General features: G+C 62.7%; 53 protein-coding genes and 1 other RNA gene (2 of these 54 only partly in view). 36 read left to right on the forward strand and 18 right to left on the reverse strand.

Annotation, left to right across the window (positions count from 1 at the left end):
* The 4 genes in view from ACN9MW_RS07385 to ACN9MW_RS07400 are tightly spaced (at most 49 nt apart) and all read right to left on the reverse strand, a layout consistent with a single transcriptional unit that may run on beyond the window.
* Positions 1-2,211, reverse strand: partial view of a CPBP family intramembrane glutamic endopeptidase gene (locus ACN9MW_RS07385; protein WP_426169253.1) — the 5' portion only. It extends 120 nt beyond the left edge of the window; 2,211 of the gene's 2,331 nt are visible here — the first part of the coding sequence; its start codon is at positions 2,209-2,211; its stop codon lies beyond the left edge, outside the window.
* Positions 2,208-2,942 (reverse strand): ABC transporter ATP-binding protein, encoded by a 735-nt coding sequence (locus tag ACN9MW_RS07390; RefSeq protein ID WP_426169256.1) that lies wholly within the window; start codon positions 2,940-2,942, stop codon positions 2,208-2,210. Before ACN9MW_RS07390 ends, ACN9MW_RS07385 begins: the two co-directional genes overlap by 4 nt.
* A complete protein-coding gene (lepB, locus tag ACN9MW_RS07395; RefSeq protein WP_426169258.1) occupies positions 2,939-3,610 on the reverse strand; it encodes a signal peptidase I in 672 nt (223 codons plus the stop codon). Before lepB ends, ACN9MW_RS07390 begins: the two co-directional genes overlap by 4 nt.
* A gap of 49 nt (positions 3,611-3,659) precedes the next feature.
* Positions 3,660-4,337 carry an ArsR/SmtB family transcription factor gene (locus tag ACN9MW_RS07400; RefSeq protein WP_426169261.1) on the reverse strand — a complete coding sequence of 226 codons (678 nt, stop codon included), beginning with the start codon at positions 4,335-4,337 and terminating at the stop codon, positions 3,660-3,662.
* A 76-nt stretch (positions 4,338-4,413) separates the two neighbouring features.
* Here ACN9MW_RS07400 and ACN9MW_RS07405 point away from each other — a divergent pair, with 76 nt between their 5' ends.
* Complete coding sequence (locus ACN9MW_RS07405) at positions 4,414-5,394, forward strand: cytochrome P450 (protein ID WP_426169263.1); 981 nt, start codon at positions 4,414-4,416, stop codon at positions 5,392-5,394.
* On the forward strand, positions 5,391-5,735 hold the full coding sequence (locus ACN9MW_RS07410) for an antibiotic biosynthesis monooxygenase family protein (RefSeq protein ID WP_426169265.1): 345 nt from the start codon (positions 5,391-5,393) through the stop codon (positions 5,733-5,735). Before ACN9MW_RS07405 ends, ACN9MW_RS07410 begins: the two co-directional genes overlap by 4 nt.
* On the opposite strand, the gene ggt is transcribed toward ACN9MW_RS07410, so the two are convergent.
* The 8 genes from ggt to ACN9MW_RS07450 all read right to left on the reverse strand — a co-directional run bounded on the left by ggt (position 5,736) and on the right by ACN9MW_RS07450 (position 13,702).
* Positions 5,736-7,502 (reverse strand): gamma-glutamyltransferase, encoded by a 1,767-nt coding sequence (gene ggt, locus ACN9MW_RS07415; protein ID WP_426169267.1) that lies wholly within the window; start codon positions 7,500-7,502, stop codon positions 5,736-5,738.
* A gap of 6 nt (positions 7,503-7,508) precedes the next feature.
* Positions 7,509-7,955: a hypothetical protein gene (locus ACN9MW_RS07420; RefSeq protein ID WP_426169269.1), complete on the reverse strand. Its 447-nt coding sequence runs from the start codon at positions 7,953-7,955 to the stop codon at positions 7,509-7,511.
* A gap of 138 nt (positions 7,956-8,093) precedes the next feature.
* Positions 8,094-8,669 carry a PEP-CTERM sorting domain-containing protein gene (locus ACN9MW_RS07425; protein ID WP_426169271.1) on the reverse strand — a complete coding sequence of 192 codons (576 nt, stop codon included), beginning with the start codon at positions 8,667-8,669 and terminating at the stop codon, positions 8,094-8,096.
* A gap of 193 nt (positions 8,670-8,862) precedes the next feature.
* Positions 8,863-9,753, reverse strand: a complete 891-nt coding sequence (rpoH, locus tag ACN9MW_RS07430; protein ID WP_426169273.1) for an RNA polymerase sigma factor RpoH — start codon at positions 9,751-9,753, stop codon at positions 8,863-8,865.
* Positions 9,754-10,077: 324 nt separating this feature from the next.
* Positions 10,078-10,992 (reverse strand): permease-like cell division protein FtsX, encoded by a 915-nt coding sequence (gene ftsX / locus ACN9MW_RS07435; RefSeq protein WP_426169275.1) that lies wholly within the window; start codon positions 10,990-10,992, stop codon positions 10,078-10,080.
* The gene (locus tag ACN9MW_RS07440; RefSeq protein WP_426169278.1) at positions 10,989-11,648 is read right to left on the reverse strand and encodes a cell division ATP-binding protein FtsE; all 660 of its coding nucleotides are present in this window, start codon (positions 11,646-11,648) and stop codon (positions 10,989-10,991) included. The genes ftsX and ACN9MW_RS07440 overlap by 4 nt, the downstream gene beginning before the upstream one ends.
* A gap of 9 nt (positions 11,649-11,657) precedes the next feature.
* Positions 11,658-12,701 carry a signal recognition particle-docking protein FtsY gene (gene ftsY / locus ACN9MW_RS07445; protein ID WP_426169280.1) on the reverse strand — a complete coding sequence of 348 codons (1,044 nt, stop codon included), beginning with the start codon at positions 12,699-12,701 and terminating at the stop codon, positions 11,658-11,660.
* 50 nt (positions 12,702-12,751) lie between these two features.
* A complete protein-coding gene (locus ACN9MW_RS07450; RefSeq protein WP_426169282.1) occupies positions 12,752-13,702 on the reverse strand; it encodes a MerR family transcriptional regulator in 951 nt (316 codons plus the stop codon).
* A gap of 356 nt (positions 13,703-14,058) precedes the next feature.
* Between ACN9MW_RS07450 and ACN9MW_RS07455 the strand changes: the two genes are divergently transcribed.
* On the forward strand, positions 14,059-15,132 hold the full coding sequence (locus ACN9MW_RS07455) for a porin (RefSeq protein ID WP_426169284.1): 1,074 nt from the start codon (positions 14,059-14,061) through the stop codon (positions 15,130-15,132).
* Between the two features lie 62 nt (positions 15,133-15,194).
* Entirely contained in the window at positions 15,195-15,662 is a 468-nt protein-coding gene (locus tag ACN9MW_RS07460) for a hypothetical protein (protein WP_426169287.1), read from the forward strand.
* A gap of 6 nt (positions 15,663-15,668) precedes the next feature.
* Here ACN9MW_RS07460 and ACN9MW_RS07465 read toward each other — a convergent pair whose 3' ends face one another.
* The 3 genes from ACN9MW_RS07465 to ACN9MW_RS07475 form a co-directional block, all read right to left on the reverse strand.
* Entirely contained in the window at positions 15,669-16,049 is a 381-nt protein-coding gene (locus tag ACN9MW_RS07465) for a hypothetical protein (RefSeq protein ID WP_426169289.1), read from the reverse strand.
* Positions 16,046-16,444, reverse strand: coding sequence for a hypothetical protein (locus ACN9MW_RS07470; protein ID WP_426169292.1), 399 nt, complete (start codon positions 16,442-16,444; stop codon positions 16,046-16,048). Before ACN9MW_RS07470 ends, ACN9MW_RS07465 begins: the two co-directional genes overlap by 4 nt.
* A 119-nt stretch (positions 16,445-16,563) precedes the next feature.
* Positions 16,564-18,261 carry a thiamine pyrophosphate-binding protein gene (locus ACN9MW_RS07475; protein ID WP_426169294.1) on the reverse strand — a complete coding sequence of 566 codons (1,698 nt, stop codon included), beginning with the start codon at positions 18,259-18,261 and terminating at the stop codon, positions 16,564-16,566.
* Between the two features lie 313 nt (positions 18,262-18,574).
* On the opposite strand from ACN9MW_RS07475, the gene rnpB reads away from it, so the two are divergent.
* From rnpB to ACN9MW_RS07575, 20 genes are all read left to right on the forward strand, one after another.
* An RNA gene (rnpB, locus tag ACN9MW_RS07480) (RNase P RNA component class A) lies at positions 18,575-18,906 on the forward strand.
* A gap of 12 nt (positions 18,907-18,918) precedes the next feature.
* Entirely contained in the window at positions 18,919-20,403 is a 1,485-nt protein-coding gene (glpK, locus tag ACN9MW_RS07485) for a glycerol kinase GlpK (RefSeq protein WP_426169296.1), read from the forward strand.
* The gene (locus tag ACN9MW_RS07490; RefSeq protein WP_426169299.1) at positions 20,400-21,173 is read left to right on the forward strand and encodes a PAS domain-containing protein; all 774 of its coding nucleotides are present in this window, start codon (positions 20,400-20,402) and stop codon (positions 21,171-21,173) included. Before glpK ends, ACN9MW_RS07490 begins: the two co-directional genes overlap by 4 nt.
* Positions 21,174-21,271: 98 nt before the next feature.
* The gene (locus tag ACN9MW_RS07495) at positions 21,272-23,494 is read left to right on the forward strand and encodes a collagenase (RefSeq protein WP_426169302.1); all 2,223 of its coding nucleotides are present in this window, start codon (positions 21,272-21,274) and stop codon (positions 23,492-23,494) included.
* Between the two features lie 478 nt (positions 23,495-23,972).
* Positions 23,973-24,401 carry a division/cell wall cluster transcriptional repressor MraZ gene (gene mraZ, locus ACN9MW_RS07500; protein ID WP_057261932.1) on the forward strand — a complete coding sequence of 143 codons (429 nt, stop codon included), beginning with the start codon at positions 23,973-23,975 and terminating at the stop codon, positions 24,399-24,401.
* A 13-nt stretch (positions 24,402-24,414) separates the two neighbouring features.
* Positions 24,415-25,380, forward strand: a complete 966-nt coding sequence (gene rsmH, locus ACN9MW_RS07505) for a 16S rRNA (cytosine(1402)-N(4))-methyltransferase RsmH (RefSeq protein WP_426169305.1) — start codon at positions 24,415-24,417, stop codon at positions 25,378-25,380.
* Positions 25,377-25,649 carry a cell division protein FtsL gene (ftsL, locus tag ACN9MW_RS07510; protein WP_130315381.1) on the forward strand — a complete coding sequence of 91 codons (273 nt, stop codon included), beginning with the start codon at positions 25,377-25,379 and terminating at the stop codon, positions 25,647-25,649. Before rsmH ends, ftsL begins: the two co-directional genes overlap by 4 nt.
* Positions 25,649-27,436 carry a peptidoglycan D,D-transpeptidase FtsI family protein gene (locus tag ACN9MW_RS07515; protein ID WP_426172138.1) on the forward strand — a complete coding sequence of 596 codons (1,788 nt, stop codon included), beginning with the start codon at positions 25,649-25,651 and terminating at the stop codon, positions 27,434-27,436. Before ftsL ends, ACN9MW_RS07515 begins: the two co-directional genes overlap by 1 nt.
* On the forward strand, positions 27,437-28,993 hold the full coding sequence (locus tag ACN9MW_RS07520; RefSeq protein ID WP_426169307.1) for a UDP-N-acetylmuramoyl-L-alanyl-D-glutamate--2,6-diaminopimelate ligase: 1,557 nt from the start codon (positions 27,437-27,439) through the stop codon (positions 28,991-28,993).
* Entirely contained in the window at positions 28,993-30,447 is a 1,455-nt protein-coding gene (locus ACN9MW_RS07525; protein ID WP_426169310.1) for a UDP-N-acetylmuramoyl-tripeptide--D-alanyl-D-alanine ligase, read from the forward strand. The genes ACN9MW_RS07520 and ACN9MW_RS07525 overlap by 1 nt, the downstream gene beginning before the upstream one ends.
* A 2-nt stretch (positions 30,448-30,449) precedes the next feature.
* The gene (gene mraY, locus ACN9MW_RS07530; protein ID WP_426169312.1) at positions 30,450-31,619 is read left to right on the forward strand and encodes a phospho-N-acetylmuramoyl-pentapeptide-transferase; all 1,170 of its coding nucleotides are present in this window, start codon (positions 30,450-30,452) and stop codon (positions 31,617-31,619) included.
* The gene (murD, locus tag ACN9MW_RS07535) at positions 31,619-33,121 is read left to right on the forward strand and encodes a UDP-N-acetylmuramoyl-L-alanine--D-glutamate ligase (RefSeq protein ID WP_426169314.1); all 1,503 of its coding nucleotides are present in this window, start codon (positions 31,619-31,621) and stop codon (positions 33,119-33,121) included. The genes mraY and murD overlap by 1 nt, the downstream gene beginning before the upstream one ends.
* Positions 33,121-34,332 carry a putative lipid II flippase FtsW gene (gene ftsW, locus ACN9MW_RS07540; protein WP_426169316.1) on the forward strand — a complete coding sequence of 404 codons (1,212 nt, stop codon included), beginning with the start codon at positions 33,121-33,123 and terminating at the stop codon, positions 34,330-34,332. Before murD ends, ftsW begins: the two co-directional genes overlap by 1 nt.
* Entirely contained in the window at positions 34,329-35,399 is a 1,071-nt protein-coding gene (murG, locus tag ACN9MW_RS07545) for an undecaprenyldiphospho-muramoylpentapeptide beta-N-acetylglucosaminyltransferase (RefSeq protein ID WP_426169318.1), read from the forward strand. The genes ftsW and murG overlap by 4 nt, the downstream gene beginning before the upstream one ends.
* The gene (gene murC / locus ACN9MW_RS07550; protein WP_426169320.1) at positions 35,396-36,784 is read left to right on the forward strand and encodes a UDP-N-acetylmuramate--L-alanine ligase; all 1,389 of its coding nucleotides are present in this window, start codon (positions 35,396-35,398) and stop codon (positions 36,782-36,784) included. The genes murG and murC overlap by 4 nt, the downstream gene beginning before the upstream one ends.
* 4 nt (positions 36,785-36,788) lie before the next feature.
* A complete protein-coding gene (locus tag ACN9MW_RS07555) occupies positions 36,789-37,748 on the forward strand; it encodes a D-alanine--D-alanine ligase (protein ID WP_426169322.1) in 960 nt (319 codons plus the stop codon).
* 15 nt (positions 37,749-37,763) lie between these two features.
* Positions 37,764-38,528 (forward strand): cell division protein FtsQ/DivIB, encoded by a 765-nt coding sequence (locus ACN9MW_RS07560; RefSeq protein WP_426169324.1) that lies wholly within the window; start codon positions 37,764-37,766, stop codon positions 38,526-38,528.
* A 15-nt stretch (positions 38,529-38,543) separates the two neighbouring features.
* Positions 38,544-39,776, forward strand: coding sequence for a cell division protein FtsA (ftsA, locus tag ACN9MW_RS07565; RefSeq protein ID WP_055932698.1), 1,233 nt, complete (start codon positions 38,544-38,546; stop codon positions 39,774-39,776).
* A 101-nt stretch (positions 39,777-39,877) separates the two neighbouring features.
* Positions 39,878-41,098 carry a cell division protein FtsZ gene (ftsZ, locus tag ACN9MW_RS07570; RefSeq protein WP_426169327.1) on the forward strand — a complete coding sequence of 407 codons (1,221 nt, stop codon included), beginning with the start codon at positions 39,878-39,880 and terminating at the stop codon, positions 41,096-41,098.
* Between the two features lie 182 nt (positions 41,099-41,280).
* A complete protein-coding gene (locus ACN9MW_RS07575) occupies positions 41,281-41,784 on the forward strand; it encodes a peroxiredoxin (RefSeq protein WP_426169330.1) in 504 nt (167 codons plus the stop codon).
* Positions 41,785-41,792: 8 nt separating this feature from the next.
* Here the strand turns inward: ACN9MW_RS07575 and ACN9MW_RS07580 are convergent, their stop codons facing one another.
* Positions 41,793-42,347, reverse strand: coding sequence for an SET domain-containing protein (locus tag ACN9MW_RS07580; protein WP_426172139.1), 555 nt, complete (start codon positions 42,345-42,347; stop codon positions 41,793-41,795).
* Positions 42,348-42,452: 105 nt separating this feature from the next.
* Between ACN9MW_RS07580 and ACN9MW_RS07585 the strand changes: the two genes are divergently transcribed.
* From ACN9MW_RS07585 to ACN9MW_RS07605, 5 genes are all read left to right on the forward strand, one after another.
* Positions 42,453-42,869: a hypothetical protein gene (locus ACN9MW_RS07585; protein ID WP_426169333.1), complete on the forward strand. Its 417-nt coding sequence runs from the start codon at positions 42,453-42,455 to the stop codon at positions 42,867-42,869.
* Positions 42,848-43,228 carry a hypothetical protein gene (locus tag ACN9MW_RS07590; RefSeq protein WP_426169335.1) on the forward strand — a complete coding sequence of 127 codons (381 nt, stop codon included), beginning with the start codon at positions 42,848-42,850 and terminating at the stop codon, positions 43,226-43,228. Before ACN9MW_RS07585 ends, ACN9MW_RS07590 begins: the two co-directional genes overlap by 22 nt.
* 112 nt (positions 43,229-43,340) lie before the next feature.
* The gene (locus ACN9MW_RS07595; RefSeq protein ID WP_426172141.1) at positions 43,341-44,183 is read left to right on the forward strand and encodes a DMT family transporter; all 843 of its coding nucleotides are present in this window, start codon (positions 43,341-43,343) and stop codon (positions 44,181-44,183) included.
* A 33-nt stretch (positions 44,184-44,216) separates the two neighbouring features.
* Entirely contained in the window at positions 44,217-45,152 is a 936-nt protein-coding gene (gene lpxC / locus ACN9MW_RS07600; RefSeq protein WP_426169338.1) for a UDP-3-O-acyl-N-acetylglucosamine deacetylase, read from the forward strand.
* 74 nt (positions 45,153-45,226) lie between these two features.
* A complete protein-coding gene (locus ACN9MW_RS07605) occupies positions 45,227-45,433 on the forward strand; it encodes a hypothetical protein (RefSeq protein WP_426169341.1) in 207 nt (68 codons plus the stop codon).
* Between the two features lie 282 nt (positions 45,434-45,715).
* Here the strand turns inward: ACN9MW_RS07605 and ACN9MW_RS07610 are convergent, their stop codons facing one another.
* Positions 45,716-46,186: a DciA family protein gene (locus tag ACN9MW_RS07610; protein WP_426169344.1), complete on the reverse strand. Its 471-nt coding sequence runs from the start codon at positions 46,184-46,186 to the stop codon at positions 45,716-45,718.
* 145 nt (positions 46,187-46,331) lie between these two features.
* Here ACN9MW_RS07610 and secA point away from each other — a divergent pair, with 145 nt between their 5' ends.
* From secA to urtE, 7 genes are all read left to right on the forward strand, one after another.
* Positions 46,332-49,094, forward strand: coding sequence for a preprotein translocase subunit SecA (gene secA, locus ACN9MW_RS07615; protein ID WP_426169347.1), 2,763 nt, complete (start codon positions 46,332-46,334; stop codon positions 49,092-49,094).
* 165 nt (positions 49,095-49,259) lie between these two features.
* Positions 49,260-50,369: a porin gene (locus tag ACN9MW_RS07620; protein WP_426169349.1), complete on the forward strand. Its 1,110-nt coding sequence runs from the start codon at positions 49,260-49,262 to the stop codon at positions 50,367-50,369.
* A gap of 92 nt (positions 50,370-50,461) precedes the next feature.
* A complete protein-coding gene (gene urtA / locus ACN9MW_RS07625; protein ID WP_426172143.1) occupies positions 50,462-51,661 on the forward strand; it encodes an urea ABC transporter substrate-binding protein in 1,200 nt (399 codons plus the stop codon).
* A 63-nt stretch (positions 51,662-51,724) separates the two neighbouring features.
* Positions 51,725-53,293 (forward strand): urea ABC transporter permease subunit UrtB, encoded by a 1,569-nt coding sequence (gene urtB / locus ACN9MW_RS07630; protein ID WP_426172145.1) that lies wholly within the window; start codon positions 51,725-51,727, stop codon positions 53,291-53,293.
* The gene (gene urtC / locus ACN9MW_RS07635) at positions 53,290-54,402 is read left to right on the forward strand and encodes an urea ABC transporter permease subunit UrtC (protein WP_426169352.1); all 1,113 of its coding nucleotides are present in this window, start codon (positions 53,290-53,292) and stop codon (positions 54,400-54,402) included. Before urtB ends, urtC begins: the two co-directional genes overlap by 4 nt.
* Positions 54,399-55,178, forward strand: coding sequence for an urea ABC transporter ATP-binding protein UrtD (urtD, locus tag ACN9MW_RS07640; RefSeq protein WP_426169354.1), 780 nt, complete (start codon positions 54,399-54,401; stop codon positions 55,176-55,178). Before urtC ends, urtD begins: the two co-directional genes overlap by 4 nt.
* A gap of 7 nt (positions 55,179-55,185) precedes the next feature.
* Complete coding sequence (gene urtE, locus ACN9MW_RS07645; RefSeq protein ID WP_426172147.1) at positions 55,186-55,884, forward strand: urea ABC transporter ATP-binding subunit UrtE; 699 nt, start codon at positions 55,186-55,188, stop codon at positions 55,882-55,884.
* Here the strand turns inward: urtE and ACN9MW_RS07650 are convergent.
* Positions 55,862-56,401: the 3' portion of a response regulator gene (locus ACN9MW_RS07650; RefSeq protein ID WP_426169356.1), read on the reverse strand. Its footprint extends 396 nt past the window's final position; the window shows 540 of its 936 coding nt (coding positions 397-936); its start codon lies beyond the right edge, outside the window; the stop codon is at positions 55,862-55,864. The two genes, urtE and ACN9MW_RS07650, sit on opposite strands and share 23 nt — an antisense overlap.

Below are 56,401 nucleotides of genomic sequence, written 5' to 3' on the forward strand. Positions count from 1 at the left end.
GGACAACGGCGGATGGATCACCGCGAACAGCGCCGCGCTGGCCGCCATTGCCTGCCAGGCTGGCAGCGAGCGGCGCAGGCCGCCGAAAACCTGGCCACGGAAGATGAATTCTTCAAAGACCGGTGCGGCCAGCACGGCAAGGGGTGCCATCCACACCAGGGCGACCGGTTGTGGCGCGCCTGGCATTGCGCCGGCATGGCGCAGGATGGCCAGCCACAGGAAGCCAGCGGCCAGCGCGGGCAGTGCCATCAACAACCCCCAGCCCACTGCGCTGGGCCATGCGGCGCGCCACGGTCCATGCCACAGGCGCGGCACGCCGCTGGTTCCGCTGCGCCAATACACCAGGTGCGCAAGCCCGTAGACCAGGGCGCCGGAAACGGCGAAGGACAGCGTCACCGTCGGCAGCGAAACCGGCTTGCCGGCAAGGTATAGCGCGCCTGCGACCAGCAGTTGCAGCAGGAAGAACAGGATGGCGGCAATGATGCCGTCCGATGCGGAAACCCGCGGCGGCGGCGAGGCGGCAGGGTCCAGCAGGTAAGGCAGCGAGTCGCGGGCCCGCTGCCACAGCGACAGTGCAAGGGACGCCAGCAGCACGATCGCCGCCAGGCGCACATGCCATTCGCGCGTATTCAGCGAGTAGGTGTATAGCGACGACAGGATCAGGTAGGCGTAGGCAAAGGTGGGGCGCACGCGGGCGTGCATGTCCTGCGCCAGCGGATCGCAAGCCCAGACGCCCAGCGCCACGGCGATCGTCGCGAAAATGGGAATGCCGGCCATGACCAGGACGAGTTGCGAGAGCAGTTGTCCATCGGCCGGCACGCCGAACCATAGGCCCATCGCGAAAACGGCCAATGGGTAGATCAATGCCAGCACCGACCATAGCTGCGCTTTCTCGGCAAGCATGCTGCCAATGCTCTTTGGATAGGTGTAGAGCAGCCACAGGGCGTGGCCCTCGGTGTTGATGGTCTGGAAGGCCGACAGCATCAGCACGTAGGCGCCCAGGCCGAAGGCAACGGAAGACAGCAGGGCCGGGTCGCTGATGAACTGGTGCATGTTCTTCACCTGGCCGTTCAGCACCAGCTGGCTGCCGAAGATGATCAGGGGGATCAGCAGGCTTTGCACCAGGAAGTTGCGGTCGCGGCTTAGCAGGCGCAGCTCGCGCCGTTGCAGCGGCGTGCCGGGCGCCCAGCCGGCGAAAACCGTGCGCACGGCGCCCCTGCGGCCGGTTTCGCGCGAACTGGTGGCGACCACGCCGTCGGCAAGCAGGGTTTGCAGCATGCGCAGGCCAAGCCAAAGCACGAACGCGGTTTGCGCTGCCAGCAGGGCGCCGTAACCCATGCCATGCGCCGCATCGCGCGCATTCAGCGCCTGCAGCGCAAGAGCCGGCGGCGTCCACAAGGTCCAGGCTGGAAATTGAGCGGCCCAGCCGAGGGTCAGCGTGGCGGTCGGCATGGCAAGCGACATGGCAAGGTACATCAGCGGCATGCTGGCCACGGAGGCGATGGCCTGCAGGTTGCGCAGCTGGGACGGCGCCAGGCGCAGGCGCAGGCCGGTATCGGCCACCGTGCGCATCGTCGCGGCACAGGCCAGCAGGGGCACGGTGCATGCGGCCCCCAGCAATGGCGTGCTCCAGCGGTAGCCGGAATGCCAGGCCACCGCCATGCACATCGGCCATAACGCCAGGATGCCTGAAGGATTGGCCAGCGTGCGCTCGGCGATGCGCGCCAACAGCAAGGTGCGCCGTTCCAGCGGCAGCGTGACCAGCCACTCCAGGTCCCAGTCCGGCTGCGCCAGTTCCTTGCTTCCCAGTGGCAGCAGGAAGGCGATGCCGAACAGCAGGCTGGCCTGCATGGCTGCCGCCTGCATCAGTACCGGATGGAAGGGCGCCGACTGCAATTCCTTGCCCGCCTTGCGCATGGCGGCGCGCGGGGCGGCGTCCGATTCGGCGGCGGCGCACTGGCTGCCGGTCGGCAGCCTGCACTGCATGTTCAGCAGCGACGTGCTGGCGGTGTTGATGAAGGCGAACAGCATGAAAGCCGACAGCACGAAGGTGATCAGCCAGCGTGCATTCCTTTTACCGCGCGTGGCTGCGCGGCTGGGGCCGGGCCGGCCCTTGCGCAAGCGCAGGGCGTTGCCGATGTTCAGTAACCGCAACAGCCGCAGGCGTGCAAGCAGCCAGAATGCACGCGGCGCGCTGGGCAGGTCCATCATGCGGCCAGGCTGTCTTCGTCGGTGAATTTGAGGAACAGCTCCTCCAGGGTGCTGTTGGCGCTGCTGGCGCCGCGCAGTTCTTCCAGCGAACCGGTGGCCACCAGGGCGCCGCGGTTGATGATGCCGACCCGGTTGCACATGCGCTGCGCCATGTCGAGCAGGTGGGTGGAGACGAAGATGGTCTTGCCGGCGGCCGCACTGGCGATCAGGCGGTCCTGCACTTCGCGCGCGGCACGCGGATCAAGGCCGTTGATCGGTTCGTCCAGGATCAGCACTGCGGGGTCGTGCACCAGCGCGCAGGCCAGGCCCAGCTTCTTCTTCATGCCCATCGAGTAGTTGACGGCGAATTCCTCGCTCACGTCCTGCAGGCCGAATTCCTGCAGCAGCTGGACGGCGCGTTCGACGGCAGCCTTGCGCGGCATGCCGTGCATCTCCGCCACGAATTGCAGGATTTCCCGCCCGCGCAGGAAATCGTAGAAGATGGGGTTGTCGGGCAGGTAGCCAACGTGGCGTTTGACTTCGGCGGCGTCGGCCTGGCAATCGAGACCGTCGACCAGCACGCGGCCGGCGCTTGGCACCAGGATGCCCATCATCATGCGGATGGTGGTGGTCTTGCCCGCGCCATTCGGTCCAAGGAAGCCAAACACTTCGCCGCGCTGCACCGCCAGCGTCAGCGGCTGCACGGCGGGAAAGTCGCCGTAAAGCTTGGCCAGTCCCTGGAATTCGATCATGGCCGCAAGCTCATGCCGATACGTTCCGTGCGTGGCGCCCAGTTGCCCAGGATGTCGGCGGAAACCAGCACGCGTTCGGCGCGGCCGATCAGCAGCTTGCGCGGCACGAAGCCGATAAAGCGCGAATCGCGGCTGTTGTTGCGGTTATCGCCCAGCATCAGATAGCTGTCGGCCGGCACGGTGACCGGACCGAAATCGCGCTTGGCGTCGACTTGCGGCAGCACCTGGATGCTGTAGCTGGCGCTGGCATTGTGTTCCTGCAGCTGCAAAGCCTGCAGGTCGCCGACCTTGTCGATATGTTCGGTGGCATTGCCCAGCACTGCGTATTCAGAGGTCTTGCCATTGATGATCAGGTGCTCGCCGCGGATTTCGACGCGGTCGCCGGGCAGCGCTGCAATGCGCTTGATCAGGCGGGTGCGGTCCTCCGGCGAGAAGAAGGTGACCACGTCTCCGCGCTGCGGCTCGCCAAGGTGGCTGACGGAGATGTCGGTCAGCGGCACTTTCAGGTCGTAGGCGATGCGGTTGACGAAAACCACGTCGCCTTCCAGCAGGTTGGGATGCATGGAGGCGGACGGAATCGGATTCCAGTCGGCGATGGCGGTGCGGAATACACCCAGCGTCAGCAGGAAGACGATGAAGCCTTTGTTTTCACGAATGAGTTTTTTCACGTCCGGAGTCTCCGACAAGTTCAGGAAACTGCATCATCTTATCAAAATCTTAAACGCTGCTTAGACCGAAGGCTGCCAGCATCTGGCGCTGTCCCCTGGGCGGTACTTGCAGCGCGCGGCTGTCGAGATCCTGCTCGACCCAGCCGCGTTTCAGGGCCAGTTGCAGCAGGGCTGCGCCGAGCGCTCCGCCAAGATGTGGTTTGCGTTCGCTCCAGTCCAGGCAAGGGCAGGCAAAGCGGCGGCGCAATTTGCGCAGGGCAGCCAGGTCCAGGCCGAGTTGCGCGAATTGCTGCTCGCCTGCCGTGCTCAAGTCGTAGCCATCGCTTGCCTCCGCCAGCCAGCCCTGCGCGGCGAAATGGTCATGCAGCCTGACCGCTACCGTACCCGCCATGTGATCGTAGCAGGTGCGTGCATGGCGCAGGCGGTCGGGCGTATTGGGCTTGAATTCATTGCGTGGCAGGCCTGCAACGACCAGCAAGGCTTCCAGTGCGCTGGCCACTTCCGGGCTGGCGAGCTGGTAGTAGCGGTGTTTGCCTTGCGCGAGCTGCACAAGCAGTTGCTCGTCCTTCAAGCGTGCAAGGTGGGCGCTGGCGGTGGACGGGCTGACTTCCGCCACCACGGACAGTTCGGTGGCGGTGCGTGCATGTCCGTCCAGCAGGGAGCACAGCATGCGGGCGCGGGCCGGTTCGGCGATGGCGCCGGCGATGTTGGCAAGTTTGGAATCCATATTTCGGCCGTGGGCGAATTGTCGTTGTGCTTTTTTCAGCATACTGCAATTTCTTGAACGTTGCCGGAGGAATGAAATGCAGAACCTGGAATGGGATGCGGGGCGCGGCTTGTGGGTCGCGGCCGGCGCCGCGCTGGTGGAAGAGGTGCTCAGCCACACCATGCTGCGCGTGCGGCCGCTGGCCGAACCCGTGCCGGCCGCGATAGCCGGCGGCAGCGCCGGCGAGGTGTTCGGCGCACTGGTGCGCATGAACGATGGCGAACGCCACGCCGCGCCCAAACTGGCGCTGCAGCGTGCGCTGGCCCTGGCCGCGAGCGGTGAGCTGGCGCGGCAGCGCGCGCAGTCGGTGGCGCAACGCCTGCTGGCCGAGGGCCGCCCGATCGGCGCCTGGGCATTCGAAGCGCCTGTCAGCGCGGTCGCCAGCCTGCTTGGCTTCGCCGACGCCCAGTTGCCTGCCGTGGCGCGCTGGATGGGCGACTACGTGGCCTGCCTGTCGCCATTGAGTAGTGCGGAGCAGGTCGAACAGGCGCACGCGGCGAGCCTGCGCCTGCTGGCCGCCATGCGCGAGTTGCTGCAAGCGGCGCCGCAAGGGTCGCTGGCCGCAACCGTCGCCAAGGAAGCCGCTGCTGCCGGCTGGCGGGATGACCACGCCATCATCGCCAACCTGGTTGGCCTGCTTTCGCAAACCTACGAAGCGACGGCAGGGCTGCTGGGCAACAGCATGGTTGCGCTCCAGCAGGGCGCGCCAGGCGACGACGCCGACGCGCTGCTGGCGCAAGTGATGCAAAGCGATCCGCCCATTGTCAACACGCGGCGTTTCGCCGCGGAGCGCTGCCAGGTCGGCGGCGTGACAGTCGAGGCGGGGCAGGCGATACTGGTCTTGCTCGGCGACGCAGGGCGCGGCTTTGGCCATGGCCGCCACGCCTGCCCCGGCCAGCAACTGGCGCAGCAAATCGCTGCCGGCTGTATCGAAGCGCTGCGCAGCAAGCCGCTGCCGCAGCTAAGCTGGACTTACCGCGCATCGCTCAACGCGCGCATACCGGAATTCCACCAATGATTGCAGTGATTTTTGAAGTCACCCCGGCCGAAGGCCGCAAGGACGCTTACCTGGACATCGCAGCGCGGCTGAAGCCAACGCTGGAGCAGATCGACGGCTTCATCAGCGTCGAGCGCTTCCAAAGCCTGGCCAACCCGGGGAAGATGCTGTCGCTCTCCTTCTTCCGCGATGAGGAAGCGGTGCAGGAATGGCGCCGCGTGGAAGCGCATCGCGCTGCCCAGCAGGCGGGGCGCGAAAGGCTGTTTGCCGATTACCGCCTGCGCATCGCCCACGTGGTGCGCGACTACGGCCTCAATGAGCGCGCGGAAGCGCCGGCCGACAGCCGCGAACGGCACGGTTGATCAGTGCCCGCGTTTCTGCACCAGCGCACTGCCGGCACCGTGGCGCTTGCCTTCGCTGACTGCGGTCACCGTGCCATCGGGGTTGAAGACGATGGCGTTGGCGGCGCCGATCTCCTCGGCCGAGGCATCCCAGCGCTGGCCGAAACGCTCCAGCGCCCGGGCTTGCGCGCTGCCGGCAAATCCCGGCTCGACGGACGTGGCCTGGCCGTTGCGCTCGGAGATGCGCGGCGCGTTCAGTGCGGCGGGCATGTCCATGCCCAGGTCGATATGGTTGAAGATGGTCTGCAGCACCGTGGTCACGATGGTGGCGCCGCCCGGGCTGCCGATGGTGAAGGCCGGCTTGCCGTTGCGGAAGGCGATGGTGGGCGACATGCTGCTGCGCGGGCGCTTACCGGCTTCCGGCACGTTCGGATGCGGGCCGGTGAAATCGAAGTCCGTCATCTCGTTGTTCAGGATGAAGCCATAGCCCGGCACCGTGATGCCGCTGCCGCCCCATGATTCGATGGTGAAGGTGTAGGCGACGATATTGCCGTCCTTGTCCGACACGGCCAGGTGGGTGGTGTGCGCGCTTTCCGACAGCAGCCTGGCCTTTGCCGCAGCGGCCGGCCGCAGAGGCACGCTTGGGTCCTGCTGGAACAGGTAGGGATCGCCAGGCTGCGCGTGGTAGCGGGCCTGGGCAGGGTCGATCAGCTCACGGCGGCGTGCCGCATATTCCTTGCTGACCAGGCCCGCCACCGGCGTGTCCACATATTCGGGATCGGCCAGGTAGGCATTGCGGTCGGCGAAGGCCAGGCGCGCCGCTTCCATGTACAGGTGTTCGGCTTTTTCGCGCGGCATGGATTTCAGGTCGAAGCCTTCCAGGATATTGAGCGCTTCGGCAATCGTCACGCCGCCGCTGCTTGGCAGGGGCATGCCGACCAACTCATAGCCGCGGTAAGTGCTGCGCACCGGCTGGCGCCAGCGCGCTTCGTAATTGGCCAGGTCGGCCAGCGACATCCGGCCCGCGCGCACCGAAACGCCGGCGGCGACCGGCGGACGGTTGACCGTGTCGACAATCGCCTGCGCCAGCTTGCCCGAATAGAAGGCTTTCACGCCGCCGGCGGACAGCAGGCGGTAGGTCTTGGCCAGGTCGGGATTGCGCAGCAGGGTGCCGGCCGGCAGTGCCTTGCCGTCCCGCATATAGCGCGCCGCGGTGTCAGGGAACAGCGCGAACTTCTTCTCATTTTCCGTGACCAGCGCCACGAAATTGGCGTTCAGCCGGAAGCCATCCTGGGCCACCTTGATGGCCGGGGCCAGCACCTGTTTGAACGACATGGTGCCGTAGCGGTCCAGCGCATCATGCCAGCCGCGCACCGTGCCCGGCACGCCAACGGCCATGCCGCTGGCGACCGCGGTCTCGAAATCCATCGCCTTGCCATCCGGCGCGAAAGCGTTGGACTGGAACGATGCCGGCGCCACCTCGCGATGGTCGAGCGTGATGACGCGGTTTTCCCTGGCCAGGTAAATCACCATGAAGCCGCCGCCGCCCACGCCACAGCTGAACGGGTCGGTCACGCCCAGCGTGGCCGCCGCCGCCACTGCCGCATCGACCGCGTTGCCGCCTTTGTCGAGGATCGCCAGCGCGGCCTGCGAGGCCGGCTCGCTGATGGTCGCCACGGCGCCGCCGGTGCCGCTGGCAACCGGGGTCTTGGCCCAGGCCGGGGCGCCGAACGCCAGCGCAAGGATGATGGTGGACGTCAGTCGTCGGGGCAGGGCATGTGGCGTCATGGGCAGCTATGTTGGCTGGGAAATATTTACCCGCAAGCTTACCCGATAATCCGGCGCCGGTGCCTTCAGCGACGGCGGTTCTGCCGGCTCCATCCCCAGCAGCGTGAAGGTCAGCCCATTAAGCGTCACGGTCTTGCTGGCCCCCGGCATGGCGTCCGCCAGCACGAAGCTGGAGCTGCCTTGCTGGTCGCTCAGCACGAAGCTGTAGCTGATGTATCCAGCCCAGACGCAGACTGCGCCTTTTTTACAGCGGCTGTCATTGACACGCTCGAGCTTGAGCGTGACTGCAGGGGCCAGCTTGACGATTTCCCCTTGTGCCAGGACGTAGCTGGCGCTGGTGCGTGGTGCCGGGCGGCTGGCTGCATCCTCGGCAGTGCTGCGGGTCGAGCCGCAGGCGGCGGCAATAGCGAGGACCAGGCCCGCCATGCCCAGACAGATCAGTCTAGCTTGCATGATGTTCTCCTCTGGCCTGGGAACAGCTTAGCAAATTACAAACTATCGTGTTGCACTGTTGAGTCCACTCAACAGTATGGTCGCGCCGAAAAAAAAGCGCCCCGGAGGGCGCCAGTTTTTATAGTTGGTTTTCACAACTTATTGTGTGCGGCGGCGGCGGACTATCCCCAAGCCCATCAGGCCGACGCCAAGCAGTGCCAAGGAAGCGGGTTCCGGAACCTCTTGCGGGGGAACGCCCGGGTCGGTCGGCGCATTGGCGCTGTTGGCCATGACTTTGAATTCGACATTGGTATTGTTGTCGTGCACGTTCAGCGAATTGAGCTTGAAGGTGTGGACGACGCCCGCCGTCAGGGAAACTTCGTCCCAGTAAGCGGAATAGCTGCTGGGCTTGGGGAGGGTCTTGGCCACCCCAACGTTGTCGAGGAAGAGGTCGAAGTCGAAATCCTGGACGCTGCCGCCATTTGGCGGCGTAATGCCAAAGTCGAAGGTGGTGTCGACGCTCACCGTCACGTACAGGACCTCCAGGTCTTTTACGTGAATCCAGTCGGCAAAGGTCCAAACCGATTCACCGTCAGGATTCCAGCCAGCACTGATTACCGAATCAACCGTCAATGCCAGTGGATTGCCGTAGGTTTGTCCGTCTTTGGTCGGGCCTGCAACGGCCAAGCTGGCTGTCAGGGCGCAAATTGCGGTCAATGCAAGCTTCTTGAACATGGGTAACTCCTCAGTGAGTGTGCTTGAGAGTTACTAAGCAATCGCTATGCCAGGAATTCAAACTCAGCCATATCAAGGGCTTAGCGATAGTTGCGATGTGGAATGTAAAAATTCCCGACATTAAGAAGCTTGCCCAAAAGTAAAAAAAGCACCGACCCTTGCGGAATCGGTGCTTTTGCCGGAGGGTGCAGGCTTACATGTAGGCGGCCAGCGCACCCTTCATTTTCTTCAGCGCAGCCGCTTCGATCTGGCGGATGCGCTCGGCCGACACGCCGAACTCTTCCGCTAGCGTATGCAGCGTGGCGCCCGAACCATCGTCGTTGGCCAGCCAGCGTGCCTCGACGATGCGGCGCGAACGGGCGTCGAGCTTGGACAGGGCGGTTTCCAGGCCTTCGGACTGCAGGCGCACCACCTGTTCCGCTTCCAGCACCTTGGTCGGCTCCATATTGTCGGAGGACAGGTAGGCGATGGGCGAAAACTTGTCGTCTTCGTCGTCGGACGGCGCTTCCAGCGCGATGTCACGGCCGCTCAGGCGGGTTTCCATCTCGATCACGTCCTCGCGCTTCACGTCCAGGGTCTTGGCCAGTTCGTCGATTTGCGCCGGCGACATGGCGTCGAGCCCCTGCTTGTGGCTGCGCAGGTTGAAGAACAGCTTGCGCTGGGCCTTGGTGGTGGCCACTTTGACCAGGCGCCAGTTCTTCAAGATGTATTCGTGGATTTCAGCCTTGATCCAGTGCATGGCATAGGATACCAGGCGCACGCCCTGGTCGGGGTCGAAGCGCTTGACTGCCTTCATCAGGCCGATATTGCCTTCCTGGATCAGGTCGCCGTGCGGCAGGCCATAGCCCAGGTAGCCGCGCGCGATCGACACCACCAGGCGCAGGTGAGAAGTCACCAGCGTTTCCGCGGCCTTGATATCGTTCTTTTCCTTCAGGCTCTTGCCCAGCGCCACTTCTTCCTCATGGGTCAGCATGGGCAGGCGATTGACAGCCGAGATATAAGCGTCCAGGTTGCCCAGGCTCCCGCTGAAGCCAAGGGTCAGCGCGTTGCTGCCGGCAGGTGCCAGTGCGTTTGTTGCGGTCATCTTGTCTATCCTCGCTTGAAGGGAATGCTTTTCAGAGTTACCAGCATGCACGACAGAACTTAAATGATTCTTAACCTCTATCATGCCGTTCTGAACATATATTAGCACTCTCCCTTGGTGAGTGCCAATTGCTGGGATTTTATGGCTCTGATAGCAAAAACACTATCGGCAAAGCGCTATTCCTTGCGTTGGATCAAAGTCAGGATAAGGCGGGCAGGGGCGCGGCTCCGTGCGGGTACGCACGATGAAGTTGAAAGTCGGGGTCAGGTCTGGCAATCCGCCACATTGTGGCGGATTGCCAGACCTGACCCCGACTTTCAACTTTCAATTTAGCCTGGAAAGATGACGCTGGACGCAGAGCAGGGCGCCGATCAGGCCGAGGCCGGCGGACAGGGCCAGCAGGCCGGCCGTGCCCAGGGGATCGAGCGGAGCCAGCTGGAATTCGGAGGCATACAGTCTTGCAAACTCTGCAATGGCCCGGTTGAGGGGCTGCAGGGCCAGCGCCACGCCGCCCAGGGCCACGCCGCCGGCACACAGGCCGAGCAGGGCGCCGGTGTAATAGAAGGGGCGGTGGATGAAACTGTCGCTGGCGCCGATCAGCTTGGACACCAGGATTTCTTCGCGCTGGGTCATCACTTGCAGGCGTATGGTATTGAACACTACCGCCACCACCACCGTGGCCAGCGTGGCGGCCAGCAGGAGCAGGGCCAGGCGCAGCACGCCCAGCAGGGCAGCCAGCCGTTTTACCCAGGCCGAATCGACTTGCACCGATTCCACGCCCGGCAGGGCGCGCATCTGGTCGGCGATGCTGTCGATCTTGCTGCCTTCGGCCGCGTCCTGGAAGGCGTTCAGCTTCACCACGTAGCTGTCCGGCAGCGGATTCTCGCCCAGGGTGGCGACCACGTCGGACAAGCCGCTCTTGGCATTGAGCTGTTCCAGCGCTTTTTCGCGCGAAGTGAAGATGATCTTGGCCGTCGGTGCAATGTTGCGCAGCGAGGAGGCCAGCCCGGTGGCCTGTTCGCGCGGCGTGTCGGCCTTGATGAAGACGCTGAGTTCAGGCTCGACCGCCATCTGCTCCGACATCGGCCGTACATTGTCGAGCAAGGTCACGCCCATGAAGGGCAGGGCCAGCGCAATCGCGACCACCAGGATATTGAACAGGAAAGAACCCGGCGCCCGGCGCACGTGCACCAGTGCAGAGCCGAGGGCGAACAGGTGGTGGCGCAGCCAGGTGCTCATGCGGCTTCCCTCATCAGTTCGCCACGTTCGAGATGGATCACGCGTGCCGCGGCGTCCAGGATCTGTTCATCGTGCGAGGAGATCAGGCAAGTCACGCCGACCGAGTGGAAGGCATGCAGCGCATCGATCACCCGGTTGGCGCTGGCGCGGTCCAGGTTGGCGGTCGGCTCGTCGGCCAGGATGATTTGCGGGCGGTTGACGATGGCGCGTGCGATCGACACGCGCTGCTGCTCGCCGCCGGACAGGGCCAGCGGCTGGCCGTCGGCGCGGTCCAGCAGGCCTACCTTGTCGAGGGCGGCCCGGGCACGCTGCTCGGCGGCGGCGCGCGGCGAGCCGGTCACCAGCAGCGGCATCATGACATTGGCCAGCACCGAACGGTCGTTCAGCAGGCGTTGCTCCTGGAAGATCAGGCCCAGGTTGCGGCGCAGGAAGGGAATGCCGGCGCGCTTCAGGGCGCCGATGTCCTGGCCGTTCACCAGCACCTTGCCCGAGGTCGGGCGCTCCATGGCGGCAATCATCTTCAGCAGGGTCGACTTGCCGGCGCCGGAAGGGCCGGCAAGGTAGACCAGCTCGCCCTTGGCAATGGTGAAGGAAATGTCGCGCAGCGCGACACCGTCGGGAGAATACTGTTTGCTGACGTGCTGGAATTCGATCATGTAGGCCGCTTATGCGAGCAGTGCTTCAACAAATTCAGCCGCATTGAACGGCTGCAGGTCTTCAATCTTTTCGCCGATGCCGATGAAGTACACCGGAACCGGGCGTACGCGGGCGATGGCGGCCAGGATGCCGCCTTTCGCAGTGCCGTCGAGCTTGGTAATGATCAAGCCCGACAATTGCAGTGCATCGTCGAAAGCCTTCACCTGGGCCAGGGCATTCTGGCCGGTATTGCCGTCGATGACCAGCAGGGTTTCGTGCGGCGCCCCTTCCATGCCTTTGCCGATCACGCGCTTGACCTTCTTCAGCTCTTCCATCAGGTGGAGCTGGGTTGGCAGGCGGCCGGCCGTGTCGATCATCACGACGTTGGTGCCGCGCGCCTTGCCGGACTGCACCGCGTCGAAGGACACGGCCGCCGGGTCGCCCGATTCCTGGGAAATCACGGTCACATTGTTGCGTTGGCCCCACACCATCAGCTGTTCGCGCGCTGCGGCGCGGAAAGTGTCGCCGGCAGCCAACAGTACCGACTGGCCGTGGGCTTGCATATGCTTGGCCAGCTTGCCGATGGTGGTGGTCTTGCCGGCGCCGTTGACGCCGGAAATCATCATCACCAGCGGCTGGTGGCGGCCCAGTTCGAATGGCTTTTGCAGCGGCTGGAGCAGGCTGGTCATCAGCTGCTTGAGCGCCTCCTTGACCTGGGCGGCGTCCAGCAGCTTCTCTTCCTTGACTTTGCGCTTGAGCGCGTCAAGCAGGTATTGGGTGGCTTCGACGCCGGCATCGGACATCAGCAGCGCCGCTTCCAGCTCGTCATACAGGTCTTCGTCGATCTTGGCGCCGACGAACAGGATGGACAGGTTGGCGGAGGTCTTCGACAAGCCAGCCTTCAGGCGGCTCATCCAGCCTTGCCTGGGCTCCGGCTTGGCGGCAGTGTCGACTTCGAACGCCAGCGGCGCCGCAGTCTCGGCGCTGGCTGGCGCGGCAGGAGCAGGGGCCGCAGGCGTGGCGGCCGGCGCGGCTTCCGGCGCGACCGGTTTCTTCTTGAAAAAACTGAACATGGACAGGTTGGCAGAGGGTCCTTCAATCGAACCGCGTATTCTACCAGAGGCTAGCTGAGGGCCTGCCGTTGGCGCTGCCGCCATTCCGCGACCGCCGGGCCGATATCGCCCAGTTCACATACCGTCACATGGCTTGGCGGGCGTTTGCGCAAGGCCGGGTTGGTGCCGCCGGCCCAGATCTCCGCCTGTTCCGGCATGCGGGCCCGCAATTCGCGCAGGCTGTCGTTGACGTGCCGCGGGTTCATGGTGGCGGAAAAGGACAGGGCCACGATGTCGGCTTGCATGGCGCGCGCGCCTTCAACGATGTCCGGCAGCGGGGTCTGAACGCCTAGCGGAATGCAATGCGCTCCCTCGGCGGCGAACATGGCCTCGGCCATCAGCAAGCCCAGGCCGTGGCGCTCCTGGGGCAGGGTGGTCAGCAGGACGCGCGGGCGCGGCGCTCCGCTGCTGTGGTTGACTTGCGGCACCGAGAAGACGGCGCTGCGCAGCACGATCTGCACCGATTCTGCATATAAATGCTCTTCAAATACTGCAAACTGCCCGCAAGCCCAGGCTTCGCCCACCAAGGTGGACAGCGGCGCAACCAGGTTGACGACAAAATTCTTCAAGCCCATGACGAGCATCGCCTGCGTCAGTTTGCGGCGGAATGCTTCCATTTGATGGGTTTTGCAGAGCTCCAGGTAGGATTGCAGCTCGGGATGGGGCAAGCTGGTCTCATCGCGCAGGCTGGAGGCGCTTTTTTGTGCCAGGGCCTGCAATTCATCGGCCGAATAGCCGATGACCTTGCCCGGACGATAGCCAAGATCAATCAATCTCTTGATCAATCTCAATTTAATTACCTGTTCGCTTGGATAGACTCGCTCCCCGAACGTATCGCGTTCAGGGCGGGGGAAATCGTAACGGCGTTCCCAGACGCGCAAAGTTTCCTTTGCCAGACCGGTGTCCCGTTCCACGTCACTGATCGTGGATGGAATTGTTACAGAAACCGCACTCGTTTTCATTCGCCGACAGCGCCCCCAGATTGATACGCGACCTGCATTCTAACGCCGAAGTCTGGCACAAAGTTGCATGCGGTGCAGGCTAGTTTCACTATGAAACTGGGGTTCAAACCGCTTGTCCATGACACAACCATGATGCTCTCAGTTTAGCCTCGAAAAGCATCGGAATTGTGAAATATGTCCTGAACAAAAATGTTGAAGCTTGCATAAATTTTGTTCGGTTGCTGTGGCAAAAGGCGCCATCTTGCAATACGTATTACTACGTGAATAGCAGGAAATATTGAGATCATATAAAATGGCGGGCGATCAGCGCCGAAGAGCCCTGGTGATTGATAACAAAGAAAAGGAAGAAGCACATCATGAAGAAGACCCTGATTTCCCTCGCAATCCTCGCAGTATCGGGCAGCGCCTACGCCCAGTCGAACGTAACCATCTTCGGTATCATGGATGCCGGCATCGTGTCCGAACACGGTGGCAAGAACGGTAACGTGACCAAAGTGTCCTCCGGCGTCGCCAATGCATCGCGCATCGGCTTCAAAGGCACCGAAGACCTGGGTGGCGGCCTGTCCGCAGTGTTCCTGCTGGAAGGCGGCATCAAAGGCGACACCGGTGAATCCGACGTGTCCGGTTCCGTATTCCAGCGTCAGGCATACGTAGGCCTGGTGTCGAAATCGGCTGGTACCCTGACCCTGGGCCGCCAGTACACCCCTTGGTACAACGCCTTCGTACAAGTTGGCGATCCGTTCCAGGCTGGCCTGTCCGGTTCGGCCAAGAACATCTTCCCAGCAAACGGCATCAACGTACGTAACAGCAACTCGGTGTACTACAAGTCCCCAGACATGATGGGCATCACCGCTGAAGTGTTCTACGCTGCCGGCGAACAGAAGGAATCCTCGACCGGCCGTCAACTGGGCGCGTCGATCGGCTACAAGAACGGCGACTTCGAAGGCCGCCTGGCTTACAACAACCGCAACAACGACACCGTTGCCAACAACGTCGTGACCGGTCGTGACATTGGCCACAACACCCTGCTGGCCGTGAACTACGACTTCAAAGTTGTGAAAGCCTTCGCCATGTTCAACGCCAACAAGGGCCTGAACAGCGTTGCATACCCGAACGGCACTGCTTACACCGCAGCAGCAGTGGCTCCTTCGACCGACAGCCGCAACTACCTGCTGGGCGCGACCGTTCCTGTGTCGGCTGCCGGCTCCCTGGTGGCTTCCGTGGCCCGCGCGGATGACCGTGAAGTTGCCAACCGCGATGCTAACCAGTACGCAATCGGCTACCTGCACAAGCTGTCCCCACGCACCACCACCTACATGTCGTACGGCAAGATCAAGAACAAGAACGGCGCTTCCTTCACCGTTGGTAACAACGCTGAATCCGGCTCCGGTGACTCCGCTTACAACGTAGGCATCCGTCACACCTTCTAATCCAGCCTGTTCCTGGTCAAAAACGGCTGCCTCGCGCAGCCGTTTTTTTTTACAATGCTGACATGAAAACTTCCCATCGTATCGGCAGCGCACTGCTGCTCGCTTCAGTGACTGTCTTGCCGGCTGCGCTGGCGGCCAACAAGGCTGGCGGCCTGCCGCGCTACGGCATGGTGGTCTATTCCGACCTGTGCGTGCATGAAGGCAGCGGTGAATATGGCGGCCAGCGCATCACGCTGCAGCGCTTTGCCGAGGTCGATACTGTGATCTACGAGTACACGGCGGGGGGCTTGAGCTGGCCGCTGGTGGCGACCGACGTGAATGTCGACCCGCGCGGCAAGATGATGTACTTCACCGTGCAGGAAGGGGAAGAAGAACGCACTATCAGCGGCAAGTTCTCGCCCAATGGCGAAACCCTGACCCTCGATGGCGGCTATTGCGACGACCAGTCGCAGCCAATGGTGCTGTCAAAAGTGCGCGACTTCAGCCGCACTGCCAAGGCCTGCAAGGCCTGCCCCGCGCCAAAGCGTTAAGGGGAACTAAAACGGGTAGCTTTCTGTGTTGCGCTGCGCGTCCCACTTTGCAATGAATGTGCCGACGAACATGCCCACTATCGCTGCAACAATAAAGCTGGGCCAGGAGTCTGGGGCAATTATTGCCGATACGCCGGAGAAGAACACGCCAATACCGGTAGCGAATATAGTTCGCAGGACTAACGGGGGGGAGTGCGGGGTTTCAGGTAGGTATCGCGACTGAATGACTGGTTGCAGAAGTACTTTGCGGCCGGCGGTGAGTGCACTTTCCACGAGCTCCATTTGTGAATCCTGCTTGCGAAGCATGGCCGGATCGATTTCGAGCACCAAAACATCATTCTGTTGACCAATCTTGCTGGATGGGTCATTGCATGATTTGCTTATCATATCGTTCCTCTCGCGAAATATCCCATAACAAGCGTGAGTGCCGCCAGTATCCCTGCAAAAGATTTCAATGCCATTGTCGGCGTCCAGCCAGTTTTGCTCCCACGGAGATGCATCGCGGAGGTTAGTAACACACAGCAAAACACTGCTGTAGCGATGCAGCCTGCTGTCAAGGCAGGATGAATATCGCTTGTGCTCATCAACCGAACGATGGATTGAATGTCAATCACGATAGCCCCGTAAAGCCAACCCAGCGGGTCAAAAGCTTCGCGCCAAGCGAACGGATTAGTGCTTCCGGCGATCTTGAAACATAGGCCTACGAGCAGGTAGAGCCCGCCTGCTCCAAACAGGGCGGCGATTCCTTCAATTAGCAACCAGCGAATTGGTTCGTTCATCATACGCCTTCGCGTGCGTGGATGTAGCGAACGTACTGCCGAATGGCTCGAAGCGATAGGCGAAAAATCAAAGGGCTGGCCGCGCGATTGCGGGCCAGCCCTTTAGCCGGGTGCAGCGGGGATTATTTGCCGGCGGCGACGGCTTGCTTGCGGATGGTGTCGAGGGTGGCGCCTGGCGTGATCAGGTTGCCGTCGTAGCGCAACTCGATGATGGCCGGGAGGCTTTGCTCGCGGGTGAAGGCGAGGGCGCGTTGCAAGGCCGGGGCGAAGTCTTCGGTGGCCGCAACGGTTTCGCCATGGCCGCCGAAGGCGCGCGCCACTGCGGCGAAGTCCGGGTTGTGCAGCGTGGTGCCGGAGACGCGGCCAGGATACTCGCGCTCCTGGTGCATGCGGATGGTGCCGAACATCTGGTTGTTGAAGACGATGATGATCAAGCCCGCCTTGTACTGCACGGCGGTGGCCAGCTCCTGGCCGTTCATCAGGTATTCGCCGTCGCCTGCAAACGTCACCACGGTGCGGGATGGACCGATGATCTTTGCAGCCACGCCGGACGGCACGGAGTAACCCATGGCGCCGCTGGTGGGCGCGAGCTGGGTGCGCATCTGGCCATACGGCCAGTAGCGGTGCGCCCACGTGGCGTAGTTGCCGGCGCCATTGGTGATGATGGTGTCGGCAGGGCACTGGGCCTTCAGTTCCTGCACTACTTGCCACAGGTTCAGCGGGGCGTTGTTGTCCTTGAAGATCGAGGGCTGCTGCTGCCAGGCGTTATACTCGGCGCGCGCCTGTTCGACGCTGTCGCGCCATGCGCTCGCATCGACCGGCTCCATTGCCGCCAGCATGGCCGCAGCCTGCGGCATGCCGGAAGCGATCATCAACTCGCCCTGGTAGACGCTGCCCAGTTCTTCGGGACTGGCGTGGATGTGCACCAGGCGCTGTTGCGGCACCGGCGAGGCGATGATGGAGTAGCCGCTGGTGGTCATTTCACCGAGGCGCGGGCCGATGGCGATCAGCACGTCGGCTTCTTTCACGCGTGCAGCCAGCTTCGGATTGATGCCGATGCCGACGTCGCCGATGTAGTTCGGGTGGGTGTTGTCCAGCAGGTCCTGGAAACGGAAGGCGCAGCCGACCGGCAGGTGGTTCGCTTCGGCGAACTTGCGGATGTCGGCCGTGGCTTGTTCATTCCAGCCGCCGCCGCCCAGCAGCAGCATCGGGCGCTTGGCTTCGGACAGCATCTGGCGCAGTTGCGCCACCTGCGGTGCGGAAGGCGCGCCCTGGGTCGGCACGTAGGCGCGGGTGTCGGCCACGGTGGCTTTGGCGGTCAGCATGTCTTCCGGCAGGGCCAGCACCACGGGGCCTGGACGGCCGCTGGTGGCGACCTGGAAGGCGCGTGCAATGTATTCGGGGATGCGGTCGGCGCGGTCGATCTGGGCTACCCATTTCGCCATCTGGCCGAACATGCGGCGGTAATCGACTTCCTGGAAGGCTTCGCGGTCCATGAAATCGCTGCCGACCTGGCCGATGAACAGGATCATCGGGGTCGAATCCTGGAAGGCTGTATGCACGCCGATCGAGGCATTGGTGGCGCCCGGGCCGCGGGTCACGAAGCAGATGCCTGGCTTGCCGGTCATCTTGCCGTAGGCGTCGGCCATGAAGGCAGCGCCGCCTTCCTGGCGGTTGATGATGAAGCGGATGCCGGATTCGTGCAGGGCGTCCAGCACGTCCAGGTAGCTTTCGCCTGGCACGCCGAAGGCGGTATCGGTGCCGTGGACTTTCAGCGCATCGACCAGGATCTGGCCGCCGGAACGAGGAGTTTGCGTCATGGTACTTGCCTTCTTATACATGGATTTGGCATTCTATGCCTGTGCTAGGGAAATGGCTTTCGGTTTTGCGACACCAAATTATATGGACGGCGTCAGGGCCCAACACCCAACACGGCTGCGCCGTGTCAGGTATCGGGACCTGACCCCGGGTAAATAATGTTGGTGTCAGGGCCTAACACCCAACACGGCTTCGCCGTGTCAGGTATCGGGACCTGACCCCGGGTAAATAATGTTGGTGTCAGGGCCTAACACCCAACACGGCTTCGCCGTGTCAGGTATCAGGACCTGACCCCAATGATGTAAAATATCGCCCGAAGCAAGCCAGACAGCCGCTGGCCGAGGTAGAAATACCGAGGCGGGAGGAAGGTCCGGACTCCATAGAGCGGGGTGACGGTTAACGGCCGTCCGCTGAAAGCCAGCAATGGTATAAGGCGAGGAATAGGGCCACAGAGACGAGCGTATTAAGTTACGGTGAAACGCGGTAACCTCCACCTGGTGCAATTTCAAATAGGCACGCGATGATGTTGCTCGCGGAGCGTGCGGGTAGAAAGCTTGAGCGGCGGAGTAATCCGTCGCCTAGAGGAATGGCTGTCATAGCACCTTCGGGTGCCGTAACAAAATCCGGCCTATCGGCTTGCTTCAACTAATTCTTGAGAGATGACTCAATACATCCTCGCCCTGGACCAGGGCACAACCAGTTCGCGCGCCATCCTGTTCGACCACGAGGGCAAAATCGCAGGATGCGCGGCGCAGGAATTCCCCCAGCACTTCCCCCAGCCCGGCTGGGTTGAACACGACGCCAACGAAATCTGGAACAGCCAGATCACCGTGGCCCGCAAGGTCCTGCAGGACTTCGATATCAGGAAGGTGCGTGCGATCGGCATCACCAACCAGCGCGAAACCACCGTGGTGTGGGACCGCAAGACCGGCGAACCGATCGCGCCGGCCATCGTGTGGCAAGACCGCCGCACCGCCGATTACTGCGAAGAGCTGCGCGCCGCCGGCAAGGCAAAGATGATCTGCGACGCGACCGGCCTTGAGCTGGACGCCTACTTTTCCGCCACCAAGGTCAAATGGATCCTGGACCACGTGCCGGGCGCGCGCGAACGCGCGCGCAAGGGCGCGCTGTGCTTCGGCACCATCGACTCCTGGCTGGCCTGGAAGCTGTGCGGCGTGCACGTCACCGACGTATCGAATGCCTCGCGCACCATGCTGTTCAACATCCACCTGATGCGCTGGGACTCGGACCTGCTGCACCTGTTCGACATCCCCGAAGAAATGCTGCCGCAGGTGGTCTCCTCCAGCGAGGAAGTGGGCGCCACGCGCGACGCGCTGTTCGGCCATGCGATTCCGGTGGCTGGCATCGCCGGCGACCAGCAGGCCGCCACGTTCGGCCAGGCCTGCCACAAGCCGGGCATGGTGAAGAATACCTACGGCACCGGATGCTTCATGCTGATGCACGCAGGCCGCCATCCGCGCACCTCGCACAACCGCCTGCTGTCTACCGTGGGCTGGCGCGTCGACGGCGCCACCGACTACATGCTGGAAGGCTCGGTGTTCATGGGCGGCGCCACCGTGCAATGGCTGCGCGATGGGCTGGGCATCATCCAGCAATCGAGCGACGTGGAGGCGCTGGCCAACAGCGTGCCAGACAGCGGCGGCGTGTTCCTGGTGCCGGCCTTCGTCGGCCTTGGCGCGCCGCACTGGGACCCTTATGCGCGCGGCACCATCGTCGGCCTGACGCGAGGCAGCAACAAGGCCCATATCGCGCGCGCCGCCGTGGAATCGATCGCCTACCAGAGCGCCGAGCTGCTGGCCGCCATGCAGAAGGATGCTTCCATGCCGGTGACGGAAGTGCGCGCCGACGGCGGCGCCGCCCGCAATGACATGCTGATGCAGTTCCAGTCCGACTTGCTGGGCGTGCCCGTGCTGCGCCCGAAAGTCACCGAAACGACAGCGTTGGGCGCGGCCTACCTGGCCGGCCTGGCTGTCGGCTTCTGGGAGTCGCAGGAAGAAATCGCCACGCAATGGGCCTGCGAGCGCCGCTTCACGCCAAACATGGGGGATGACCAGCGGGCCGAGTTGCTGGCAAAATGGAATCGCGCCACAGAGCGCGCCAAAGCTTGGGAGACACCTTTATGATGGACCGTCCGTGGAACGTGGAGCTGGACGCGATCGAGAAACTGTTCGACGCGATGACTGAAGTAGCCTTCTTCGTGAAGGATCGCGATGGCCGCTATGTGGCCGTCAACAACACGCTGGCGCGCCGCTGCGGGCTGCGCAACAAGTCCGACATCCTCGGCAAGACGGTGATGGACGTGCATCCGCGCCCGCTCGCCGCCGCCTATGAGGCGCAGGACCGGCAGGTGATCGACATGGGCGCCACCATCGAAAAGCACCTGGAGCTGCACCTGTACCCGAACCGCCGCCGCGGCTGGTGCCTGACCCATAAAGCCCCGCTGCGCAACGAGCAGGGCGATATCGTCGGCCTGGTCGGCACCTCGCACGACCTCGGCCTGGTCGATGAACAGCACCCGGTGTACCGCCAGGTGGCGCGCATTGCGCAGCGCATCCGCGAGAACTTCCACATGCAGCTGAACCTGGCCGACCTGGCGCGCGAGGAAGGCCTGTCGCTGGCGCGCGTGGAGCGCCTGTTCCAGAAGGTCTTCCATTACAGCCCGCGCCAGCTGCTGCTGCAATCGCGGCTGGAAGGCGCGCTGGCGCTGATTGAAGCCTACCCTGGCCGCAGCATCGCCGAGATCGCGCGCGAATGCGGCTATACCGACCACAGCGCCTTCAGCCGCCAGTTCAAGGCGATGACGGGTTATACGCCAAGCCAGTTCCGAACCGGCTCCGGCGCGCGTCCGCCTGTGGCTTTTTCGCCCATCGCCTGTGCAGTTCACGTTGCCTGACGCAGCGAAATCACCATAACGGCGCGCACGATTGAAGCCGCGCCGCCTCTCCTCGATAGCATGGGCGCTCCCATTACTATAAAGAAGAGGTGGAGATCATGATGTTGAAAGCAATCGGCGCAGCAGCCCTGCTGCTCGCCGCGCAAGCCCACGCGGACAGCGGCGACAAGCTGCACCAGCCGCCCGCACCGCACCAGCGGCAAACCCTGCCGCCGACGGTGGAGCAAAGCAAATACGACCTGGCGCCGACGCGCAAGCCGCGCAACGACCTGATGCCGCGCAACCTGAAGACCAGCATGACGCTCATGTCCGCAACGCCGCAGTGCAAGGACATGAACACCCTGGCCAGCTACAGCGGCGCCGCGCTGGCCGAATACGTGGCCACGCTGCCAGACTACGAGTGCACCTATCCCTTGTTCTCCGCCGCGCCGGCGCTGGCCGCCAGCATCTATTCCAGCGCCAACGTGAGCGCCGTCGCCAGCCGCCTGGCCAGCGAAGCGGCCAGCTACAACGGCACCAACATGAAGCTGGTGAACCTGGTGCTTTACCTGCGCGCCGGCTATTACCAGGCCAGCGGCGGCACCATTCCTGCGCTGACCGAATCGGTGCGTGCCCCGCTGCGCATGGCCATCCACGGCCTGGTGCAGGGCAACGGCCTGTACGCCAACAACTCCGTGGCGCCGACCACCGCTGGCGAAACATGGAAGCTGGTCACCAATATGCACGACGAAGTGCAGTTCCTGCCGGACGCGAAAGCGACCGTCGCGCGCTTCACCAATACCTCAGCCAGGCCGACTGCGGCAGAAGCGCTGAAGCAGGACAGCGCCGGCGGCGGCATGACCGGCGCGCTGACCGTGCTGTTCCGCGGCCATACATCGCCGGATGTCGGCACCACGCTGTCGAACGACATCTCCTACGCCAACACGCTGTACGCCTTCATCACCAACAACAAATCGGCGCTGCTGAACTCCAATGCCGGCTACCAGTTGACCGATGCCTCGAACGAGACTTTCCGCTTCATGCAGTACGCCGGCCTGAAGCCGCAAGTGAAACCGATGGTACAGAACACGCTGAACACCAGCACCATGCTGGGCGCCGACAGCGGCATGTGGCTGGCGGCGGCGCAAGCGGTCAAGTACTACGACAACAGCAATTGCGCGCAGTACGGCGTGTGCAACTACGAAGCCCAGCTGGCCAATGCCGTGCTGAAGACCAGCTACAACTGCAGCCCGACCCTGCGCCTGCGCGCACAGGACGTGACCCAGGCGCAGGTGCAGGAAATCTGCTCCGCACTGGCGACGGAAGAGGGTTATGCCCACACCATGCTGCAGACCAACCGCACCCCGGTGGCACACGACAACAACACCGCGCTGGAACTGGTAGTGTTCGATGACTACGCCAACTACAGCAAATACGCCGGCGTGATCTACGGTATCGACACCAACAACGGCGGCATGTACCTGGAAGGCGATCCTTCCGTGCTCGGCAACCAGGCGCGCTTCATTGCCCACGAGGCGTCGTGGCTGCGCCCGACCTTCAAGGTGTGGAACCTGGAGCACGAGTTCGTTCATTACATCGACGGCCGCTTCGACATGTACGGCGACTTCGGCCAAGGCACGTCGGTGCCGACCGTGTGGTGGATCGAAGGCATCGCGGAATACCTGTCGCTGAAGAATAACAACCAGCCGGCCATCGACATGGCGCGCAGCCGCAAGTACCGCCTGAGCGACATCTTCGGCAATACCTACTCGATGTCCGACTACCAGGACCGCGCCTACCGCTGGGGCTATATGGCGGCGCGCTTCATGGTCGAGCGTCACCGTTCCGACGTGGACCAGGTGCTGGCCAAGTTCCGTGTCGGCGACTACGCGCGCTACAACGACTTCATGCGCGACATCGGCACCCGCTACGACAGCGAGTTCACCGCCTGGGCCGACGCGGCCACCACGGCCGGCGAACCACCGCTGCCTGACAGCGTATCCAACCTGCCGACCTGCAGCGGCCAGGCTTCGCCAACTTACCTTGGCAAGAACTGCGCCATCCGCAACCTGTCTTCCAGTTCGCGCACCTACCTGCACCTGATCGTGCCGGCCGGGGCGAAAAACGTGAAGATCATGAGCGCTGGCGGCAGTGGCAATATGGACATGTACGTGGCCCTGAACCGCTACCCGACCACCACGTCCTATGATGTCGCCTCCACCAACTCGGGCAATGCGGAAAATATCAGCATCCCAAGCCCGGTCGCCAACCAGTGGTATTACATCACGCTGGAAGCGAAGCAGCCGTTCAGCGGCGTCACGGTAGGCGTCACTTACGAGTGAGAAGTATCGCAAGCCGTATAATGTAGGCAAGCGGCGACCACGCCATTTGTCTATACAAGTTGCCGCCCAGTCCACGCTGGGCGGCATTGTTCTTTTGAGGGTAGAAATCGCGCGCAAAGCGCGGCAGGCAGTCATTCCCCCGGTTATCGGGTCTACGGCACTTGTTGTTAAATTGATAAAGTGTCGTTGTCTTCAGGCAACCAATCGCTGATTTGCAAATTTATTTTTAGTCATTTTTACAGCGTTTGGCCAGCCCTGCACGTGAAGTAGCACTTTCAGTATCTTTCATAAGTCCCTAATTTCTCAATGGTTTTTACTTCGGCCATTTCTCAAGGAATGCCGCTAAGTCCTTAATTTCATTGGACAAATCGCTGTTTTCGCTTGGGAAAATCGCTTGACCACCTTGTGAGCATCCTCTAAAGTGGGCGATAGTGTGAAAAAGTGTAGTTTTGTGGGATTTTTTAGATAAGGTTAAGTCGTGTTCCAAGGCGCGTCCGCGATCACATTAGATGCGAAAGGCCGGATGTCCATCCCGGCCAAGCATCGTGACGCACTGATGATCCAGTGTGAAGGACGCCTCACGCTTACCAAACACCCGGACGGTTGCCTGTTGATGTACCCGCGCCACGTCTGGGAAGCCAAGCGCGACCAGATCGCCTCGTGGCCGATGTCGGCCCGCGGCTGGCAGCGCATCCTGCTGGGCAATGCCGCCGACGTCGAGATGGATTCGGCCGGCCGCATCCTCGTTGCCCCTGAACTGCGCGACGCTGTCGGCCTTGGCCGCGAAGTCGTGCTGTCCGGCATGCTGACCCACTTCGAGATCTGGGATCCGGTCAAGCGCGCCGAAAACGAGCAAGCCACCATCGAGGTGGGCATGCCCGATACCCTGTCCGATTTCTCCTTCTGAGGCCCGGTTCAATATGACGACGACCTCGGTGCCAGAATTCCAGCATCGTACGGTGCTGTTAGATGAAGCGGTGGATGCGCTCGACCTGGAGGGCGCGCGCGCCAACGGCATCTATATAGATGGCACCTTCGGCCGCGGCGGCCATAGCCGCCTGATCCTGTCCCGACTGGGACCGGAAGCCCGCCTGATCGCCTTCGACAAAGACCTGCAAGCTATCGCCAACGCCGAAACCATCGGCGACAAGCGTTTCACCATCGTGCATGACAGCTTCGCCACCATGGCGGATGCGCTGGCCGAACGCGGCATTCCCGCCGTCGACGGCATTTTGCTGGACCTCGGCATCTCGTCACCACAAGTGGACGATGCTGCGCGCGGCTTCAGCTTCCGCAACGATGGCCCGCTCGACATGCGCATGGATACCACGCGCGGTATCTCCGCTGCCGAGTGGCTGGCCACGGAATCAGAAAAAACACTGGAAAAGGTGATAAGGGATTATGGGGAAGAACGGTTTGCTTTTCAGATTGCAAAGGCGATTGTTGCTCGCCGGGCAGTCGAGCCAATTTCAAGCACACGACAGCTTGCCGGTATCGTGGCAGGCGCGGTCAAGACTCGCGAGAAGGGCAAAGATCCGGCCACCCGCACCTTTCAGGCTATCCGGATTTTCGTCAATAAAGAGCTTGAGGACCTCGAATCGGCCCTGAGCCAGGCCTTCGACGCCCTGAAGCCGGGCGGCATCCTGGCCATCATCAGCTTCCATTCGCTGGAAGACCGCATGGTCAAGCAGTTCCTCGCCTCCAAGGCCAAGGTGGAGCAGCCGGACCGGCGCCTGCCGATCAAGGCGGCCGACCTGCCGCAGCCGGAGCTGAAACTGCTGGCCCGTATCAAGCCCTCCGACAAAGAGGTGGATGAAAACCCGCGCGCCCGTTCGGCCGTGATGCGGGTTGCCATGCGCCTGCCTTCCACCGGGGGCGTACCTTGAGCAACAAGGTCAATATCGTGTTGACGGCATTGCTGGTCGCATGCGGCCTTTCGGCCGTTAACGCGCAATACCAGGCGCGCCACCTGTTCGTGGACAAGGAGCGCGCCGAAGCGCAGGCGCGCCAGCTCGATACCGAGTGGGCCCAGCTCCAGCTCGACCAGTCGACGCTGGGCAAGCACGCCCGTATCGAGGAAATCGCACGCCGCGAACTGAACATGACCCAGCTCACGCCGAACCGCACCCAATACCTGACGGAGGGCGAAAAATGATGCGCTCCAGCGGTGGAACCGGATCGGCACGCGTGGCACGCTCGCAGGGCGTGGCCTTCTCGAAGAGCCCTGTATTGGCGGTGCGCCTGCCAAGCTGGCGCTCGCGCGTCGTGCTGTTCGGGATGTTCATCGCCTTCGGCGCGCTGGCAGCGCGGGCGGTCTGGCTGCAGGGTACTTCCAGCCAGCAGCAGTTCCTGCAGAAGGAAGGCGCCAACCGCTACCAGCGCACGCAGGAATTGCCGGCCGTGCGCGGCAAGATCACCGACCGCAACGGCCAGGTGCTGGCTTCGTCCATTCCCGTGCGCGCCATCTGGGCCGCGCCGGAAGAACTGCTGGCCGCGCCAAAAGAAAAAATCCGCGCCCTGGCCGGCCTGCTGGAAATGAGCGAAGCCGAACTGCGCAAGAAGCTCGATTCCGACCGCAACCTGGTCTACCTGAAGCGCCAGGTCGAGGTGGAAACCGCCGACAAGATCAAGGCGCTCGACCTGGACGGCATGGATATCCGCCCTGAATACAAGCGCTTCTACCCGCAAGGCGAGGTGATGACCCACCTGGTCGGCTTCACCAACGTCGACGACAAGGGGCAGGAATCGATGGAGCTGGCGCAGCAGGCCAACCTGGTCGGCAAGCCCGGCTCGCGCCGCGTCATCAAGGATGGCCGCGGCCACATCGTGGAAGATATCGGCGGCAAGGTCGAGCCGCATAACGGCAAGGACGTGGTGCTGTCGGTGGACAGCAAGATCCAGTACATCGCCTACACCCAGTTGAAGGCGGCCGTGGAGCACTTCGGCGCCAAGGCTGGCGGCGCCGTGGTGCTGGACGTGCATACCGGCGAAGTGCTGGCGCTGGCCAACTTCCCGAGTTACGACCCGAACGACCGCCGCAAACTCACAGGCGCGCAGCTGCGCAACCGAGTGATGACCGACACCTTCGAGCCGGGTTCCACGCTGAAGCCGATCACGGTGGCGCTTGCCCTGGACAGTGGGCGCGTCAAGCCGGGCACCTTCATCGATACCGGCGGCGGCAAGCTGACCATCGCCGACCGAACGATTTCCGATACCAAGGCGCACGGCGTGATCAATGTGGGGCAGATCATCGAAATGTCCTCGAATATCGGCACGTCGAAGATCGCGCTGAGCATGCCGGCCCAGGATATGTGGGAGATGTTCACCAAGGTCGGCTTCGGCCAGCAGCCCAAGTGGGGATTCCCCGGGGCTGTGGCGGGAAGGGTGCGGCCCTATAAATCCTGGCGGCCGATTGAGCAGGCGACCATGAGTTACGGTAACGGTATCTCGGTGTCGCTGATACAGCTGGCGCGGTCTTACATGATGTTTGCACGGAATGGTGACACCATTCCTTTGTCGTTTGAGAAGGTCGATAAAGAGCCGCTGGGCCAGCAGATCATCAAGCCCCAGACTGCCGCGCAGATGCGCGAGATGCTGGAGTCCGTGGTGTCGGGCAAGGACGGTACTGCCAAGAAGGCGCAGATTCCGGGCTACCGCGTGGGTGGCAAGACCGGCACCGCCTACAAGGTGGAGAACGGCCGCTATGCGATGCCGCGCAAGTACATCGGTTCCTTCGTCGGCATGGTGCCGATGTCGGCGCCGCGCTTCATCATTGCAGTCATGATCGACGAACCGACCCAGAACGGCCACTTTGGCGGCTCGGTCGCAGCACCAACTTTCGCGGCTGTCGCAATCAACGCATTGCGCGCCTCCAATGTGCCTCCTGACTCCAACGTCACCGAAATCGTGGTGCCGGCGGATACCGGACCGGAGGCCATGTAAATGACGACGATGAACCATCAAGAAATTATCAGCTGGATGCGCGAAGCTGCACCAGACGCACAACTGGCATCCGACTCGCGCCGCATCAAGCCCGGCGACGTGTTCTTTGCCTATCCGGGCGACGCCAAGGATGGCCGCACTTTCATTTCCGCAGCCATCGCCAACGGCGCCGCTGCCGTGGTGTACGACGACACCGATTACGCCTGGGATGCCGCGCCGGATTTACCACATGAGGTGCCGCACCTCGCTGTGCCGGGCCTGAAAAAACAGGCCGGCCCGATCGCGCACGCCTGGTACGGCCAGCCCGATGCGAGCATGTTCACTGTGGCCGTTACCGGCACCAATGGCAAGACCTCCTGCGCGGTGTGGACCGGACAGGCGCTGGCGAAGGTCGGCGAAACGACCGCCGTGATCGGCACGCTGGGCGTCGGCATGTTCCGCGCCCGCGGCGAAGTGGAATTCGACGAAACCGGCTACACCACGCCGGATGCGGTACTTCTGGCACGCAAGCTGAAGGACGTGCACGCCGACGGCGCCAATGCGCTCGCCATCGAAGCTTCATCCATCGGCCTGCACCAGGGCCGCACCGAAGGCATGCACTTCGACGTCGCGATCTTCACCAACCTGACGCGCGACCACCTGGACTACCACGGCGACGAAGCCAACTACGAAGCAGCCAAGACGATTTTGTTCGACTGGCCCGGCCTGAAGCACGCCGTGGTGAACCTGGACGACCCGATGGGCCATCGCCTGGTCGCGCACATCAAGGCGTCCAAGGCGGCACGCAAGCCGGCCATCATTGGCTACACGCTGAAAGACATCAAGGCCCAGCCGAACGTGCCGGGTATTTCGATGCTGCGAGCCAGCTCGCTGCGCAGCCGCAACCTGGGTACCGAATTCAACCTCGATTCCACCTTCGGCCACGCCCATGTGCGCACCCAGCTGGTTGGGCCGTTCAACGTGAGCAATGCACTGGCCGTGCTGGCCGCGCTGCTGGCGAAAGGCATTGCCTTCCGTACCGCCATTGACGGCATCGAATCGCTGCAGCCGGCCCCGGGCCGCATGCAGCAGATTGGCGGCCAGGAGGCGCCGATGGTCGTGATCGACTACGCCCATACGCCGGATGCGCTGGAAAAAACGCTGGAAGCCCTGCGCTCCGTGGCGTCCGACCGTGGCGGCCACCTGTGGTGCGTGTTCGGTTGCGGCGGCGACCGCGATCCTGGAAAGCGCCCGCAAATGGGCAGGATTTCGCAGATGGCCGAGCATGTACTCGTTACCAGCGACAACCCGCGCAGTGAAGATCCGGCCGACATCATTCGCCAGATCGTGGCGGGCATGGACGCCAACCATCCGAATTCCGAGTTCATGGCAGTGGAAGATCGCGCCGCGGCAATCCTGTCCGCTGTGCGCAACGCCGGCAAGGCGGATGTGATCCTGCTGGCAGGGAAGGGCCATGAGCCCTACCAGGAAATCAAGGGCCGCAAGATGCCGTTCTCGGATGCCGAGCACGCGCAGCTTGCCTTGTCTGCACGCCTGACCATGATGAGGCCGCACTGATGCGCAGCACGCTCGCCCACATCCTGCCGGCATTGACCGGCGCGCACCTGCACCATGGCGTCCTGTCCAGCGAGGCTGCACTGGCGCTCGACTTCGACGGCGTGTCGACCGACACCCGCACGGTCGGCGCTGGCCAGTTGTTTGTTGCGCTGCGCGGCGAGGTATTCGACGCCCACGACTTCCTGCAGCAGGTGGTCGACAAGGGCGTGGTCGCCGTCGTCGTGGAAAAGCTGCCGGAGGGGTGGACCCTGCCTGCCATCGTGGTGCCGGACACCCTGGTGGCGCTGGGCCAGATCGCCAACTACTGGCGCAGACAGTTTGCGCTGCCACTGGTATGCGTGACCGGTTCGAACGGCAAGACCACCGTCAAGGAGATGATCGCCTCGATCCTGGCCGCCGCCCATGGCGAAGAGGGCCGGCTGGCGACGCGCGGCAACCTGAATAACGAAATCGGCGTGCCGTTGACGCTGTTCCGCCTCAATGCTTCGCACCGTTCCGCCGTGGTGGAACTGGGCATGAACCATCCGGGCGAGATTGGCCGCCTCAGCGCGATTGCCGCACCGACGATCGGCATGGTGAACAACGCCCAGCGCGAGCACCAGGAATTCATGCACACGGTCGAAGCGGTGGCGCGCGAGAATGGCAGCGTGCTGGCGGCATTGCCGGGCGACGGCGTGGCCGTGTTCCCGCATGGCGACGAGTTCACACCGGTCTGGCATGAGTTGTCCGCCGGCCGCCGCGTGCTGACCTTCGGCCTCGACGCCGCTGCCAACGTGAGCTGCACCTTCACCGCCAACGACTTCGGCGCCGAGCTGGAAGTGACGCTGCGCCCTGCGGCAACCGAGCAGCCTGCCGGCCATGGCGCCGCCGCATCCTTCGCTGCGCCGGATGCCGTGCCGCGCCACTTCAGCGTGTCGCTGCAGGCCGCTGGCGAGCACAACGTGCGCAACGCGCTGGCCGCGATTGCCTGCACCTATGCCGCCGGCATCGACACTTCCACCATTCGCACTGGGCTGGAAGCTTTCGCGCCAGTGAACGGACGCCTGCAGAAAAAGCAGGCCGCCAACGGTGCACTGCTGATCGACGACACGTATAACGCCAACCCGGACTCCGTGCGCGCCGCCATCGACGTGCTGGCCAAGGCAAAAGCGCCACGCGTGCTGGTGCTCGGCGATATGGGGGAAGTCGGCACGCAGGGCAAGGAATTCCACGAAGAGGTGGCAGCCTATGCCGCCAGCAAAGGCATTGAGCACGTGCTGGCGACAGGCGAACTGGCGGCGCATATGGCGCCGCACGCAAAGCACTATAAAGAATTCGACGCGCTGCTGCAGGCCGTAAGTGCTGCAGTAACGCCGGATACAACCGTATTGATCAAGGGCTCCCGCTTCATGAAGATGGAACGGGTCGTGCAGCATTTGATTGGATCGCAACACGCTACAAAGGAAACACACTAATCATGCTGCTCTGGCTTGCACAAATCCTGCAGGACGATATCGGGGCTTTCCGCCTCTTTAACTACATTACTTTCCGTGCCGTGATGGCTACCATCACGGCACTGCTGATCGGCCTGATCGCCGGTCCCGCCGTGATCCGCAAACTGACCGTCATGAAATACGGCCAGGCGGTGCGCACGGACGGTCCGCAGACCCACCTGAAGAAGCACGGCACCCCGACCATGGGCGGTGTGCTGCTGCTGATCGCCGTCGGCATCGCCACCGTGCTGTGGTGCGACTGGTCGAACCGCCTGATCTGGCCGGTGATGGTCGTGACCATGGGTTTCGGCGCCGTGGGCTGGGTCGACGACTACCGCAAGGTGGTGCGCCAGGACCCGGAAGGCATGCGTTCGGCTGAAAAATACTTCTGGCAGTCGCTGGTCGGCATCGCCGCCGCGCTGTACCTGGCGTTTTCCGTGTCGGCGCCGACACCGGCCAAGGTATTCGAGCTGTTCTTCCAGTGGGTGCAGTCGGGCTTTTCGATGGACCTGCCGCCGAAGGCCGACCTGATCGTGCCCTTCGTGAAAACCATCAGCTATCCGCTGGGCGTGTGGGGCTTCATCGCGCTGACCTATTGCGTGATCGTCGGCACCTCGAACGCGGTGAACTTCACCGACGGCCTGGATGGCCTGGCCATCATGCCGACCGTGATGGTCGGTTCGGCCCTGGGCCTGTTCGCCTACCTGACCGGTTCCGCGACGTACTCGAAATACCTGTTCATCCCGCACATCCCTGGCGCTGGCGAGCTGATCATCTTCTGCGGTGCGATGGCGGGTGCCGGCCTGGCCTTCCTCTGGTACAACGCGCACCCTGCACAAGTGTTCATGGGCGACGTCGGCGCACTGGCGCTGGGCGGCGCACTCGGCACGATCGCCGTGATCGTGCGCCAGGAAATCGTCCTGTTCATCATGGGCGGCATCTTCGTTGCGGAGACGGTCTCGGTGATCATCCAGGTGGGCTGGTTCAAGTACACCAAGAAACGCTATGGCACTGGCCGCCGCGTGTTCCTGATGGCGCCTTTGCACCACCATTTTGAACAGAAGGGTTGGAAAGAGACCCAGGTCGTCGTGCGCTTCTGGATTATCACGATGATGCTGGTCCTGGTTGGCCTGTCTACTCTGAAGCTGCGCTGATGATCTATAACGGCAAAATTGCACTGGTTCTGGGGCTCGGCGAATCGGGCCTGGCGATGGCGCACTGGCTGGCGCGCTGCGGCGCGCTGCTGCGCGTTGCCGACACGCGCCCGGTGCCGGACCGTCTGCCGCTGCTGCGTGAGCAGCTGCCGGGCACGCAGTTCATTTCCGGACCGTTCAATGCGGCCCTGCTCGATGGCGTGGACTTCGTCTGCGCCAGCCCGGGTCTGGGTCCGAACAAGGAACTGGCCGAGATCATCCCGGCCGCGGCCGAGAAGGGCATTCCCGTCTGGGGCGAGATCGAACTGTTTGCCCAGGCGCTGAAATGGCTGAAGGAAGACCGCGCCTATGCGCCGAAAATCATCGCCATCACCGGCACCAACGGCAAGACCACCGTCACCAGCCTGACCGGCCAGCTGTGCGAACGCGCCGGCCTGTCGGTGCGCGTGGCCGGCAATATCAGCCCGGCCGCACTAGACGTGCTGCGCGAAGTGATGGAGAGCGATACCCTGCCACAAGCCTGGGTGCTCGAGCTTTCCAGCTTCCAGCTGCACACGACTTACAGCCTGAACGCCGATGCCGCGACCGTATTGAATGTGACCCAGGACCACCTGGACTGGCACGGCAGCATGCAGGCCTATGCCGACGACAAGAAGCGCATCTTCGGCGAAGACACCGTGCGCGTGCTGAATCGCGACGACAAGTGGACCATGGCGATGGCCAACCCGACCGGCGAAAACGTCACTTTCGGCACCGATGCGCCGGAACTGGCGCACAGCTTCGGCCTGGTCAACGAGCGCGGCGTGTTCTGGCTGGCGACTGCCGAGCCGGCCGACGACGCCGAACCGCCGAAGCGCCGCAAGAAAAATGATCCGCCGCCTCCGCCTGTGGAGTGCTACGCCAAGAAGCTGATGCCGGCCGATGCCCTTCAGATCCGCGGCACGCACAACGCGTCCAACGCGCTGGCCGCGCTGGCCCTGTGCCGCGCCATCGGCCTGCCGTTTGCGCCGCTGCTGCATGGCCTGCGCGAGTACAAAGGCCAGCCGCACCGCGTCGAGCTGGTGGCCTCGATCAATGGTGTTGACTACTACGACGATTCGAAGGGCACCAACGTGGGCGCTACCGTTGCCGCGCTGGTTGGCCTGGGCCAGTCCTTCGGCGGCGAGCAAAAGCTCATCGTGATCGCCGGCGGCGACGGCAAGGGCCAGGAATTCGACCCGCTGGCCGGACCGGTGCGCCGCTTCGTGCGCGCCGTGGTCCTGATCGGCCGCGATGCGCCGGCCATCCGTTCAGCGCTGGAGCCAACCGGCGTGAAGATGGAGGATTTCGCGACGCTGGAAGAGGCGACCAAGCGCGCGGCCGCGCTGGCCCACGCCGGCGATGCCGTGCTGCTGTCGCCGGCCTGCGCCAGCCTGGACATGTTCAAGAACTACGCGCACCGTGCGCAGGTGTTCATCGACACCGTGCGCGAGATCGCACTTGATGCGGGGCAGGAGATCTGATGGCAATCCAGCTTCCATTCCGCTTCGGTGGCGCCGAGTCCCCAGCTCCGCTGGATGGACGCGCACGCCATTCGAAGATGATGGATTACGACCAGCCGCTAGTCTGGTCGGTGCTGCTGCTCATGCTGTTCGGGATGGTAATGGTGTATTCGGCTTCGATTGCGCTGCCGGATTCGCCCAAGTTCGCCGCCTATAAGAATCACTACTTCGTGCAGCGCCAGGCGATATTCATTGCCATTGCCATCGTGGCCGCCGCCGTGTCCTTCCGCGTGCGCGTGGAAGACTGGCAGAAGGCGGCGCCTTATCTGTTCATCGCAACGCTGGTGGCGCTGGTGCTGGTATTGATTCCCGGCCTCGGCGTGAACGTGAACGGTGGCCGCCGCTGGCTGTCGCTCAAGGTGTTCCAGTTCCAGCCGTCCGAACTGATGAAGCTTTTCATCGTGCTGTATGCGGCGGACTACACCGTGCGCAAGCAGGAATTCATGCACCGCCTGTCCAAGGGCTTTGCGCCGATGGCGCTGGCGGTGGCTTTCGTCGGCCTGTTGCTGCTGCTGGAACCAGATCTTGGCGCCTTTGGCGTGATCGTTTGCATCGCCATGGGCATCCTGTTCCTGGGCGGCGTCAATGCGGTCTGGTTCGGCGGCATTGCCGGCATGCTGGTGACGATTTTCGTCGCCATCATCTGGCTGTCGCCATTCCGCCGCGCGCGTTTGTTCGCCTACCTGAATCCCTGGGAAGAGGAGAACGCGCTGAACAAGTCCTACCAGCTGACCCACTCGCTGATTGCCTTCGGCCGCGGCGAGATCGGCGGCGTGGGCCTGGGCGCCAGCGTGGAAAAACTGCACTACCTGCCGGAAGCGCATACCGACTTCCTGCTGGCGGTGATCGGCGAGGAGCTGGGCATGATCGGGGTGCTGGTCACCATCGGCATGTTCTACTGGATCGTCAAGCGCGCTTTCGACATCGGCCGCCAGGCCATCGCCATGGACCAGACCTTCGCCGGACTGGCCGCCAAAGGCATTGGCATCTGGATCGGCGTACAGACATTTATCAATATGGGCGTGAACCTCGGCTTGCTGCCAACCAAAGGCCTGACCTTGCCGCTCATGAGCTATGGCGGCACCGGCATCATCATCAACTGCGTGGGCCTGGCGATTTTGCTGCGCATCGACTTCGAGAACCGCCAGATGATGCGGGGAGGGCGGGTATGAGCAAGCGCCTGATGATCATGGCAGCCGGTACCGGCGGCCACATTTTCCCCGGCCTGGCGATCGCCCAGGCCATGCGCGCCCGTGGCTGGGAAGTCACCTGGCTCGGTACGTCGCATGGCATGGAAACGGAGCTGGTGCCGAAGCACGGCGTGGAAATGGACGTGGTCCACTTCAGCGGCATGCGCGGCAAGGGCCTGGCGCACAGCATCGGTGGCGCGTTCAAGATGATTGGCGCGTTCGTGGATTGCTTCCGCTTCATCGGCAAGCGCAAACCGGACGTGGTGCTGGGCATGGGCGGCTATGTCTGCGTGCCGGGCGGCGTCATGGCGAAACTGCGCGGCGTGCCCCTGGCGCTGGTGAATGCCGATGCCGGCCTGCTGCTGTCGAACAAGACATTGGCGCCGATGGCGAAAAGGGTTTTCTTCGGCTTCACGGCCGATTTCGGCTCGGTAGCGGGCAAGGCCGTCGTTACCGGCAATCCAGTACGCAAGGAAATCCTGGCGCTGCCGGCGCCGGAGCAGCGCTTCGCGGGCCGCGATGGCGTGCTGCGCATCCTGGTGGTGGGCGGCAGCCTGGGGGCCAAGGCGCTCAACGATGCGCTGCCGGCGGCATTGGCGCTGATCGCGCCGGAACAGCGTCCGCTGGTGACCCACCAGTCGGGCAAGAAGAATATCGAAGCCCTGCGCGCGGCTTACGCGCAGGCGCATGTGGAAGCAAACGTGGTCGATTTCATCGACGACATGGCGGGCGCCTACGCGCAGGCGGACATCGTGATCTGCCGCGCCGGCGCGATCACCGTGTCGGAACTGACTGCCGCCGGGGTAGCCAGCGTGCTGGTTCCCCTGGTGGTCTCGACGACCAGCCACCAGCGCGACAACGCGCAATGGATGGCCAAGCAGGGCGCGTCGATCCACATGCCGCAGACGGAATTGAATTCGGAAAGCCTGGCAGCACTGTTGCAGACCTTGAACCGGAGCACTTGCCAGAAGATGGCGTCCGCAGCGCTTGCAGTGGGCAAGCGCGATGCGAATGACGCCATCGCACAAGAATTGGAAGCACTAGCATGAAACATAAAGTAAAGAACATTCACTTCGTCGGCATCGGCGGCAGCGGCATGAGCGGCATCGCCGAAGTGCTGGTAACGCTGGGCTATAACGTCTCCGGCTCGGACCTCGGTTCGAACGCCGTGACCCAGCGCCTGGTCGACATGGGCGCCACCGTGCACCAGGGCCACGACGCCAGCTATATCGGCAACGCCGACGCGGTCGTCACCTCGACAGCCGTGAAAGAAGACAACCCTGAAGTAATCGCCGCGCGCGCCCGCAAGATCCCTATCGTGCCGCGCGCCGTCATGCTTGGTGAACTGATGCGCCTGAAGCGCGGCATCGCCATTGCCGGCACCCACGGCAAGACCACCACCACCAGCCTGGTGGCGTCGGTGCTGGCCGAAGGCGGCCTGGACCCGACCTTCGTGATCGGCGGCCGCCTGACCGCAGCCGGCGCCAACGCCAAGCTGGGCTCCGGCGAATACCTGGTGGCCGAAGCGGATGAATCGGACGCCTCGTTCCTGAACCTGACCCCAATGATCGAAGTCATCACCAACATCGACGCCGATCACATGGAAACCTACGAGCACGATTTCGAAAAGCTGAAGCAGGCTTTCGTGCACTTCACGCATCGCCTGCCTTTCTACGGCCGCGCCATGCTGTGCATCGACGACCCGCATGTACGCGCCATCATCCCGCAGGTGACCAAGCCGGTCACCACCTACGGCTTCGCGGAAGACGCTGAAGTGCGTGCCGTCAATGCGCGCGCCGTCGGCACCCAGATGCACTTCACCGTGCTGCAGGAAGGCTTCCCGGACCTGGACATCGTGCTGAACCAGCCCGGCATGCATAACGTGCAGAACGCCTGTTCCGCAGTCGCCATCGCGCGTGAAATCGGCGTGCCGGATACGGCAACGCAAGCCGGCCTGGCAGGCTTTGCCGGCGTCGGCCGCCGCTTCACCAAATACGGCGAAGTCGCGATCCCGTCGGGCGGCAGCTTCACCCTGGTGGACGATTTCGGCCACCACCCGATTGAAATGGAAGTCACCACCGCCGCTGCGCGCGCCGCCTATCCGGGCCGCCGCCTGCTGCTGGCTTTCCAGCCGCACCGCTACAGCCGCACGCGCGACCTGTTCGAGGACTTCGCAAAAGTCCTGAGCACCGTCGACGTGCTGGTCCTGTCGGATGTTTATGCAGCGGGCGAGGCGCCGATCGTGGCAGCCGACGGCCGTGCGCTGGCGCACGCGATCCGCGCGCGCGGCAAAACTGAACCGGTATTCGTCGAAAACATCGCCGACATGCCGGAAACAATCATGAACGTGGTGCGCGACGGCGACGTCGTGCTCACGATGGGCGCAGGCTCGATCAGCGGCGTCCCAGCAAAACTGACGAACTGGAAGGCTTGACGCGATGACGAAACTGACTGCACAAGAAGCGCAAGCATTCGGCAAGGTGGGCGTGCTGATGGGCGGCCTGTCGGCCGAACGCGACGTGTCCATCATGTCCGGCACCGGCGTGCTGGCGGCCTTGCAATCGCAGGGCGTGGACGCCCACGCCTTCGACCCGGGCCAACGCTCGCTGGCTGAACTGGCCGCCGAAAAATTCGACCGCGTGTTCATCGCTCTGCATGGCCGCTACGGTGAAGACGGCAGTATTCAGGGCGCCCTGGAACTGCTTGGCATCCCGTACACCGGCTCCGGCGTGATGGCCAGCTCGGTGGGCATGGACAAGATCACCACCAAGATCCTGTGGCTGCGCGAAAACCTGCCGACCCCGGAATACGCGGTGCTGGGCGCTGATTCCGACCTGGACGCGGAAGCCGCGCGCCTCGGCCTGCCGCTGATCATGAAACCGCCGCATGAAGGTTCGACCATCGGCATCACCAAGGTGAGCGACAAGGCCGGCCTGAAAGCCGCCTATGACGCCGCCGCTGCGCTGGATGACTGCGTGCTGGCCGAAGAATTTGTGGAAGGCCGCGAGTTCACCGTTGCCGTGCTGGGCACTGGCAAGAATGCACGCGCGCTGCCGATCGTGGAAATCGTGGCGCCGCAAGGCAACTACGACTACCAGAACAAGTACTTCACCGACGACACCAAGTATTTCTGCCCGCCGCAACTGGACCAGGTGATGCAGGACGAGATGCAGCGCCTGGCCGTAGCGGCCTATCGCGCCGTCGGCTGCGAGGGCTGGGGCCGGGTCGACGTGCTGCTGCGCGCCAAGGACCATAAGCCTTTCCTGCTGGAAGTGAACACCTCGCCAGGCATGACCAGCCATTCGCTGGTGCCGATGGCCGCCCGCGCGACCGGCGTAAGTTACGAAGAGCTGTGCGTGGAAATCCTGCGCACCGCGCGACTGAAGCTGAAGAAGTAAGGACCGAAAAGACCTATGTGGCACGACGTCAAAGCCTTGAATGCATCCGCCAGCGGCCTGTTCGCGCTGTCGGTGCTGGCTTGCGCCGTCGCCGGCGTGTGGTGGGTGGCGAATCGTCCTGTATTCGATTTGCGCGCTATCCGCGTTGAAACCATGGACAAGTCCGAGTTCAAGCACGTGAACCACCTGACGCTGCGCAACGGCACCCAGGGCCGCCTGGCCGGCAATTTTTTCACCGCCGACCTGGAGCAGGTACGCAAGGTGTTCGAGTCGGTGCCGTGGGTGCGCCGCGCCAGCGTGCGGCGCGAGTGGCCGAACCAGCTGATCGTGTCGCTGGAAGAGCATGAAGCGCTTGGCACCTGGGGCGAAGATGGACGGCTGCTGTCGGTAAAGGGAGATGTGTTCACCGCCAACCTGGCCGAAGCGGAAGAGGATCACGAGCTGCCGGAGTTTTCCGGTCCGGATGGCAGCGAAAAGGAAGTGCTGGCGCGTTACGGCGAGTTGAAGACATGGTTTGCGCCGGCCAGCCTGGTGCCGAAGAGCGTCGCCCTGTCGGGACGCTATGCGTGGACGGTGAAGTTGGACAACGGCGCCAGTGTGGCGCTGGGACGCGAGGCAACGCATGACACCCTGCATCAGCGGGTGATGCGCCTGGTCGGAATCTGGCCGCAGATTTCCAGCCGCGTGCCGAATATTGAAACGATTGACATGCGCTACCAGAACGGCCTGGCTTTGAGCGCAGCGGGACTGAAGATCCCGTCAGATACGAAGAAACGTTGAAAGCAGGGCATAGAGATGACTAAAGACGCTAAAAACCTGATCGTCGGCCTCGACATCGGCACCTCCAAAGTGGTGGCCGTGGTGGCCGAGGTGATGGGCGATGGACGCCACGAAGTGATTGGCCTGGGCCAGCACGAGTCCAGCGGCCTGAAAAAGGGCGTGGTGGTGAACATCGAGGCGACCGTCGAATCGATCCAGCGCGCGCTGGAAGAGGCGGAACTGATGGCCGACTGCAAGATCCGCAACGTGTACGCGGGCATTGCGGGCAGCCATATCCGCAGCTTCAACTCCAGCGGCATGGTGGCGATCAAGGACAAGGAAGTCACGGCCACCGACGTGGCGCGCGTGATCGAGACCGCCAAGGCAGTCAACATCCCGACCGACCAGCAGTTGCTGCACACGGTGCCGCAGGAATTCATCGTCGACTCGCAGGACGACGTGCGCGAGCCGATCGGCATGAGCGGCATCCGCCTGGAAGTGAAGGTGCACATCGTCACCGGCGCGGTGAGCGCGGTGCAGAACATCGTCAAGTGCGTGCGCCGCTGCGGCCTGGAAGTATCGGACCTGATCCTGCAGCCGATGGCCTCGGCCGACGCCGTGCTGACCACCGACGAGAAGGAACTGGGCGTGGTGCTGATCGACATCGGCGGCGGCACCACCGACGTGGCGGTCTTCAGCGACGGCGCGATCCGCCATACGGCCGTGATCCCGATCGCCGGCGACCAGATCACCAACGACATCGCGATGGCGCTGCGCACCCCGACCGGCGAAGCGGAAGAAATCAAGATCCGCTACGGCGTAGCCAAGCAGGTGCTGGCCGATCCGGGCGAGCACCTTGAAGTGCCGGGCCTGGGCGACCGTGGTCCGCGCAACCTGTCGCGCCAGGCGCTGGCGGCGGTGATCGAGCCGCGCGTGGAAGAACTGTTTGCGATGGTGCACCAGGTGGTACGCGAGTCCGGCTACGAGGGCGTGCTCTCGTCGGGCATCGTGCTGACCGGCGGCACCTCGATCATGCCGGGCATGGTGGAGATGGCGGAAGACATCTTCCTCAAGCCTGCGCGCCTGGGCACCCCGGACTACCGCGGCCAGCTGGCCGACGTGGTGCGCAGCCCGCGCTATGCAACCGTGTTGGGCCTGTTGTTGGAAGCTAAGAAGCAGTATCTGCGCGGCCACATCGTGACGCGCCAGGATGGATCAGTGAAGGCAGTTTGGCAGCGCATGAAGGAATGGTTCCTGGGTAACTTTTAAGACAATTTTTGAATAATAAACCCCTGCAGTTTTCAATCTCCAGTTCTCCTACCCATATGAGGCCTGGCGCTTGAAAACCGCATTCTAGATAGGAGTAAATCATGGAGTTTGATATGGTTGATAACGCAACACTGGGAACGGTCATCAAGGTCGTCGGCGTTGGCGGTGCAGGCGGCAATGCCGTCCAGCACATGATCAACAAGGGCATGAGCGGCGTGGAATTCATCGCTGCCAATACCGACGCACAAGCGCTGGCCGCCTCCAAGGCAAGCAACATTATCCAGATCGGCGCGAGCGGCCTGGGCGCGGGCATGAAGCCTGAGATCGGCCGTGCGCTGGCAGAAGAATCCCGCACCCGCATCGAAGATGCGCTGCGCGGCGCGCACATGGTGTTCATCGCTGCCGGCATGGGCGGCGGAACCGGCACCGGCGCGGCGCCGATCGTGGCGGAAATCGCCAAGCAGCAGGGCGCACTGACCGTGGCGGTGGTCTCCAAGCCGTTCTCGCACGAAGGCCAGAAATGCCTGGACATCGCCGAAGCGGGCCTGGAAGCGCTGTCGCAGAACGTCGACTCGCTGATCGTGATCTGCAACGAGAAGCTGGAAGAAATCTACGAAGACGAGTCGCTGATCGAGTGGCTGCAGCACGCTGACGACGTCCTGAACAACGCCGTAGCCGGTATCGCCGAAATCATCAACGTGCCTGGCCACATCAACGTCGACTTCAACGACGTGAAGACCATCATGGGCGAGCAGGGCAAGGCGATGATGGGTACCGCCACCGCTTCCGGCGTGGACCGTGCACGCGTGGCGGCCGAACAGGCGGTTGCCTCCCCGCTGCTGGACGGCGTCGACCTGGCGGGCGCACGCGGCGTGCTGGTCAACGTCACCGCATCGCGCGGCCTGAAAGGCAAGGAAATCAAGGAAGTCATGGCTGCCGTGCGCGCCTTCGCCGCACCGGATGCGTCGATCGCACAAGGCATCGCCTACGACGACGCGATGGGCGACGATATCCGCGTGACCGTGGTGGCGACCGGCCTGGGCAAAGCCAAGAAGCACGTGCAACTGGTACCGCAGCAGCAACTGCGCACCGGCACCCACGGCGGCAACCCGCTGAACGTCAACGCAGGCCTGGGCGGCGGTGCAGCAACTGCAGCAGTGGGCGGTTTCGGCAACGCAGGCTTCTCCGGCGTGTCCGCCGACGTGCAGAAACAGCCAGCCGTATGGCGCCGTGAATCGGCCACCGAGCAGGTGAACGCACTGGCCAAGTCGGGCATGGAAACCTACGACATTCCTGCCTTCCTGCGCAAGCAGGCTGACTAAATAGGGTCAGCCGCGCCGCCGGATCACGCGTCCGGCGGCGCGGAGTTATACTAGGCATTCAGGGCTACCCGCGCACTGCGCGGTTTTTTATTTTCAGAACCGGTAAACCGGTGTCTGACCCGCAGGGTCAGACACTGACCTGCGGCAGGCGCCTACCGGTTTTCAACAACAGGAGAAAAAGAATGACCATCAAGATCGGCGACAAACTGCCGGAAGGCCAACTGTCCGAATTCATCGAAACCGAGACCGAAGGCTGCTCCCTCGGCCCGAACACCTTCAATGTGCAGGACATCGCCAAGGGCAAGAAGATCGCGATCTTCGGCCTGCCAGGCGCCTACACCCCAACCTGCTCCGCACAGCACGTACCGGGCTACGTCAAGCACGCTGCCGAACTGAAAGCCAAGGGCGTGGATGAAATCTGGTGCATCTCCGTGAACGACGCCTTCGTGATGGGCGCATGGGGCCGCGACCAGAAAGCCACCGGCACCGTCCGTATGATGGCTGACGGCAACGCTGCTTACTCCAAGGCTCTGGGCCTGGACGCAGACTTCTCCAAGTTCGGCATGGGCACCCGCTCCCAGCGTTACTCGATGCTGGTGGAAGACGGCGTGGTCAAGCAACTGAACGTCGAGCAAGGCGGCAAGTTCGAAGTGTCGAATGCCGAAACCATGCTGGGCCAGCTGTAACCCCTGGATTACTCCGCTAGAGACGGCGCTTCGGCGCCGTTTTTCGTTTCGTCTTTCGTTTTTGCGCGCGACTTGCGCTTCTTGGGCGCCAGCATGACGCCGGTGCAGGACGGGGCGCCGCAGTAGCAGGCGAACTCCTTCTTCACCTTGGCGGTGTGGCGGGCTTCGTAGATCAGCCCGTAGTTGTAGTTCAGTTCTTCGCCTTCGGCGATGTCGCGCAGGGAGCAGATGTAGACGCGGTCGTCTTCGTCTTCTTCCGCCTCGCAATTAGGTTCGCAGGAATGGTTGATGTAGCGCGCCTCGTTGCCGCCCGAACCGCCGTCGATCAGCATGCCGTTGTTCAGGCTGAAGAAGAAGGTATGGCCGATCGGACCGCCTTTCTCCTCGGTACGGCGGCAGCACTCTTCCCAGTCGACGATCTCGCCGGTGTATTCGATGATGCGGGTGCCGGCAGGGATCATCCGGCGCGCAAATACGCCGCGCCCATGCACGGGCGACTCATGGACCACGTAGAGTGGCTCGACATCTTCGATCACTTCGACAAGTTGGGCTTCTGTGTTCATCATGCCATCATAACCCGCCACGAAATCATTCGTGATTTCTTTCGGAAAGCGGGAACAATTCCAGCGCGGATTTGTCTCATCGTTTTTGCATTTTGGGACGCTGACATGAATCGCAATGAACTTCACGACCTGACGCGGATGCGCATCAGCGAAGGTAAAAGCCTGCTGGACGCGGAATTTTATGCAGGCAGCTACTATTTGTCGGGATACGCGATCGAATGTGGGCTGAAGGCCGCCATCGCGAAACAGCAGGAGCGCCACGAATTTCCAGACAAGCGATTGGCAAACGAATGCAATACCCACAATTTGCGGACGCTCGTGAGATTAGCCGGCTTGCAGCTCGAGCTCGAGGAAGAAATTCGTTCCAGTGCAGCGTTCGCTGAAAATTGGTCCGTAGTTCGCAAATGGAGTGAGATCGCGCGCTACGAAGTCAACGTGCCTGCGCAAATGGCGCGATGCATGTACGTCGCATGCGCTGGCCATCTGAAAGGAGTACTACCATGGATACAGAAGCACTGGTAGAGGGACAAATGACGCAAGAAATGATCGCTGGCGGACGCAAGTTCCTTCAGCAACTGGACCAGGAAGGGCTAAAGCCGGTTTCCATGTACTGGGAATATGATGAAGAGTGCCGTGAATGGCTGCTCCAGGTCATCATCAAACAAATGGATATAGAGGACAACTTCAAGGTTCTTCGGAGGGTGTTCAAGGCACTGGATGCCTTGCCCGAAGTGAAGGAGCTGTTGAGGCCTGACTACTTTGACGTGAGGGGGGCAATGGATCCCGGTTATAAGTTGTCACGGCAGCGAATGCCTTATGGCCGAGGCGCGAGCGATCGCGAGTGGGCAAACCGGGACTTCTACTGTTACCGGCTAAGCTGACACAGCCTCAGCAGCAAACCCTTTCTTTCAGTACAATGGACGACCCGGCAACGCTTTTGGGCCTTCCATCGTGACTCCGCAACAAAAAGAAAACCTGCAAGCCATTTACGCCATGGTGGCCGCGGTCGCCATGTTCTCCCTCATGGACGCTTCCATGAAAGTGCTGGCCGCGCGCTATCCGGCAGTACAGGTGACCGCGTTGCGATGCATGCTTTCAATGCCCCTGGTGTGCGCATTCATGGCCTATCGCGGCAAGTTCACCGGCATTTTCAAGGTGCGCTGGCCGTTGCACCTGCTGCGCGGCGCCGTCGGCATTGCGATGCTGTCGCTGTTTGCCTACGCGTTGAAGTCGCTGCCCCTGGCAGATACTTACGCCATCTTCTTTATCGCACCGGCGCTGGTGACCGTGCTGGCGGTGTTCATCCTGAAAGAAAAAGTCAGCCTGGGGCAGTGGGTGGCGATCTTTGTCGGCCTGGGCGGCGTGCTGGTGGTGCTGCGTCCGGACGGCACCAACTTCGCGTCGATCGCCGGCCTGGCAGTGCTTGCCTCGGCCGTCTGCTACGGCATTTCCGCGATTGCTGGCCGTGTGCTGGCCAAGACCGACGCGCCCGAGCATGTGATGTTCTGGGTGCTGACCTTGATGGGCATCGGCGTGGCGCCGCTGGCCATCAATGCCTGGGTGAGCATCGACTGGTCGTTGTGGCCTGCCATGGCTGCACTAGCGGTAAGCGGTTTCTTCGGCCAACTCGCGCTGACGCGCGCCTTCAGCATGGGCAAGGCTTCCATCGTGGCGCCGTTCGAGTACACGGCGCTAGCCTGGGGCGTGGGCATCGACTGGCTGCTGTGGCATACGCTGCCGGACACCTACACCCTGGTGGGCGCAGCCATCATCATCGGCTCCGGCATCTACCTGGTGCGACGCGAGACCGAACATGCCGAGGCTGAGCATCCGTAAGCGGGGAAGGGCGCAGGGCGCTATAATCCTTGCATGCTGAAACAACGAACCATCAAAGAAATCGTCCGCACCACAGGTGTCGGCCTGCACTCCGGTACCAAGGTCGAGTTGACCTTGCGCCCAGCCGAGCCGGATACCGGCATCGTGTTCCGCCGTGTGGACCTGGACCCGCAGGTTGTCTTCCCGACAAGGGCTGACATCGTGGGCGATACCCGCATGGCAACTGTGCTGATGAAGGACGGCGGCCGCGTCTCGACCGTCGAGCACCTGATGTCGGCATGCGCGGGCCTGGGCATCGACAACCTGTACGTCGACGTCACGGCGGAAGAAATCCCGATCATGGATGGTTCGGCATCGTCCTTCGTCTACCTGCTGCAGCAGGGCGGCGTGCAGGAGCAGGAAGCGCCGAAAAAGTTCATCAAGGTGAAAAAGCCGATCGAAATCCGCGAAGGCAAGGGCGCCGCTGAAAAGTGGGCGCGCCTGGTGCCGCACGACGGCTTCAAGCTGGACTTCTTCATCGAATTCAACCACCCGGCGGTGGACGGTACCGCGCAGCGCGCGACTGTCGACTTCGGCGACGTGTCTTATATTCAAGCCATCGCCCGCGCCCGCACTTTCGGCTTCATGCAGGACGTGGAGATGCTGCGCGGGATCGGCCTGGCGCGCGGCGGCTCGCTGGAAAACGCCATCGTGATGGATGAATACCGCATCCTGAATCAGGATGGCCTGCGCTACGACGACGAATTCGTGCGCCACAAGATCCTCGACGCGATCGGCGACCTGTACATGGTTGGCCACCCGATCATCGCCAGCTACGAAGCCCACAAATCCGGCCACGCCCTGAACAACCAGCTGCTGCGCGCCATGCTGGCCGACCCGGATTCTTACGAACTGGTCACCTTCGACTCCCTCGACACCGCCCCGCCGTCCTACGCCAAGCAGATGTCGCGCGAGTGGGCCTACCTTTAATTTAGTTCTCCTGCTCTGCTTGCCAGACCGGCCTTCCGTTAGCAATACTGACAGTATTGCAACGGGAGGACGCCATGACGCAGATCACCCTTGAGGTTAGCGACGAAGTCGATCGCATTATTTCCGATATCGCGGATCGAAATGGCCTGCCACGCGGCTTAGCAATAGGCAGGGCCCTTGCGCTTCTCGCCATCGCGGATGAAGAGCAAACAAAGGGCAATTCACTCGCTATTGTTGATGCGGAGTTCAATCCGCTACACCGCTTGGTCGGAATCTTTTGATGCAATCGGGCCGAATGAACGGTCAGCAGCATGCCGACATAGATGTCGCCCAGCACTTGCCATGGTCTGCGACGGTTGCTGACATCAGCCCTGGGGCGCGACTAACGTTTGCAAAACAAGTCCTTGGTTGTTTGGCGATCATTTGTATTGGGATCATGGTCGCGTATGGGCTAGATCCAGATAATTCCGCACTCCAGGCCATGTTTGAGCTAGTGAAAATCGGCGCTCTGCCGATTGTGACCTTGATGGTTTCGTTCTACTTTCCGATCAGGAAATAGCAGGTCAGCCGCGGCGGCGGGCAACCAGACGCCGCATCGCTTCGATCAGCGGCTCGTTGGCGGCGGTCGGCTCCAGTTTCTGGCTTAGCTCGTCGAAGGAATTGACGGCCGTTTCGGGCAGCCTCAGGCCTTCCCCGCTCGGCCCCACGTGGGCGATCCCTTTCGGCATCTGCACCCGGAAGCGGATATTGTTTATCTGCCATCCATTTGCGTTCAGCGCTTCCTGCAGCTTTGGCACTTGCTGCTTGAGCTTGGCTGCCACGGCCGTGTTCGGCACGGCCAAAGTCAGCTCACCACCGTCAAAAGCAAAGATTTCACAGGTTTTAAAGGCTGATGGCAGCACTTCACGGCAGTCTTGTTGTAATTTAGCCATGCGCTGCACGGCCGGCAGCAAAGCGGCCAGCCGTGCGTTGCCGAGCAGGAAATTGGTCGCTTCCTGCGGGGCGTGCTTGCGGTTGGTGAAGGAAAATGCCATACCGCCATTTTACAGTGGCGGCCCCAGCCGGTGAATTTTTCATCGCTAGCCTATTGTTATATAGGTCAAGATCCCAACCTTGCTACGAACGCATGATAAAATCACGCACTTTTGCCATTGGCGGACCCGAGGAAGAATTTAAGAAATGTCCTTACTGACCCAGATTTTCGGCAGCCGCAACCAGCGTCTGCTTAAGCAATACCAAAAAACGGTAAAGGCGATCAACGCCCTGGAGCCGGAGTTTGAAAAGCTGTCGGATGCCGAGCTGCAAGCGAAAACGCCTGCCCTCAAGGAACGCGTTGCCAATGGCGAATCGCTGGACAACCTGCTGCCGGAAGCCTTTGCCGTCTGCCGCGAAGCTTCCAAGCGCGTGTTCAAGATGCGCCACTTCGACGTCCAACTGATCGGCGGCATGGTATTGCATTACGGCAAGATCGCCGAAATGGGCACCGGTGAAGGCAAAACCCTGACCGCGACCCTGCCAGCCTACCTGAATGCACTGTCCGGCAAGGGCGTGCACATCGTGACCGTCAACGATTACCTGGCACAGCGCGACGCCGAGACCATGGGCAAGCTGTACCGCTGGCTGGGCCTGTCCTGCGGCGTGAACTTGTCGCAGATGCCGCACGCCGACAAGCAGGAAGCCTACGCGTCCGACATCACCTACGGCACCAACAACGAATTCGGTTTCGACTACCTGCGCGACAACATGGTGTTCGAAGCCAGCGAGCGTGTGCAGCGCACCCTGAATTTCGGCATCGTCGACGAAGTGGACTCGATCCTGATCGACGAAGCGCGTACCCCGCTGATCATCTCCGGCCAGGCCGAAAACCACACTGACCTGTACCACAAGATCAACCTGGTGCCGCCGCAACTGACCCTGCAAGTCGGCGAAGAAACCGCGGACGGCAAAGGCAAGATCGAAATCCCTGGCGACTACACCAAGGATGAAAAAGCGCACCAGGTGCTGTTGACCGAAGCCGGCCACGAAAAGGCCGAAGCGATCCTGACCAAGATGGGCCTGCTGCCGGAAGGCGCTTCCCTGTACGACTCCGCCAACATCACCCTGGTGCACCACCTGTACGCTGCCTTGCGCGCGCACGTGCTGTACTTCAAGGACCAGCACTACGTGGTGCAGAACAATGAAGTGGTGATCGTCGACGAATTCACCGGCCGCCTGATGACTGGCCGCCGCTGGTCCGACGGCCTGCACCAGGCAGTCGAAGCCAAGGAAGGCGTCAAGATCCAGAACGAGAACCAGACCCTGGCCTCGATCACCTTCCAGAACTACTTCCGCATGTACGGCAAGCTGGCCGGCATGACCGGTACCGCCGACACCGAAGCCTACGAATTCCAGGAAATCTACGGCCTGGAAACCGTGGTGATCCCGCCGAACCGTCCGTCGCAGCGCAAGGACCGCCAGGACCAGGTGTACAAGTCCAACGCCGAAAAGTACAACGCGATGATGCTTGACATCCGCGACTGCTACGAGCGCGGCCAGCCAGTGCTGGTAGGTACCACCTCGATCGAGAACTCCGAACTGCTGTCCAGCATCCTGGACAAGGCCAAGCTGCCGCACAACGTGCTGAACGCAAAACAGCACGCCCGCGAAGCTGAAATCATCGCCCAGGCGGGTGCGCCGAAAGCCATCACCATCGCCACCAATATGGCCGGCCGTGGTACCGACATCGTCTTGGGCGGCAGTATCGAAAAGATGATCCAGATCATCGAAGCCGACCCGGAGCTGAGCGATGCAGATAAAGCCGCCAAGGCGCAGCACCTGCGTTCCGGCTGGCAGTCGCTGCACAACCAGGTGGTGGCGGCAGGCGGCCTGCACATCGTCGGTACCGAACGCCACGAATCACGCCGCGTCGACAACCAGCTGCGTGGCCGTTCCGGCCGCCAGGGCGACCCGGGCTCTTCGCGCTTCTACCTGTCGCTGGACGACCCGCTCCTGCGCATCTTCGCCGGCGACCGCGTGCGCGCGATCATGGACCGCCTGAAGATGCCGGAAGGCGAACCGATCGAAGCGGGCATCGTGTCCCGTTCCATCGAATCCGCGCAGCGCAAGGTTGAAGCCCGCAACTTCGACATTCGTAAGCAGCTGCTGGAATACGACGACGTCGCCAACGACCAGCGCAAGGTGATCTACTCGCAGCGCAACGAACTGCTGGAAGCGACCGACATTTCCGAAACCATCATGAACCTGCGCCATGGCGTGTTCACCGACGTGGTGCGCACCTATGTGCCGGAAGAATCGGTGGAAGAGCAGTGGGACATCCCTGCGCTGCAGAAGACGCTGGCGCAAGAGTGGATGCTCGAGGTCCCGCTGGTCGAAATGATGGAGAAGGAAAGCAGCATCACCGACGACGACATCGTCGAACGTGTGATTGCCGCAGCCGATGCCGCATATCAGGCCAAGGTCGATATCGTGTCGAAGGAAGCCTTCGGCGGCTTCGAGCGCAATGTCATGCTGCAGTCGGTGGACACCCACTGGCGCGAGCACCTGGCAGCGCTGGATCACCTGCGCCAGGGCATCCACCTGCGCGGCTACGCGCAGAAGAATCCCAAGCAGGAATACAAGCGCGAAGCGTTCGAACTGTTCGGCACCATGCTGGACATGATCAAGAACGACGTGATTCGCATGGTGATGATGGTACGCATCCAGTCGCGCGAAGAAGTCGAGGCAGCGGAAGCGGCCATGAACCAGTCGCACGTCGAGAACGTCCACTACCAGCACGCCGACTTCAACCCGAACGCGGCGCCGGAAGAACTGCTGGCGCCGACCGCCATGCCGGCCGGCGAGCTGGACGCGGCGATCAGCCAGGGTTTCAAGGTCGGCCGCAACGACCCATGCCCATGCGGCAGCGGCAAGAAGTTCAAGGCTTGCCACGGCAAGCTGGCTTAAGCCTGAAAGCCCCCAACTAACGGCCCGGCCGCGCAAGCGCCCGGGCCGTTTTGTTTTGTGACGCCAATCAGCAACTACGTCACTTGACGTATGGGCCATCGCGTTCAGCCTCTTTACCCTGTTCACAAGCAGCAACACTTTCAAACTTGTGACAAGAGGACTGGCATGCAAACGATGATCAAGCTCTCCGTATTACTCAGCGCAGCCGTGGCGTCGTTGGCGCACGCGGGCGCCACCATTCCCATCGGCGAAGACAAGTCCATCAGCGTAGGCTTTGGAGCGCGTGGCAGCTTTACCAGCGAGAAGGACGGAGCGCCGGACGGGAGCTCGCGCTCGAACGACTTCAACCTGGACAGCGCGCGCCTGTTCTTCGGCGCCTCCCTGAACAAGAACATCAAGGGCATGCTGAACACAGAATGGGATGGCGACCAGATCCGGGTGCTGGATGCTGCCGCGCAGTTTGCCTTTTCGCCGGAGTTGAATATCTGGGCCGGCCGCCTTTTGTCGCCGAGCGACCGTGCGAATATGGCCGGTCCCTATTATTCGCTCGGTGGCGGCTACTGGGCGGACGTGGCTTCGCGCTACGGCTACAACGGCGGCATCTTCCGTGGCCGCGATGACGGCGTGGTGGCCTGGGGTAATGCGGCCGAGGGCAAGCTCGGATACTCTTTCGGCGCGTTCGAGGGCCACACCTTCGGCATCGGCAGCCTGACGCAGAAGGAGGCCAAGGCGGCAGGCATCAAGGCCGACGACAGCCTGATGTATGCGGGCCGCGTGCAGTACGACTTCTGGGATGCCGAGCCAGGCTACTACGGCACCGGCAACTACCTCGGAACCAAGGATATCCTGGCCATCGGCCTGGCAGGCCGCTACCAGAAGGATGGTGTGCTGACCATCGCCAAGACCGGCGACTACAAGGCCTGGAACCTGGACTTCCTGCTGGAGAAACGCATCGGCGCCGGCGCGGTGTCGGTGGAAGCAGCCTACTACAACTACCGCAACGACGACGTCATCCTGGCGGAACAGGGCAAGGCGTGGTCGACCGGCCTCGCTTACGTATTCATCCTGGCGCCAGGCCAAGGCAAGCTGCAGCCTTTCGTCCAATTCCAGAAGTTCAAGCCTGATAACAACATCGACGTCAAGCAGTCGGACATCGGCCTCAATTACATCATCGATGGCTACAACGCGCAGTTGAGCGCCAAGTATTCGAAGACAGAGACCGTTGCCGCCGCCGACCAGTCGAAGTTCGTCGTCGCGCTGCAAGTCCAATACTAAGCACCATCCTTCCACTATCAGAAGAGGTAACCATCATGCAAACTCGCCGTCATTTCATCGCCTCCCTGACCCGCATCGCGGCGGCTGCCGCCATGTTGGGTGGCAGCTTCGCGGCGTACGCTGCCGATACCATCAAGGTCGGCATCCTGCACTCGCTGTCCGGCACCATGGCGATTTCCGAAACGTCGCTGAAGGACGTGGCCTTGATGGCCATCGACGAAATCAACGCCAAGGGCGGGGTGCTGGGCAAGAAGCTGGAGCCGGTGGTGGTCGATCCGGCGTCGAACTGGCCGTTGTTCGCCGAAAAGGCGCGCCAGCTGGTAGCGAAAGACAAGGTGGCCGCCGTGTTCGGCTGCTGGACTTCGGTATCGCGCAAGTCCGTGCTGCCAGTATTCAAGGAGTTGAACGGCCTGCTGTTCTACCCCGTGCAATATGAAGGGGAAGAACTCGAGAAGAATGTGTTCTATACCGGCGCGGCGCCGAACCAGCAGGCGATTCCCGCGGTCGAATACCTGATGAGCAAGGAGGGCGGCGGGGCCAAGCGCTTCGTACTGCTCGGCACGGACTATGTGTACCCGCGCACCACCAACAAGATCCTGCGCGCATTCCTGAAGAGCAAAGGCGTCAAGGACAGCGACATCGAGGAAACCTACACCCCGTTCGGCCATTCGGATTACCAGACCATCGTCGCCAATATCAAGAAGTTTTCGGCCGGCGGCAAGACCGCGGTGATCTCGACCATCAATGGCGATTCCAACGTGCCCTTCTACAAGGAGTTGGGCAATGCCGGCCTGAAGTCAACGCAGGTACCGGTCGTCGCCTTCTCGGTGGGTGAAGAGGAACTGCGCGGCGTGGATGCCAAGCCGCTGGTCGGCCACCTCGCTGCCTGGAACTATTTCGAGTCCGTCAAAAATCCGGTGAACGATGCCTTCATCAAGAAATGGAAGGCTTATGCCGTTGCGAAGAAGCTGCCGAACGCGGCGACCGCGGTGACCAACGACCCGATGGAGGCAACCTATGTCGGCATCCATATGTGGGCGCAGGCCGTGGCGAAGGCGAAGTCCACCGATACCGACAAGGTGATCGCGGCAATGGGCGGCCAGTCCTTCAGCGCGCCATCCGGATTCACGCTGACCATGGACCCGAGCAACCATCACTTGCACAAGCCGGTGATGATCGGCGAAATCAAGGCTGACGGCCAGTTCAGCGTGGTGTGGAAGACCAGGGAACCGATCCGCGCCCAGCCCTGGAGCCCGTTCATTCCGGGGAACGAAGGCAAGCAAAAGCTGTAAGCCGTGATGCCGGCGGCTGCTGCGCGCAGTCCGCCGGACTTGATTACTGGAGACTTCCCCATGATGTATTCCGCTGTGCGCCGGCTGCTGGCTGGCATTGCGCTTTACCTGCTTGCCGGGGCCGCGCCGGCGGCCATTGCGCCAGCCATGCTGCAGCCGCTGGCTGGCGACGATCCCGACGCGCGGGTGGCGGCAGTCGCTGCCATCGGCGCGCTCGGCACGCCGGAAGCGGCGGACGTACTGCGTGCTTTGAAGGACGATGCCTTGTACCTTTTGCCCGACGGGCGGGTGGCCAGCCTTGCGCCGTCGGCGCCAGCGCCAGAAGGTGCGTCGGTCATTGTCGTCAATAACCGCCTGCGCGCCGCCATCGAGACGGCCCTGTCGGGCATGGATCTGCTGGCGCCCGGGACGGCACAGCGCCTGGCGGCCGCGCGTGCCTTGCTGGGCCAGGAATTGGACCCGGCCCAGGTGGCGCTGGTGCAGCGCGCCCTGCAGGGTGAGCAGGACGGGCAAACGCGATCGGCGCTGCAACTGTTGCTGGCCCTGGCCAGCTTGCAGGCGCCGCAGGCTGGCGAACGTGCCGCAGCCGCGCGCCAGTTGGGTGAACTGGGCGGCAGCGCGCAGCGCGCGCCGCTGCAGGCCAGGCTGGAGCAGCCATCCGCCGAATCTGATGCCGCCGTTCGCCTGGCGCTAACGGACGCCGTGAAGGCGATCGACGCCAGGCAAGCGCGCACTGAGCTGGTCGGCAACCTGTTTTATGGCATGTCGCTGGCCAGCGTACTGCTGCTGGCGGCACTGGGGCTGGCCATTACCTTCGGCCTGATGGGCATCATTAATATGGCGCACGGCGAATTGCTGATGATCGGCGCCTATACGACTTACCTGGTGCAATCGCTGTTCCGCCACTACTTGCCGCAGGCGGTCGAGCTGTACCTGCTGGCGGCGCTGCCTGCTGCATTCGCCGTGGCGGCGCTGGTGGGCATGGCGCTGGAACGCACGGTGATCCGCTGGCTGTACGGACGCCCGCTGGAGACCTTGCTGGCGACCTGGGGCATCAGCCTTGTGCTGATGCAGGCCGTGCGCACCCTGTTCGGCGCGCAGAACGTGGAAGTGGCCAATCCGGCCTGGATGTCGGGCGGCATGACGGTACTCGGATCGCTCGTGCTGCCTTACAACCGCATCGCGATCATCGTGTTTGCCGTGCTGGTGACGGCCGGCGTCTGGCTGCTGCTGAATGGCACCCGCCTGGGCCTGTTCGTACGTGCCGTCATGCAGAACCGGCGCATGGCGGGCTGCGTTGGCGTGCCGACAGGCCGCATCGACATGCTGACTTTCGGGCTGGGCTCCGGCATTGCGGGGCTGGGGGGCGTAGCCTTGTCGCAGCTGGGAAATGTGGGGCCGGACCTCGGACAGTCCTACATCATCGATTCGTTCATGGTGGTGGTGCTGGGCGGCGTCGGCCAACTGGCCGGCACCGTGATTGCCGCCCTGGGGCTTGGTGAAGCCAACAAATTACTGGAGCCGGTGGCGGGCGCCGTCCTGGCCAAGATCGCCATCCTCGCCTTCATCATCATCTTCATCCAGCGCCGGCCGCAAGGGCTGTTCGCTGTCAAAGGCAGGAGCGTTGAATGAACAAGCTGTTTTCCCGCCGCGCCTGGTGCGCTCTCGCGTGCCTGGTGGTGCTGGCAGCCTTGCTGCCGGCATGCAACCTCGCCTTCGCGCCTGGACATGCGCTGCATGTGCCGGATTACCTGGTCGGGCTGGCCGGCAAATTCATGTGCTATGCCATGGCGGCGCTGGCGCTCGACCTGGTGTGGGGCTACACCGGCATCCTGTCGCTGGGCCATGGCCTGTTCTTTGCCTTGGGCGGCTATGCGCATGGCATGTACCTGATGCGCGCCATCGGCCGCGACGGCGTGTACCAGAGCGCTCTGCCCGACTTCATGGTCTTCCTCGACTGGAAGGAGCTCCCCTGGTACTGGGCCATGACGGACAGTTTCTGGTACTGCCTGGCGCTGGTGGTCCTTGTGCCGGGCGCGCTGGCCTTCGTGTTCGGCTACTTCGCTTTCCGTTCGCGCATCAAGGGCGTGTATTTTTCCATCATTACGCAAGCCCTGACGTATGCCTTCATGCTGCTGTTCTTCCGCAACGATACCGGCTTCGGCGGCAACAACGGTTTCACCGATTTCAAGCGCATCCTCGGCTACAGCATCACGGCGCCGGCCACCAAGGCAGTGCTGTACCTGGCGACACTGGGGTGCCTGGTGGGCGCCCTGCTGCTTTGCCGCTGGATCGTGGCCTCGCGCCTTGGCCGTGTGCTGCAGGCCGTACGCGATTCGGAAGCGCGCCTGATGTTCATCGGCTATAACCCGCTGTGGTTCAAGCTGTTTGTCTGGACCCTGTCGGCAGTCCTGTGCGCGATTGCCGGCGCGCTGTACGTACCGCAAGTGGGCATCATCAATCCGTCGGAAATGTCGCCGGCCAACTCGATCGAAATGGTGGTCTGGGTGGCGGTCGGAGGGCGCGGCACTTTGCTGGGCGCGATCCTCGGCGCTTTCACCGTGAATGGCCTGAAAAGCTGGTTTACCGCTGCCTTCCCGGACCTGTGGCTGTTTGCCCTCGGGCTGTTGTTCATCCTGGTGACGCTGCTGATGCAGAAAGGCCTGCTGGGACTGCGCCTGCCGCGGCGCCCCCGACGCGCTGCACCGGCGCCTAGGCAGGAACTGGAGGAGGTGGCATGAAGGTCGCGCAAGACAATCGGCTGGACACCAGCCATGGCGCCATTCTCTACCTGGAGGACGTGACGGTCGAATTCGACGGTTTTCGCGCCCTGAACAAGCTCAGTCTCGATATCTCCGTGGGCGAATTGCGCTGCATTATCGGCCCCAATGGCGCCGGCAAGACCACGATGATGGATGTCATCACCGGCAAGACGCGCCCCAGCTCCGGCAGCGCATGGTTCGGCCAGCGCCTCGATTTGTCGGCGCTGACGGAATACCAGATCGCGCAAGCCGGCATCGGCCGCAAATTCCAGCGGCCTACGGTCTTCGATTCGCACACGGTATTCGAGAACCTGGAGCTGGCCATGAAGATGGACAAGCGCGTGCGGCCCACGCTGTTCGCGCGCCTGGGCGGCGAACAGCGCGACAAGATCGACGCCATCCTGCGCCAGGTCCGCCTGGAAGGGCAGGCGCAGCGCCAGGCCGGGCTGCTCTCGCACGGCCAGAAGCAATGGCTGGAAATCGGCATGCTGCTGATCCAGGATCCCCAATTGATCCTGCTCGACGAGCCGGTGGCCGGCATGTCCGACGCCGAAACGGCGCGCACCGCGGAATTGCTGGATGAATTGCGCGGCAAGCATTCCATCGTAGTGGTGGAGCACGATATGGGCTTCGTGGCCGAAATCGCCCAGGGCGGCAAGGTGACGGTGCTGCACGAAGGCGCGGTGCTGGCGCAGGGGCGCATGGACGAAGTGCAGGCCGATGAACGGGTGATCGAAGTCTACCTGGGACGCTAGGACGATGATGCTGCAAGCCGAAAACCTGAACCAGTATTACGGCTCTTCCCATACCTTGCGCGGCGTCTCGCTGCAGGTGGCGCGCGGGGAGTGCCTGGCGCTGCTGGGCCGGAATGGCGTGGGCAAGACCACGCTGCTGAAATGCCTGATGGGCGTGCTGCCGGTGGCTGGCGGCACCGTGCAACTCGCCGGGCGCGACATCACGCGCCTGCCGCCCCATGCGCGCGCGGCGGCCGGCATTGCCTATGTACCGCAAGGCCGGGAAATCTTTGCACGCCTGACGGTGGAGGAGAACCTGCGCATGGGAATGGCCAGGCTGCCGCGGCGCGAGGCTGCGAACATCAGCGGTGAAGTCTTCGAGCTGTTTCCCGTGCTGAAGGAAATGCTGCAGCGGCGGGGCGGAGACCTGTCCGGCGGCCAGCAACAGCAGCTGGCCATTGCCCGCGCCCTGCTGCAACGGCCGCAGGTGCTGATCCTGGATGAACCGACCGAAGGCATCCAGCCGTCCATCATCAAGGATATCGAACGCGTGATCCGGCTGCTGCGCCAGCGCGGCGACATCGCCATCCTCCTTTGCGAACAGTACTTCGATTTCGCCCACGCACTGGCCGACCATTTCGTCGTGCTGTCGCGCGGCGAAGTGGTGGCGGCCGGCAGCCAGGCGCAGATGGCGAGCGACGACGTTACCCGCCACCTGTCGGTCTAGAGGACACCGCCAGCGCGGCCGCGGCAGTGCGCGTCTCCACGCCCAGTTTCGCAAACACATGCTCCAGGTGCTTGTTGACGGTACGGGGACTGGTGCCGAGGATGTCGCCGATGTCGCGGTTGGTCTTTCCCTTGCTGACCCAGTGCAGCACTTCGGCTTCGCGCTGGGTCAGGCGGTGCCTGGCCATCAGCGACTGCACCAAGGCGTCGTCCGCCTCCTCCCGCAGCACCACGCTCCACTGGACCGCTTCGTCCGCCTCGCCAAGCGTGAAGATCAGGCGCCGCGTGCCTTGGGCGATGACCAGTGCGGCCGCTTCCTCGCCGGCGGAGCGTGCCCGCACGGCGCGTTGCAGCCAGGGCGATACCTGCGGCGGCAGCGTTGATTTCGCCTGGGCCGGGAAGTAGATGTCCAGCCATTGCCGCGCCAGCGGGGTTTGCCAGATGATGCGTTCTTCCGGATCGACCGCCAGCACGGCGTGGCCGAAGGCGTCGAGGGCGCTGCGGGCCTGGCTCACCAG

This window comes from Pseudoduganella sp. R-34 (assembly GCF_049904655.1).
In the GTDB taxonomy this organism is placed as follows: domain Bacteria; phylum Pseudomonadota; class Gammaproteobacteria; order Burkholderiales; family Burkholderiaceae_D; genus Rugamonas.

Excerpts from the sequence above, each read along its gene's own strand:
- ACN9MW_RS07455 (WP_426169284.1), top strand. The coding sequence starts at position 14,059 with ATGAAGAAGACCCTGATTTCCCTCGCAATCCTCGCAGTATCGGGCAGC.
- ACN9MW_RS07575 (WP_426169330.1), top strand. The coding sequence starts at position 41,281 with ATGACCATCAAGATCGGCGACAAACTGCCGGAAGGCCAACTGTCCGAA.
- ftsX (WP_426169275.1), bottom strand. The coding sequence starts at position 10,992 with ATGAGCACCTGGCTGCGCCACCACCTGTTCGCCCTCGGCTCTGCACTG.
- murD (WP_426169314.1), top strand. The coding sequence starts at position 31,619 with ATGATCTATAACGGCAAAATTGCACTGGTTCTGGGGCTCGGCGAATCG.
- urtD (WP_426169354.1), top strand. The coding sequence starts at position 54,399 with ATGAAGGTCGCGCAAGACAATCGGCTGGACACCAGCCATGGCGCCATT.
- ACN9MW_RS07400 (WP_426169261.1), bottom strand. The coding sequence starts at position 4,337 with ATGGATTCCAAACTTGCCAACATCGCCGGCGCCATCGCCGAACCGGCC.
- glpK (WP_426169296.1), top strand. The coding sequence starts at position 18,919 with ATGACTCAATACATCCTCGCCCTGGACCAGGGCACAACCAGTTCGCGC.
- ACN9MW_RS07390 (WP_426169256.1), bottom strand. The coding sequence starts at position 2,942 with ATGATCGAATTCCAGGGACTGGCCAAGCTTTACGGCGACTTTCCCGCC.
- ACN9MW_RS07490 (WP_426169299.1), top strand. The coding sequence starts at position 20,400 with ATGATGGACCGTCCGTGGAACGTGGAGCTGGACGCGATCGAGAAACTG.
- ACN9MW_RS07410 (WP_426169265.1), top strand. The coding sequence starts at position 5,391 with ATGATTGCAGTGATTTTTGAAGTCACCCCGGCCGAAGGCCGCAAGGAC.
- rsmH (WP_426169305.1), top strand. The coding sequence starts at position 24,415 with ATGACGACGACCTCGGTGCCAGAATTCCAGCATCGTACGGTGCTGTTA.
- ACN9MW_RS07525 (WP_426169310.1), top strand. The coding sequence starts at position 28,993 with ATGCGCAGCACGCTCGCCCACATCCTGCCGGCATTGACCGGCGCGCAC.
- ftsY (WP_426169280.1), bottom strand. The coding sequence starts at position 12,701 with ATGTTCAGTTTTTTCAAGAAGAAACCGGTCGCGCCGGAAGCCGCGCCG.
- ACN9MW_RS07595 (WP_426172141.1), top strand. The coding sequence starts at position 43,341 with ATGGTGGCCGCGGTCGCCATGTTCTCCCTCATGGACGCTTCCATGAAA.
- secA (WP_426169347.1), top strand. The coding sequence starts at position 46,332 with ATGTCCTTACTGACCCAGATTTTCGGCAGCCGCAACCAGCGTCTGCTT.
- ftsW (WP_426169316.1), top strand. The coding sequence starts at position 33,121 with ATGGCAATCCAGCTTCCATTCCGCTTCGGTGGCGCCGAGTCCCCAGCT.
- ACN9MW_RS07610 (WP_426169344.1), bottom strand. The coding sequence starts at position 46,186 with ATGGCATTTTCCTTCACCAACCGCAAGCACGCCCCGCAGGAAGCGACC.
- rpoH (WP_426169273.1), bottom strand. The coding sequence starts at position 9,753 with ATGACCGCAACAAACGCACTGGCACCTGCCGGCAGCAACGCGCTGACC.
- ACN9MW_RS07420 (WP_426169269.1), bottom strand. The coding sequence starts at position 7,955 with ATGCAAGCTAGACTGATCTGTCTGGGCATGGCGGGCCTGGTCCTCGCT.
- lpxC (WP_426169338.1), top strand. The coding sequence starts at position 44,217 with ATGCTGAAACAACGAACCATCAAAGAAATCGTCCGCACCACAGGTGTC.
- ftsA (WP_055932698.1), top strand. The coding sequence starts at position 38,544 with ATGACTAAAGACGCTAAAAACCTGATCGTCGGCCTCGACATCGGCACC.
- ACN9MW_RS07560 (WP_426169324.1), top strand. The coding sequence starts at position 37,764 with ATGTGGCACGACGTCAAAGCCTTGAATGCATCCGCCAGCGGCCTGTTC.
- ACN9MW_RS07620 (WP_426169349.1), top strand. The coding sequence starts at position 49,260 with ATGCAAACGATGATCAAGCTCTCCGTATTACTCAGCGCAGCCGTGGCG.
- ACN9MW_RS07470 (WP_426169292.1), bottom strand. The coding sequence starts at position 16,444 with ATGATGAACGAACCAATTCGCTGGTTGCTAATTGAAGGAATCGCCGCC.
- ggt (WP_426169267.1), bottom strand. The coding sequence starts at position 7,502 with ATGACGCCACATGCCCTGCCCCGACGACTGACGTCCACCATCATCCTT.
- ACN9MW_RS07450 (WP_426169282.1), bottom strand. The coding sequence starts at position 13,702 with ATGAAAACGAGTGCGGTTTCTGTAACAATTCCATCCACGATCAGTGAC.
- ACN9MW_RS07495 (WP_426169302.1), top strand. The coding sequence starts at position 21,272 with ATGATGTTGAAAGCAATCGGCGCAGCAGCCCTGCTGCTCGCCGCGCAA.
- ACN9MW_RS07555 (WP_426169322.1), top strand. The coding sequence starts at position 36,789 with ATGACGAAACTGACTGCACAAGAAGCGCAAGCATTCGGCAAGGTGGGC.
- murG (WP_426169318.1), top strand. The coding sequence starts at position 34,329 with ATGAGCAAGCGCCTGATGATCATGGCAGCCGGTACCGGCGGCCACATT.
- ACN9MW_RS07475 (WP_426169294.1), bottom strand. The coding sequence starts at position 18,261 with ATGACGCAAACTCCTCGTTCCGGCGGCCAGATCCTGGTCGATGCGCTG.
- ACN9MW_RS07440 (WP_426169278.1), bottom strand. The coding sequence starts at position 11,648 with ATGATCGAATTCCAGCACGTCAGCAAACAGTATTCTCCCGACGGTGTC.
- ACN9MW_RS07605 (WP_426169341.1), top strand. The coding sequence starts at position 45,227 with ATGACGCAGATCACCCTTGAGGTTAGCGACGAAGTCGATCGCATTATT.
- ACN9MW_RS07460 (WP_426169287.1), top strand. The coding sequence starts at position 15,195 with ATGAAAACTTCCCATCGTATCGGCAGCGCACTGCTGCTCGCTTCAGTG.
- ACN9MW_RS07465 (WP_426169289.1), bottom strand. The coding sequence starts at position 16,049 with ATGATAAGCAAATCATGCAATGACCCATCCAGCAAGATTGGTCAACAG.
- ACN9MW_RS07590 (WP_426169335.1), top strand. The coding sequence starts at position 42,848 with ATGGATACAGAAGCACTGGTAGAGGGACAAATGACGCAAGAAATGATC.
- urtB (WP_426172145.1), top strand. The coding sequence starts at position 51,725 with ATGTATTCCGCTGTGCGCCGGCTGCTGGCTGGCATTGCGCTTTACCTG.
- urtE (WP_426172147.1), top strand. The coding sequence starts at position 55,186 with ATGCTGCAAGCCGAAAACCTGAACCAGTATTACGGCTCTTCCCATACC.
- murC (WP_426169320.1), top strand. The coding sequence starts at position 35,396 with ATGAAACATAAAGTAAAGAACATTCACTTCGTCGGCATCGGCGGCAGC.
- ACN9MW_RS07515 (WP_426172138.1), top strand. The coding sequence starts at position 25,649 with ATGCGCTCCAGCGGTGGAACCGGATCGGCACGCGTGGCACGCTCGCAG.
- urtA (WP_426172143.1), top strand. The coding sequence starts at position 50,462 with ATGTTGGGTGGCAGCTTCGCGGCGTACGCTGCCGATACCATCAAGGTC.
- urtC (WP_426169352.1), top strand. The coding sequence starts at position 53,290 with ATGAACAAGCTGTTTTCCCGCCGCGCCTGGTGCGCTCTCGCGTGCCTG.
- ACN9MW_RS07425 (WP_426169271.1), bottom strand. The coding sequence starts at position 8,669 with ATGTTCAAGAAGCTTGCATTGACCGCAATTTGCGCCCTGACAGCCAGC.
- ACN9MW_RS07585 (WP_426169333.1), top strand. The coding sequence starts at position 42,453 with ATGAATCGCAATGAACTTCACGACCTGACGCGGATGCGCATCAGCGAA.
- ACN9MW_RS07405 (WP_426169263.1), top strand. The coding sequence starts at position 4,414 with ATGCAGAACCTGGAATGGGATGCGGGGCGCGGCTTGTGGGTCGCGGCC.
- mraY (WP_426169312.1), top strand. The coding sequence starts at position 30,450 with ATGCTGCTCTGGCTTGCACAAATCCTGCAGGACGATATCGGGGCTTTC.
- ACN9MW_RS07520 (WP_426169307.1), top strand. The coding sequence starts at position 27,437 with ATGACGACGATGAACCATCAAGAAATTATCAGCTGGATGCGCGAAGCT.
- ACN9MW_RS07580 (WP_426172139.1), bottom strand. The coding sequence starts at position 42,347 with ATGAACACAGAAGCCCAACTTGTCGAAGTGATCGAAGATGTCGAGCCA.
- ftsZ (WP_426169327.1), top strand. The coding sequence starts at position 39,878 with ATGGAGTTTGATATGGTTGATAACGCAACACTGGGAACGGTCATCAAG.